We start from the raw sequence: 56,824 nt of genomic DNA on the forward strand, positions 1-56,824 counted from the left end.
GTATGGCCGCCGCGACGCGGGCGCCCACCCGTTGACTCACCCCCGGCGGTTCTGCTACACCGCGCGCGGTCGGTTCCGCGGATCGGCAGGCCCGCCCCGCGGATCGGATGACACTCGCGGTCGCCACGCCACCCCGAACCCGACCACCACTGCCACCTCATCCCCAGCCGGCAGCCCGCCCCGCGGATCAGATGACACTCGTGGTCGCCACCCCACCCCGAACCCGACAACCACTGCCACCCACTCCCCGGCCGGCAGCCCGCCCCGCGGATCAGATGACACTCGTGGTCGCCACGCCGCCCCGAACCCGACAACCACCGCCACCTCATCCCCGGCCGGCAGCCCACCCACGGATCGGATGACAGTCGTGGTCGCCACGCCGCCCCGAACCCGACAACCACTGCCACCCACTCCCCGGCCGACACCCAGCCCCACGGATCAGATGACACTCGTGGTCGCCACGCCACCCCGAACCCGACAACCACTGCCACCTCATCCCCAGCCGGCAGCCCGCCCCACGGATCAGATGACACTCGCGGTCGGCACCCCGCCCCGAACCCGACAACCACTGCCACCCACTCCCCGGCCGGCAGCCCGCCCCACGGATCAGATGACACTCGTGGTCGCCACCCCGCCCCGAACCCGACAACCACTGCCACCTCCTCGCCCCGGCAGCGTCGGAGGCCGCGGCTACGGTGCGGACATGCCCCTTCCCCAGCCGTGCCTGCTGTGCGGCGCGCGCGACGGCATCCGCCGCGACGGACGGTGGCACTGCGCCGTCTGCGACTGGCGTGTCGGCGACGCCCCCGATCCGGACCTTCCGCCGCCTCGGATCGACGTGGTCTACTACCTGCGGTGGCGCGAGCGGATCAAGATCGGCACCTCGCGTCAGCCGCGCCAGCGACTGACGGCCATCCTCCACGAGGAGCTGCTGGCGTTCGAGCGGGGCGACCGCACCCTCGAGCAGCAGCGGCATCGCGAGTTCGCCGACCTCCGCGAGGGCGGCGAGTGGTTCCGCGCCGATGCGCGGCTGACGGCCCACATCGCCGGCCTCAGCGGCGGGATCCGTCCCTGGGACGCCTACGCGCGCTGGGTCGCCGACGCCTACCGGGGCTGACGCGGGCGGCGAGCGGGATCGGCGGCCGGACATGCGAAAGCAGGAGGCGCGCACGCCTCCTGCCATGTCCAGGATATCGCCCGACCGGGGGCTTGCGGCAAGAGCCCCCCGGCGGCGCATACTGGTCGGCCGTTCCCCGATCGGAGGCTCCCTCGTTGCCCGATGTCTTCGCCCTTCCCGCCCTCCTCGCCGCCAAGTCCGCCCCCGCGCGCATCGGCGCCGACGCCGCACGGTTCGCCGCCATCGCCGCGGCGCTCGATGCCGAGCGGCTCGCCGTGACGTCCCGGCGCGACGAGCTGCGGCGCCGGGCCGCGGCGCACGGCGAGGCGGCCCTGGAGCGCGACCTCGAGATCCACCGCCTCTCGGCGCGACGACGCACCCTCGACCGGTTCGGGGTCGACGCCTGCCTCGGCCGCATCGTGGACGCCGACGGCGCGGCCCTCTACATCGGCCGCTTCGGGGTCACCTCCCCGGACGGCGAGCGCCTGCTCGTGGACTGGCGCACCCCCGCCGCGGAGCCCTTCTTCGCGGCCACCCTCGCCCACCCCCACGGCATCCGCAGCCGCCGACGCTATCGCTGGGCGCACGGGCGCATCGTCGACTACTGGGACGAGGTCTTCGCCGACGGCGACGACGCCGGCCTGTCGCCCGACGACCAGAGCGCGTTCATCGCCAGCCTCGGCGCGAGCCGGTCGGCGCGGATGCGCGACGTGCTCGGGACGATCCAGGCCGATCAGGATGCCGTCATCCGCGCCGACTCCCCGGGGGCGCTCGTCGTCGACGGCGGCCCGGGCACGGGCAAGACCGTCGTCGCCCTGCACCGCGCCGCCTACCTGCAGTACGCGGACCCGCGGATGGGCCCCGGGAAGGGCGGGGTGCTCGTCGTCGGGCCCCACGCGCCCTACCTCTCGTTCGTCGAGGACGTGCTGCCGAGCCTGGGCGAAGAGGGGGTGCGCGTGTGCACGCTGCGCGACCTCGTGGCCGAAGGCGCCGCGGCCGGCGACGAGGTCGATCCCGCCGTCTCGGCGCTGAAGGCCGACGGCCGTCTCGTCGACGCGGTCGAGCCGGCCGTCCGCTGGTACGAGCGTCCGCCGACGGGCGACCTTCTCGTCGAGACGCCCTGGGGCGAGGTCCTCGTGACGGGCGCCGACTGGGCCGATGCGTTCGAGGCGGCGGATCCGGCGCTGACGCACAACGAGGCGCGCGACCAGGTGTGGGCCGAGCTCCTGGATCGCCTCGCAGACCTGCACGGGGATGTCCACGGCGCCGAGGAGGACGACGGCGTCACCGTGGCGCACGTCCGCCGCGCTCTCGCGCGCGACGAGGACCTCGGCCGGACGTTCTCCCGCGCGTGGCCGATCCTCGACCCCGCCCTGGTCGTCGCCGATCTCTACGCGGTGCCGGGCTACCTGCGTCACTGCGCGCCGTGGCTGGACGACGATGCGCGCGCGCTGCTGCAGCGACCTCCCGCCGAACCCGGCGCCGGGCACCCCTGGACGGTCGGCGACCTCCCGCTGCTCGACGCCGCGCGCCGGCGCATCGGCGACCCGGAGGAGGTGCGGACGCGGCGCCGGCGCGAGGCGAGCCTGGCCGCCGAGCGCGAGGTCCGCGCCCGTGTCGTCGACGAGCTCGTCGCCGCCGACGACGGCGACCTCCTGCTGATGTCGATCCTGCGCGGCCAGGACGCGCGGAACTCCCTCGTCGACGAGGCGGCGCTGCCCGCGTCCGATCCCGACGCGCTGGCGGGTCCGTTCGCGCACATCATCGTCGACGAGGCGCAGGAGCTCACCGATGCGCAGTGGCGGATGCTGCTGCAGCGGTGCCCGTCGCGGAGCGTCACCGTGGTCGGCGACCGGGCCCAGGCGCGGGACGGCTTCCCCGAGTCGTGGGAGGAGCGCCTGACGCGCGTGGGCCTCCGGCGCGTGACGCGGGCCTCGCTCACCGTCAACTACCGCACGCCGTCGGAGGTGATGGCGGTCGCCGGGCCGGTGATCCGGGCCGCGCTCCCCGACGCGAACGTGCCGCAGTCGGTGCGCCGCGCCGGCATCCCGGTCCGCGAGGGGGCGGCCGCCGAGCTCGACGGCGTGCTCGCCGCATGGCTCGACGCGCACGCCGAGGGGACCGCGGTCGTGATCGGCGGCGCGCCGACGGCCTCCGTCCCGCGTGTGCGCGTGCTGCCGCCGCCCCTTGTGAAGGGGCTCGAGTTCGACCTCGTCGTCCTCGTCGACCCGGAGCGGTTCGGCGACGGGCTGACGGGCGCGGTCGACCGCTACGTCGCGATGACCCGCTCCACACGCGAACTCGTGGTCCTCCGTTCGTGAGCGCTGCGGCGGCGCCGCGCGCGCGTTGCGCCGAGCCCACCGCTTCGCGCCGAGCACGCCGGATCGCGCCGCGCCGGAGGCGGTGGGCTCGCCGGCAGGGGGTGGGGTCGGCGCGCTACGCCTGGCAGATCGGGCAGAACTGCGCGGCGCCCTTGCTGCCCGGGATGTCCTCGACGAGGCCGCCGCACACGGGACACGGCTCGCCCGTGCGGCCGTGGACGCGCATCGACGCCGCCTTCGCCGCCTTGAGCCCGTCGATCGGGACGGGGAGCCGGTCGGCGAGCGCGTCGGTCAGCACCTCGCGGATCGCCGCGAACAGGCGCGCCCGCTCCCCCGCGTCGAGGGTGCTGGCGTGGGCGAGGGGCGACAGCCGTGCGACGTGGAGGATCTCGTCGGAGTAGGCGTTGCCGATGCCCGCGAGGGACTCCTGCTCCTGCAGCACCGCCTTCAGCTGCTTGCGGCGGCCGTCGACGACCGCCTCGAGGTCGGCGAGGAAGAAGCCGTCGTCGAGCGGATCGGGTCCGAGCTTCGCGATCGCGGGCACGTCGGCGATGTCGTCGACGACCGACAGGCCGAACGACAGCCACGATCCGGCGTCGGTCAGCACGAACGACGCCCCGTCCTCGAGCGTCAGCGCCCCGAGCGGTGCGGCGGCGGGCGGCGCGTCGTCGGCCGCGGGATCGGCGGCGGGATGCTGGTCGTCGGCGGGGTCGGCGGCGGGATCGGCGGCGGGCACCCAGCGCAGCCATCCCGCCCGGCCGAAGCTCACGACGAGCACGGGACCGTCCGTGGCGACGGCGAGGTGCTTGCCGTGGCGACGGACGCCGGTGACGGTGCGACCGGCGAGCTCGGCCAGCGGGCGGTTCCGCGTCTTCAGCGCCCGGAACTCGTCCAGCTCGACGGTGCGGATGCGGCGACCGCGCGTCCGCTCCGCCACGAACCGCGCCAGCACCTCGACCTCGGGCGACTCCGGCATGAGCCCATCCTGCCGCGCGGGGCGACGGGGGTCCACCCGGGTGCGAGGACTACCGCCGGCCGTCGCCGCCGCGGGTGGCGGCCGTCGCGGCGAGCGTGCGCCCCGCCTCGCGGAGCCATCGCGCCGGGTCGGCGAGCGAGGCGGCCGCGTCGCCGGCGCACACGGTCAGCGAGACCACCCCGGCGAAGGCGGAGACGTCGACATGGGCCGCCACCCGGCCCGCCACGAGGGCCACGGGCACCCCCGCCGCCGCCGCACGCTCCGCGACCAGAGACGGGACCTTCCCCGCCGCCGACTGCCCGTCGTAGGACCCCTCGCCCGTGACGACGAGGTCGGCCTCCGCGAGGGCGGCATCGAGGCCGATGAGGGCGGCGACGTCGTCGGCACCGCGACGGAGGTCGGCGCCCCAGGCGGCAAGGGCGAAGCCGGTGCCCCCGGCGGCTCCGGTGCCGGGCGCCCCGGCGTCGAGGCCGTCGGGGCGGTCGAGGGCGACGAGGGCGGCGTAGCGCGCGAGGTCCCGATCCACACGGGCGATGTCCGACGGAGCGAGGCCCTTCTGCGGCCCGAACACCGCCGCCGCACCGGTGGGCCCGAGCAGGGGGTTGGTGACGTCGGTGAGCACCACGGCGCCGCCGCGGGGAAGCGGACGGATGCCGGCGAGGTCGACGTGCGCGACATCGGCGAGCCCCCGGGCACCGGGACGCACGGGCGCACCGGCGGCGTCGACGACGCGGGCGCCGAGGGCGACGAGCAGGCCGACGCCGCCGTCGGTCGACGCCGACGATCCGATGCCGAGCACCAGCCGGTCGACGCCGTGGTCGAGCGCGGCGGCGATCGCCTGCCCGAAGCCGAAGGTGTCGGCGTCCCACGGCCGGCGCTCATCGCCGAGCAGCTCGATCCCGCTCGTCCCGGCGAGCTCGACGACGCCGGTGCCCGCACCGCCGACAGACGACGGGAGGAGGAGCCAGGATGCCGCCACCGGGCGGCCGTGGGGTCCCCGCACCGGCACCGGCATCCGCCGTGCTCCGGGCACCGCGGCGGCGAAAGCCTCCAGCGTCCCCTCCCCGCCGTCGGCCATCGGCCGCAGGCGCAGGTCGGCCGCCGGATCCGCATCGCGCCACCCGTCGGCGAGCGCGGCGGAGGCGGCAGCGGCGCCGATCGATCCCTTGAAGCTGTCGAGCGCCACGACGACGCGCGTCATGACCGCGCGGGCGTGCTCTCGCGCAGCAGCACCTCGAGCCGGAGGGGGTCGTCGGCCGGCTGCCACTGGGCATCCGTCGCGGCGTGGAACGCCTGATATCCGACCTCGTCGAGCGGGATCCGCACCGTGGTGAGCGCCGGCGTGACGTCTCGCCCCGTCGGGATGTCGTCGAAGCCCGCGAGGGCGATGTCCGAGCCGACCTCGCGGCCCGCCTCCCGCAGCGCGGCGAGCGCGCCGATCGCGACGACGTCGCTGATGCCGAAGACGACTGTCCCCGTCTCGACGCCCTCGGCGAGGGCCCGCCTCATGAGCTCGTACCCGGACTCCCGGGTGAAGGTCCCGCGCAGCATCGCCGGGGCGTCTCCGCCGCCCGCGGTGAACCCGTCGACGAAGCCGCCGACGCGGTCGTCGCTGGTGACGGTGCCTTCGGCGGCCGCCAGGACGAGTGCCCGCCGGTAGCCGCGGTCCGCCACGGCGGCGCCGAGAGCCCTCGCCCCGCCCCGGTTGTCGACCGTGATCGAGCGGACGCCGTCCACCCCGCCGCCGAGGACGACGACCCGGCCTCCGGCGGCGGCGAGCATGTCCACCTCGGCCGCGAGTTCGCGGGTGAACTCGGACGCGCTGCGCGAGGCGGCCAGGATGAGCCCGCGCGGGCGCTGCCCCCGGAGGGCGCGGACCAGCCGCACCTCGCGCTCGGGGTCGCGCTCGGTGATCGCGACCGTCACGATGAGGCCCGCCTCGTCGGCTCCGCGGGCGACCCCCGACGCGATCTGGCCGAAGTAGGGGTCGGCGATGTCGGCGACGAGCAGCGCGATGATCGCCGACGTGCCCCGCGCCGTCGCCTGCGCCGACAGGTTGGCGGTGTAGCCCAGGCGCGCGGCGGCGGCCTCGACGCGTTCGCGGTAGGAGTCGGCGACCTTGCGGGTCGAGCCGTTGAGGGCGCGCGACGCGGTGGCCAGCGACACCCCCGCCTCCCGGGCGACGTCGTCGAGGGTGACGGCACCGGCGCGCAGGGTCTCGGGAGCGTCGTCGGTCATGCTCGTGATTCTAGGGCGCCGTCCGCCGCGGCGCGGATGCCCAGGTGGGGCGACACGGCGGCGGCGAATGCGGCCGCGGTCCGGCGCACCGCCTCGGCGGGATCGGTGGCCCAGATGTCCTCGTGGAAGATCTCCACCTCGATGTCGCGGTCGTACCCGGTGGCCATCACGGCGCGCGTGAGGGCGCCGAGGTCGATGACGCCGTCCCCCGGGTAGTGGCGGCTGAGCAGCACGTCGGCGGGCAGCGGCGTCTTCCAGTCGCACACCTGGTAGGTCGCGATGCGCCCCTCCGCGCCGGCGCGGGCGATCGCGTCCAGCACGCCCGGATCCCACCAGATGTGGAACGCGTCGACGGCGGCGCCCACGACGTGCGCGGGGAAGTCCGCGGCGATGTCGAGGGCCTGGCCGAGCGTGGAGACCACGCAGCGGTCGGAGGCGTACATCGGATGCAGCGGCTCGATGGCCAGGGTGACGCCGGCGGCCTCGGCATCCCCGGCCAGCTCCCCGATCGCGTCCCTCACACGGGCGCGGGCGCCGGCCAGGTCGCGCGATCCCTCGGGAAGACCTCCGGCGACGAGCACGAGGACCGCGGTCGAGCCGGGTGCCCCCGCGGCGGCGAGGGTCGCGGCCTCCTCGATCGCGCGCCGATTGTCGTCGAGCGAGGCGCGGCGGGCGGGGCCCTCGGGCATCGTGAAGAATCCGGAACGGCAGTGGGTCGAGAAGCGGAGGCCGGAGGCCGACAGCATCCTCGCCGCGGCGGCGAGCCCCACCTCCTGCACCGGCTCGCGCCACAGGCCGATCGCCTCGATCCCCGCCTCCGCCGTCACGCGCAGGGCGGTGGCGAGGTCGGCGCGCTTGATGGTGGCCTGATTGATCGACAGCCGGGGATCGGCGGTGCTCACGGCATGTCCCACTTTCGGTGGTTTCGGGCGCCCGTGGACCACCGAATGTGGGACGAGGTCTGCGGGATGTGGGACATGCTCACGGGGCGACTCCGTTCAGGCGGAGGAGATCGCTCCAGCGGGAGGCGGCGAGGTCCGGGCGCTCCAGCGCCTGCGAGGCGTTGGCGAGCTCCACGATGCGGGACAGGTGGGGCAGGCTCCGCGCGGAGTGCAGCCCGCCCACCATCTGGAACGCCGCCTGGTGGCCGTTCAGCCACGACAGGAACGCGACGCCCGTCTTGTAGTAGAAGGTCGGCGCGGCGAACACCTGGCGGCTGAGCGCCTCGGTCGGGCCGAGGATGCGGAGATAGCCCGCGGGGTCGCCGGCGTCGAGAGCCTGGATCGCCGCCGAGGCGACCGGCGTGATCGCGGCGAACGCACCGAGGAGCGCGTCCGAGTGCCCCTCGACAGGCGCGGGGACCTCCCCGGTCGTTGAGCGAGCGGAGCGAGACGAAACGCCCGCCACCTCGTCAAGGTCGGGAGCCCCTCCGGTCGTTGAGCGAGCGGAGCGAGACGAAACGCCCGCCACCTCGTCAAGGTCGGGGACCGCTCCGGTCGTTGAGCGAGCGGAGCGAGACGAAACGCCCGCCCCCTCGTCAAGGTCGGGGACCTCTCCGGTCGTTGAGCGAGCGGAGCGAGACGAAACGCCCGCCCCCTCGTCGCCGCCGATGAGGCCGACGTAGTTGAAGTCGTCGCCCGTGAACATCCGCACGCCCTCGGGAAGGCGGGCCCGCACCGACACCTCGGACTCGGCGTCCAGCAGACTCATCTTCACCCCCGCGACGGCGCCCGGGTTCTCGGCGATGATCTCGAGCAGCACGTCGGCCGCTACTCGCCAGTCGGCCGAGCCGAAGTAGCCCTCGAGCGCCGGGTCGAAGGCGGTGCCGAGCCAGTGGAGCACGACCGGCGCCGTCGCGGCGCGCAGCACCTCGCGGTACACGCGGCGGTAGTCGGCGGCGGACTGCGCGGCGCGCGCAAGGTGACGGGAGGCCATGAGCACCGGCCCCGCGCCCTGCTCCTCGGTGAACTCGAGCTGGGCGCGATAGGCGTCGATGACGCGGTCGAGCGCGATGTGCTCCTCGTCGACGTGATCGGTGTTGACCCCGACGACCACCGACCCCCCGGCCTCGCGCGCGACCTCCGCCGAGCGGGCGATGAGCTCGCGGGTCGCGGCGGCATCGAGGCCCATGTTGCGCTGCGCGGTGTCCATCGCGTCGGCGACGCCCAGGCCCCACCCGTACACGTGCCGGCGGAAGGCGAGCGTCGCGTCCCAGTCGATGTCGGCGGGCCGCCCGGGGGTGTTGTCGGCGTGGGCCTTGGGCACCACGTGCGCGGCGGCGTACGCGATCCGGGTGCGCAGCGGCGCCTCCGGCCGCACGAAGCCGGGCGCCTCGCGCAGCGCGACCCGCGTGAGCACGCCGTCGGCCGACAGGAGAGGGAGATCCGTCATGGCGGGCGCCGCTCAGTCCAGGCTCAGCGCGGGCAGCTCGACCTTGCGCCCCTCGGCCGACGACCGGAGCCCGGCTTCGGCCAGCAGCACGCCGCGCGCCCCTGACAGCAGGTCGAAGGGATAGTCGGTGCCGAGGACGTAGGACGCCAGGAACTCCTCCCACTGCTGGCGGAAGCCGTTCTGGAAGACGTCGTTCACCGGCACCTCGGCCCAGTCGGCGTCGTAGTCGTGGTCGTCCGCGAGGTCGGGGTTCCAGACCGGCTTCGGCGTCTGGTTGCGGTGCTGGATCTTCGCACCGAACAGGCCGACCACGGCCGAGCCGTGCGTGCCGTCGACGTGGAACTCGACGAGCTCGTCACGGTTCACGCGGACCGTCCACGACGAGTTGATCTGCGCGACGATCGGGCCCTGCGCGGCGTCGATCTCGAAGACGCCGTACGCCGCGTCCTCGGCGGTCGCGGTGTAGTGCTCGCCGTTCTCGTCCCAGCGGTCGGCGATGTGGATCGCCGCCTGCGCGTAGACGCTCTTCACCTCGCCGAACAGGTTCTCCAGCACGTAGTTCCAGTGCGGGAACATGTCGACGATGATCCCGCCGCCGTCCTCGGCCCGGTAGTTCCAGCTCGGCCGCTGCGCGGGCTGCCAGTCGCCCTCGAACACCCAGTACCCGAACTCGCCGCGCACCGAGAGGATCCGGCCGAAGAAGCCGGAGTCGATGAGGCGCCGGAGCTTCTGGAGTCCCGGCAGGTAGAGCTTGTCGTGCACCACGCCCGTCTTCACGCCCGCGGCGGCCGCGAGCCTGGCGAGCTCGAGCGCCTCGGCGACCGTCTCGGCGGTCGGCTTCTCGGTGTAGATCGTCTTGCCGGCGGCGATCGCCTTGCGCAGCGCCGATGCGCGCGCCTGGGTGACGAGGAAGTCCGCGTAGATCTCCCACCGCGGATCGGCGAGCGCCGCGTCGAGGTCGGTCGTGTAGTCCTCGATGCCGTGCCGGGCCGCGAGCTCGGCCAGCTTGACGGCGCTGCGGCCGACGAGCAGCGGCTTCACGGTCACGCGCGTTCCGTCGGGGAGCTCGATGCCGCCCTGGTCGCGGATCGCGAGGATCGAGCGCACGAGGTGCTGGCGGTAGCCCATGCGGCCCGAGACGCCGTTCATGATGATGCCGATCTCGCGGACCGCGGGCAGGGCGGCGGTCTCGGCGAGGGAGGGGCTGGTGGTCGTCTCTGACACGGTCGTTCCTTCGAGGTTGGTAAGCGCTTTCCGCCTACTCATGATGACATTGGAATGCGCTTTCCGCAACTGAGGGCTGCCGGGGTCAGCGGGCCTGTGCCGCCGCCTCCAGCCGCAGCATCCGGCGCTCGCCGACGGCGACGAGCGCAAAGGCGAGCATTCCGAGCACGGGGATGACGAGCGGCAGGAACTGCCACACGATGGTCGCCGCGAGCCCCAGGGCGGCCACCGTGTACGCGGTCCCGGACGGATCCGCGCGCGCGACGCGCGGCGAGATGCGCAGGAGCGCCCACCAGGGCGTTCCCGGCGACCACAGCGATGCGGCGAGGAGCGTGAGGACGAGCACGGCCGCGCCGACCGCGGCCACGAGCGCGGCGAGCGGCATCCCGCCCGGAAGTCCGCCGCCGGCCAGCAGCACGAGGTCGACGCCGACGATGGCGACGAGGGCGGTCGTCGCCGCGCCCGCACCGAGCGCGCCCGGCATCGCCCGTCGCGCGTCACGGAAGAACTCCGCGGCCGGTGTCGCCTCGGCCGCGAGGAAGCGCCGCAGGTGGGCCGCGCCGGCTGCCACCGCCGCCGGCCAGGTGACGACCGGCAGGCACACGATCGCCATCAGCGCGCCGACCCAGAGCACTTCGCCGAACAGCGCGAACCTCTGCGCGGCGCCCGGCCAGCGCAGCACGCTCCCGTCGGCCTCCGGACGCACCCGGCGGGCTCGGCGGGTCGCCCTGCGTGCGCCGGTCATCCCTTCAGCCCCTGCGTCGAGACGCCCTCCACCAGGAAGCGCTGGAAGACGATGAAGAAGAGCAGGATCGGCAGCAGCGCCAGCACCGACACCGCCACCGTCGCGCCGTAGTCGGAGGTGGAGGTCTGGTCGTTGAAGACGCGCAGTGCCAGCGGCAGCGGGTACAGGTCGGTGGAGTTCAGGTAGAGCAGCGGGCCGAGGAAGTCGTTCCAGCTCCAGATGAACGCGAAGATCGACGCCGTCACGAGCGCCGGCTTGACCAGCGGCAGGATGATCGACCAGTAGATGCGCCCGTGCCCGCAGCCGTCGATGCGCGCCGCCTCGTCCATGTCGCGCGGCAGGGCGCGGATGAACTGCACGATGAGGAACACGAAGAACGCCTCGGTGGCGAGGAACTTGCCCAGCAGCAGCGGCACGAACGTGTCCACCAGATCCAGGTTCCGGTACAGCATGTACTGCGGGATGATCAGCACGTGGAACGGCAGCAGCAGCGTGCCGATCATGATCGCGAACCAGACGCCGCTGCCCCGGAAGCGCACCCGGGCGAACGCGTACGCGGCGAGCGACGCCGAGATCACCGTGCCGATCACCGAGCCGATCGCCAGGATGAACGAGTTCAGGAAGAACTGCCACAGGGGTACCCCGCCGACACCGGCCAGCACCTTGATGTAGTTGTCGATCGTCGGGTCGTCGGGGAGGAAGGACTGGTTCGCGCCGAACTCGGCGGTCGGTTTGAACGAGGCCGAGAACATCCACGCCAGCGGGTACAGGATGATCGCGGTCAGGATCACCATCGCGACGATCCAGAGCGCGGTCTGCCACGTCCTGCGCTTCCCGAAGCGGCGGCGCGGGGGCGTCTTCCCCTTCGGCAGGACGGCCGTGATGGTCTCGAGACCGGGGACGGTGGCGCTCATCGGTTGTCTCCCGCGTAGTGCACCCACGAGTTCGAGGTGCGGAACATGACGAAGGCGATCAGGGCGACGACGATGAGCAGCGCCCACGCCATGGCCGAGGCGTAGCCCATCTGGCTGTTCGTGAACGCTCGCGTGTAGAGGTACACGGTGTAGAAGTTGGTGGCGCCGGCCGGCCCGCCCGTGCCGGAGCCGATGATGTAGGCCGACGCGAAGATCTGGAACGCGTGGATCATCTCCAGCAGCAGGTTGAAGAAGATGACGGGCGAGAGCATCGGGAGGGTGACGCTGCGGAACTTGCGGAACGGGCCGGCGCCGTCGACCGACGCGGCCTCGTAGAGCTCCTGGGGAACCTGCTTGAGACCCGCGAGGAAGATGACCATCGGGGCGCCGAACTGCCAGACGGCCAGCAGGATCATCATCGGGAGGATGAGGGCCGGCACGCCGACCCAGCCGCCGATGTCGATGCCGAAGAGGCTCAGCGAGCTGTCGACCGGACCCCCGGTGGAGAACATGGCGCGCCAGACGATCGCGATGCTGACGCTCGCGCCGATGAGGGACGGCGCGTAGAAGGCCGAGCGGAAGAACCCGGTGCCCCGGCTGCGGTAGTTGAGCAGCATCGCGACTCCGAGGGCCGCGGCGAGCTTGATCGGGGTGCCGACGACGACGTAGAGGAGCGTGATGCGGACCGAGTCCCACCACACGTCGTCCTGCAGCATCCGCTCGAAGTTGCCGAGGCCGATCCACTTCGGCGGCGTGAAGATGTTGTAGTTCGTGAACGCGAGGTACAGCGAGAAGAGCATCGGACCTGCCGTCAGCAGGAAGAACCCGATGAGCCATGGCGAGAGGAAGAGGTACCCCGCGGCGTCCTCGCGCCGCTGCAGGCTCCCGCGGCGGCGGGGGGCACCTCCCGCCCGGCGGGTGTCCGCCGGGCGGGAGGCCGGTTCGGCCGTCTGACGGCGCGCGGTGGTCGCGACCGAATCCGTTGCCATGATCACTCCTTGCTCGCCTGCGTGCTCGACTGCGGGCGCTCAGCCCTGCAGGACGACGTTCGCCTCGTCGAAGAACTGCTTGACGGCATCGTCCACGCTGATCGCGCCGAGACCCAGCGCCTTGCCGAGGTCCCAGAACTTCTGCTCGAGCGCGCCGTACCCGACGACGGGCACGGGCGGAGCGTCGCCGATGCGGTCGGCGACCGCGTCGAGGTAGTCCGCGACCTGCTTGTCCGCCCCCTCCAGCACCGCGCCCGCGAGCTTCGACGAGGACGCCGGGAAGCCGAGGGTCGTGCCGAAGATCTCGCCGGCCTTCTCGCTGTTGACGACGTAGTCGAGGAAGATCGCCGCGGCCTCGGGGTGCTCGGTGGTGGCCGAGATCGCCATCTGCAGCCCGGCCTGGCGGTAGAGGTCCTTCGAGCCCGGCTGGGCCGTCGGGGGCGCGACGAGCGAGATGGACGAGGCGCCCGAGTCGGCGAGGTAGCCGCCGAGGAAGTTGCTCCAGCTGGTCTCGCTGGCCGTCAGGTTGCCGCCGAAGCCGGACTTCGGGGTGATCTCCTCGAGCTTGCTCTGCGGCACCGTGATGCCGTCGCGCGCCTCGGCACCCGACTCCCAGAACGCCTTCAGCTCGTCCTCGGTGAAGCCGAGCTCCCCGTCCTCGGTGTAGAGGTTCTTGCCCTCGGCGCGCAGGACGAGCTCGAAGGTCTGGATGCGCTGGGTGACGTCGGTGCCGCCGTACACCGTGCCGCCGGTCTTCTCGGTCACGTCGGCCATCCACGCGGTGAAGTCCTCGAAGGAGGTTCCTCCCTCGGGCGCCGTGAGGCCGTTGGCGGCGATGATGTCGTCGTTGACGAAGTTCGCCCAGGCGCTGTAGCCCGTCGGCAGGGAGTACTGCGTGCCGTTCAGCTGCCCCGTGCCGAGCAGCGCCTCGTCGAAGGTGTCGAAGTCGATGTAGTCCGCGACGGTGGCGAGATCCAGGACGTAGCCGGGCTCGCCATACTGGCGGAGGTAGCTGTCCGAGAACTGCCACACGTCGGGCAGGCCGCCGCCGGCCGCCTCGGTCTGCCGCTTCTCCCAGTAGCTCGGGAAGTCGGTGAACTGCCCGTTGATCGTGATGTTGGGGTATTCCTCGTTGAAGGCGGCGATGAGCGCCTCGTATCGGGCGGCGCGGTCGTCGTTGCCCCACCACGTGAAGTTCAGGGTGACCTTCTCGTCCGGATCGAACGACGACGCCGGCTCGCTGGTGCCGGCGCAGCCGGCCAGGGCGAGGGCGGCGCCGGTCGCGACGGCGACGGCGGCCAGGGCCCGCTTGGTGCTGAACATCCTTGTCCTCTCTTCGAACGTCCGTGTTCCGAGTGTGCTGCGGACGCTCGTTGTCCGTGTGTGCGGTGAGCGCTGTCTGATGCATCGGGAAAGCGCTTGCCGGTTACCGTACTACGCGTTGAATCGTTTTGCAAGGAATCTCGGAAATCGCTTTCCGTCCGTGATCGCCCGCTCGCCGCGCCCGCCCTGATACCGGTCACAGCCTCGCCATGCTACCGACCGCGCCCGGCGCGCCGCACGCGACGATGTGACCCGCGGGCGGGGTGCGGGGCTCGGTCGGCGCGAGAGGTCAGCGCACGTCGCGCATGTCCGTGACGGGACTCGCGAAACCCGCCCGGTGCGTCGGATGCCTGGCGAGATCGGCGGGCGTCACGACCGCGCCGTCTGCCGCGGCCGAGGCGTAGATCGCGGCGACGAGCTCGAGCGACCGCGCCGGCTCGTCGGCGGTGGGAGGCAGCGGCTCGCCCGACAGCAGGGCATCGAACACGTCGCGCAGCAGCGGCGCATGGTCGCTGCGCTCCTCGACGGCGGGGAGGTCCCAGGCGTCGGACTCGTCCTCGTAGCCGGGCGCCGGGGTCACGCGCCAGTTCTCGTGCCCGTGCCCGTAGAGGTGATCCACGGTGACCGTCGCGCGCTGCGCGTCGATGCGGAGGGAGCTCGTCTGCCGCGGCGAGACGGCGCTGGTCACGACCTGGGCGACGACGCCGCTCGCGAAGGTCACCGTCGCCGTCGACGCGTCCTCTGTCTGCGTCTCGCGGTCCAGCCGCCACAGCCGGCCCTGCACCGCGGACCAGTCCCCCAGCAGGAAGCAGAGCAGGTCGAGCTGATGGATGCCGTGGCCGAGCGTGGTCCCGCCCCCCTCGGTCTCCCACCTGCCCCGCCACGGCACGGCGAAGTACTCCTCGTCGCGGTACCAGAGCGTCTGGCAGACGGCCAGGAGCGGGCGGCCGAGCGCCCCGGACCGCAGCAGCGCGCGCACGTGGGCCGCCGCCGTCCCCGTGCGCTGCTGGAAGACCACCGCCAGACGCCGGCCCGCCGCATCGGCCGCCGCCCGCATGTCGTCGAGTTCGTCCAGCGAGGGCGCCGGCGGCTTCTCGACCACGACGTGGGCACCGGCCGCGAAGGCGGCGAGGGTCTGCGCGCGATGGGCGGCAGGGGGCGTGCAGACGAGCACGACGTCGGGCGACTCCGCCGCGAGCAGCTCATCGAGGGTGTCGTAGACGGCGGGCCCCGGGGCACGCGTCGCCCATCGGGCCGCGAACTCCTCGGCCGTCGTGCGGCTGAGGTCGGTCACGGCGACGAGCTCGGCGCGCGGATGCGCACCGACGGCGCGCGCGTGCAGGTGCGCGACGGCGCCGGTGCCGACGATCGCGCAGCGCAGGGTCGCGGTCATGCGGGGTCCTTATCGAGATCGGTGCCGGGGGCGTGGATGCCGGCGGTGCGGCCGGCGCGGATTCGGAGTTCGTCGCCGGATTCGGAGACCGGGTGCGCCGCACTCCGAATCTGCGGGATTTCTCCGAGTCCGGTGGGGTCGGCGCCGGCGGTGCGCAGCTCGGTCACCAGGGCGGCGCCCGCCGTCGGCGCGAGATCCGCGACGACCGCGGTGCCGACCACGACCGCGGCGGCCAGGACGAGCGTGTCGCCGGGCGGGAGCACGGTCTCGCGGGAGAAGAACGGCGCGGGGTTCAGTCCGGCGTACTCCTCGCTGCGGGCGAACCAGGGGTGGCCGGCGGGAGACGGGGATGCCGTGGCGTCGAGCATCAGCACGCCCGCCGACCGGTCGGGGGCGACGAAGGCGAGCCACGGCGCGGAGGCTCCCCGCGCGGAGTCTCCGGCCGGGCCGCCGGGACCGAGGATCTCCCCTCCCGTCCACGCCGCGGGTCCCCGCCAGAAGATCCCGGCGTATCCCGCGTTGTCGCGCCCCTTCGAGGTGGGCGAGCCGAAGCCGAGGGGCTCTGACGTGATGTTCCGGAGCGCACTGCGCCACGTGAGCGCCCACGCCCCCGTGCCGGCGTCGAGGCGGCGCGCGGTCAGCGTCCGCCCCTCCGCGAGCACCGTGCGTCCGTCCTCGGTCACCCAGTCGAGCGTCTCGTCCACGCGTGCGACACCTGCGGCAGCGGTGTGACGGAATGTCCGGTGCACCTGCGCACCGTTGTTGGCCTGCTGCAGGTATCCCTCGCCGTGCACGTAGGTCGGCCCGCCCCAGAAGTTCTCGTGCCCCACCACCGGCAGGGCCAACGACAGTCCCTTGTGCCACACGTGGTCGGCCGGGCGGTAGGCGGTCGCCGCCGCCCCGTCGAGGGTGCGCAGCAGCGCGTACGGGCGCGGCGATTCGACCTGCGGCTCGGTGGGCGCATAGATGTACTCGGCGAGGATGACTCCGTCGCCCGCGCCCGGCCCGTCGCCCGCAGCAGGCCCGTCGCCTGCGCGGTCGGTGCGCAGAATCAGGCGAGCGATGCCGTCGTCGGCGAACTGCATGGGGCCTCCTCGTCGAGCCGGTGTCGCGTCCACGATAGATCCTCACTCCGGAAAGCGCTATCCGACCCGCCTCGCGCGTCATAGGCTGGGCGCATGACCTCCCCCGTCCGCGTCGACGCGGCTTTCGACCTGGTCCGCGCGCACGTGGAGGCCGAGCGCCTCCCGTCGGCGATCCTGGGCATCGCGACCGCGGAGGGCACCGTCGCCGTCGACGCCTTCGGCACCGACGATCTCGGCGGATCCCGGCGCCGGCCCGTCACCGTCGACGACACCTACCGGCTCTTCTCGATCACCAAGCCGCTGCTCGGGATCGCGGCCGCGCGCGCGATCGAGCGCGGGCTCCTCTCGTCGACCGCCCCGCTCGCCGACGCGCTCCCGTCGTTCGGTGCGCACCGCGACGACGTCGTGCGCCTGCGGCACCTCGTGAGTCACACCTCGGGCATCTCCGAGCCGCCGATGGACTCGCCGCTGCCGCCGCGCGAGGAGCTGCTCCGCCGCGACCGGGACTTCGCCGCCGGCACGATGTCCCGGTACTCGACGATCGCCTTCGAAGGCGTCGCCGCCCTCCACGAGCACGCGACGGGAGTCAGCTGGGACGCCGGCGTGACGGCGTGGGCGAACGAGATCGGGGCGACGGGTCTGACGCTCGACCCCGAGACGGCCGTCTCGCTGCCCGACGCGGCCGCCGCCGGCCTCGACCTCGAGCGCTTCACCGCGACGCGCTCCCCGGGTGCGGGGCTGTTCGGGCGCGCCGACGACCTCCTCCGCCTCGGCACCGAGCTGCTGCGCATCCACGGCGGCGCGCGCGACGGCATCCTCAAACCCGCGACCCTCGACATGATGCTGCGCCCGCTCACCGGCGACATCCCGCGCCTCGATCCCTATCCCGCCGCCCGAGGTCAGGACTGGGGCTTCACCTGGAACCTGCGCACGCGCGCGCCGGGACTGATCGACCGCGACACCTACGGTCACGGCGGCTGGGCGGGCACCGAGTTCTGGGTCCATCCCGGCGCCGGGGTGGCCTGGGTGCTCCTCACCAGCCGTGCCGAGCGCCCGGGCGTCGACATCGATCGCATCGACAACGCGATCGTCTCCGCCCTCTGACCGCCCCTCCGTCCCGATCGGCACCGGCATGACCGTCCTCACCGTCCGCCACCGCGCGTGGTCCGCACCCGAGACCACCGCCGCGCTCCCCACGGCGGGCGAGCACGGGCGCGGCCTGACCCTGACCGATCGCGCCGTCTTCCGGGACGGCGTCCCGATCGTGCCGGTGTCGGGCGAGCTTCACTACAGCCGGATGCCCCGGGCGCGCTGGGCGGAGCGGCTGCGGCAGCTGCGGGCGCTCGGAGTGACCGTCGCCTCGACGTACGTCTTCTGGAACCACCACGTCGCCGAACGCGGGCGGCCCCGGTTCGACGGCGACCTCGACGTGGCCGCGTTCGTCGACGACGTGGAATCGGCGGGACTCGAGCTGGTGCTCCGCATCGGCCCGTGGGCGCACGGCGAGGCCCGCCACGGCGGCTTCCCGGACTGGGTGCAGGACGCCGGCGTGCACCATCGCACCGACGATCCGGCCTACCTCGCCCTCGTCCGGGAGTGGTTCGGGCAGCTGGCGGGCGCCCTCGACGGGCGCGCGCGCCCCGGAGGTCCGATCATCGGCATCCAGGTGGAGAACGAGCTCTACGACCGGCCCGAGCACCTGCGCACCCTCATCGATCTGGCCCGGGAAGCCGGCATGTCGGCGCCGCTCTGGACGGCCACGGCGTGGGGCGGCGCGCAGCTGCCGCCGGGCGAGGTCGTCCCCCTGTTCGGGGGATACGCCGACGGCTTCTGGGTCGATCCCGACGGCGGGTGGCAGCCGAACTTCCGCGCGCACTTCTTCGCCTCGCACGACTGGGACGACCCGGGCGTCGGCGAGGACGTCCGCGCGAGCCAGGGCTTCGCCGCCGACGACGGACCCGCCAGCCGCCGCGCAGACCTCCACGGCTTCCCGCCGGCCACGTGCGAGCTGGGCTCCGGCATGGCCACCGCCTATCACCGGAGGCCGGTGCTCGCCGCACGCGACGTCGCGGCTCTGGCCCACGTCAAGATCGGGAACGGCTCGGCCTGGCAGGGCTACTACATGTTCGCGGGCGGGCGGAACCCCGGCCGAGGACTCCAGGAGTCGCAGGACACCGGATACCCCAACGACCTCCCCGAGCTCGGCTACGACTTCCACGCGCCGATCGGGCAGTCCGGCGACCTCCACCCGTCCGCCCACGAGCTGCGCGCGCAGCACGCGTTCCTCGCCGCCTTCGGCGACCGGCTCGGGCGGATGACGTCGTCGCTGCCGGAGGTGCTCGCGTCGGGACTCGCCGACCGGACGACGCTTCGCTGGGCGCTGCGGTCCGACGGCGACGAGGCGTTCGTCTTCGTCAGCCACCACCAGCCGTACGAGCAGGTGGAGCCCGTCGCCGGAGTGCAGCTCGCCGTCGGGCTCGACGCCGAGACGATCGTGCTGCCGTCGCGGCGCGTCGACATCCCCGCCGGCACGCTCGCGCGGTGGCCCGTCGGGCTGCGGCTGGGCACCGGCCCCGATGCGCCGCGCGTGCGGTGGGTGACGGCATCCGCGGTGACGCTCCTCCCGGGTGGCACCGGCACGGGCGGCGCGGACGGTGACGGTCCGACGCTCGTGGTGGCGGTGACGCCGGGGGTCGACGTGGAGTTCTGCGTCGACGGCGAGGAGCCGCGTACGGTGGGCGTGGGACGGCATCCGCTCGGGCGGGGGCACCTCCTCGTGCTGGCCGACGCCGACCGGGTGTGGGTGCGGGGCGACGACGTGTACGAGACCGACGGTGAGCTCGCGTGGGACGACGACGCGGTGGCCGTGCGGGACGCCACGTGGCTCCGCCGGTACGACGCAGCCGTGGGCGAGTGGCGCGAGATCGCCGTGGTGGGGCCGTCACCCGCCCGCCCCGTCACAGTGGCGGCGATGCGGGCCGCGGCGCCGGTTCCGGACGACCACGGCTTCGGGGGACCGCGACATCGCGCCCCGGCCGCGCAGGTGCTCGACGCGGATGCCGCGGTGTTCGCGCTCGAACCCGACGCGTGGGAGGGCGACGCAGTGCTCGACGTCGACTGCGGCGGGGACGTCGCCCAGCTGCGGGTCGACGGCGTGGTCGTCGACGACCGGTTCTGGGACGGCGAGCGCTGGTCGATCTCCCTGCCCGACGTCGGGGCGACGCCCGCGAGCACCGTGACGCTCCATGTGCTCCCCCTGTCGGTCCGGTCGACCGTGTGGCTTCCGCCGCGCGCCGCCGCCCGCCGCGCCGCCGCCGCTCCCGACCTGTTGTCCGTGGATTCGGTGTCACTCCGCACGCGCACGCCGTGGCATCCGCTCGCCTGACCCGCTAACCCTGCGAGCCGCCACGCTTCCCCCGAGCCGCCACGCTTCTGCGCCCCGAAACGTGTCGGCTCGGCACATTTCGTGGCGGCTCGGCGATCAGTGAGGATATCGGCCAGACCCCGTGGGATGAACGAACCCACACGATCCGGACGGCATGGATCGTGTGGGTTCGGCGAGACCCCGCGGGATGGGCAATGACAGTGACCCCTCCCAACGGATGCCGTCGGCTACATGGCGCTTGTCGACCGCCCCTTGCGGGACCCTCGTGCACCCCAGAAGACAAGCGCACCGCCCAGCGGTACTGCCACAACCGCCGCAATCCACGCCACTCGAGCGGGGGCCGAAATGTCGGCGGTGCCTACGACGCGGACGATCGTGGCCACCACGAAGCTCATGTAGCCCAGACTCAGGAGGAGAATCCAGAAATGTGGACCCGCGAGGAGCTCACTCATGTCTTCATCACCACCAGACGCGTCCGAAAGCGTTGACGTAGGTGTGCCACTCCGTGTCCCAGTTCACGAGTCCACCCGAAGGGATGGCGGAGGAGTGAAAGATGGCGCGCAGATCTCGCTTTGTGGTCGACCCGCTCTCGTCGCAGTTCTTCCGTTCGACGACGTAGCCGATCGCGCGATCTACCCGGCACGAGTGGTAGCCCGTGTATCCGCGATAGGTCGACCTCACCCAGACCCGCGACCCGTCGTAATAGAATCGCCCGCTCTGCGACCACGCGACGACGACATTGTCGTATGTGCGACGAAAGGTCTTGGACCGCACTGTGCCAGCGTTGACTGCAGTTTGAAGCTCGCGGAACTCGCGTGGACTCATCGACCCTCGCGCTCCTCGAAGGTCGATGGGTGTGACCTGTTCTGGCGCGGAGACGGCCCTCGACTCCCTGAAAGTGCAGAAGCGCCTCGCCTCGTCTGCCGAACTCTGCGACATCGAGTTGTCCACTGCCGTTATACATGACGGATCGACGACCATCTCGACCGAGTGGACGGACCTTGCGGCCGGTGGGTCGGCTTCTTCGCCCGAGGCCGGCGAGGCGTTGCCGAGGAGCACCACAGCCAACCCCACAGCGAGAAGCCGACATGTAATCGAATGAGCGGATGCTTTCATGAGATCCTCCATCTAGAGGAAGCTCATAAAAGCATACGCTCAAACGCCTTTCTCGAGTTATCCACAGGCATAGGGTGCGGCGCTTGTTCGGCGTTTCGGCGAGACCCCGTGGGATGGGCAGCCCAGGTCAGGCGCTGGAGGCCCGGACGACGAGTTCGGGGCGGAAGCGGACGTGGCGCGGCGGGGATGCCGGATCGTCCAGCCGCTCGAAGAGCACATCCACCGCGGCGGCGCCGATCGCCCGGGCGGGCTGGCGCACCGAGCTCAGGGCGACCACGGTCGACTGGGCGAACTCGATGTCGTCGTAGCCGACGAGCGCCATGTCGTCGGGCACCCGCACCGATCCGAGGATCGCGGCGCCCTGGAGCACCCCGACGGCGAGCAGGTCGTTGGCACAGAACACCGCGTCCGGCCGGTCCTCGGGCGCGCGCTGCGCGATCCGCTCCCCCGCCTCGCGGCCCTGCAGCACCGTCAGCGCGTCGACCTCGATGACCTCCAGCTCGGCGCCCGGCACGTCGGCGAGCGCCCGGCGCGCGCCTTCGAGCCGGTCGGCGACCTGGCGGATCGACGGCTGGCCGACGAACGCGATGCGCCGCCGCCCGCGGTCCAGGAGGTGCGCGACGGCCAGGTGCCCGCCCTCGACATCGTCGACCGCGACCGACGGGATGCCGCCGCCGTCGAGCTCGGCGTCGAGCAGGACGACCGGGATGCCCGCGTCGCGGAGCGCAGCCGCGCGCGTCGGGTCGAGGGACTGCGGCGTGAGCAGCACCCCGTTCACGCGCTGCTCGCGGAAGAGGTCGAGGTAGGTGTTCTCGCGGTCACGGTCCTGGTCGCTGCTGCCGAGGAGCACCGAGATGCCGTGCTCCGCGGCGCGCTCCTCGGCGCCGCGGGCCACCTCCGCGAAGAAGGGATTGGCGCTGTCGAGGACGATGAGTCCGATGCTGCGGCTGCGGCCTGCACGCAGCTGCCGCGCGGCGTCGTTGCGCACGAAGCCGAGCCGCTCGATCGCCGCCTGCACGCGGGCGACGGTCTCGGGCGCCACCTTGTCGGGGCGGTTGAGCACGTTGGACACCGTGCCCACCGATACCGACGCCGCGGCCGCGACGTCCTTCACGCTGACTGCCATGTGCTGCCTGTCTTGACGGATCCTGTGGGCTCACACTACAGTTTGAATCGTTTCATAGCCTGACCGCGGCCCGACCACGGCCTGACCGCCGCGCCGACCCCATGCCGATCGCGACCCTCACGAAGGAGTGACATGACCGTTCGCGTCGCCTTCCAGCTCCAGATCGCGGCCGACCGCGTCGACGAGTACGTCGCGCGCCATTCGCCGGTGTGGCCCGAGATGCTCGCCGAGATCGCCGCCGCCGGCCGCCGCAACTACTCGCTCTTCCTCGACCGCCAGAACGCGCGCCTCTTCGGCTACTACGAGACCGACGACGATGCGGCCGCGCAGGCCTACCTCGCCGCCTCGCCCGTCGCCGCCCGCTGGGAGGCGGAGATGGCGCCGTTCTTCGTCGGGCTGGACGGGCGCCCCGACCAGGCCGCCACCCCGCTCGCCGAGGTCTTCCATCTGCACGACCAGCTGACGGCTTCCGTCACCGACCACGAAAGCGACGCATCGTGAGCACGCTCTCCCCCGACGTCCGGTCCGCCCTCGAGAGCCAGGGCATCGAGCTGCCCAGCTGGGCGTTCGGCAACTCAGGCACGCGCTTCCGCGTGTTCGCCACCGCCGGCACGCCCCGCGACCCGTTCGAGAAGATCGCGGATGCCGCCCAGGTCCACCGCCACACGGCGCTCGCCCCGAGCGTGGCGCTCCACATCCCGTGGGATCGGGTCGACGACTTCGGCGCCCTGCGCCGTCACGCCGAGGACCACGGCGTCGCCCTGGGCACGATCAACTCGAACACGTTCCAGGACGAGGACTACAAGTTCGGCGCCCTCACCCACCACGACGAGCGCATCCGCCAGAAGGCCATCGACCACCACTACGCGTGCATCGAGGTGATGGATGCCACCGGATCGCGCGACCTCAAGATCTGGCTCGCCGAGGGCTCCAACTACCCTGGGCAGAACGACATGCGCGGCCGCCAGGACCGCCTGCAGGACTCCCTCCAGCAGATCTACGACCGCCTCTCCGGAGAGCAGCGCCTGGTGCTGGAGTACAAGTTCTTCGAGCCGGCGTTCTACCACACCGACGTTCCGGACTGGGGGACCTCGTACGCCCAGGTGGCCGCCCTCGGGGAGCGTGCGATGGTCTGCCTCGACACGGGACACCACGCGCCCGGCACCAACATCGAGTTCATCGTGATGCAGCTCCTGCGCCTCGGGAAGCTCGGCTCGTTCGACTTCAACTCCCGCTTCTACGCCGACGACGACCTCATCGTCGGCGCGGCCGACCCCTTCCAGCTGTTCCGGATCCTCGTGGAGGTGGTGCGCGGGGGCGGCCTGAACAACCCCGACGTCGCGTTCATGCTCGACCAGTGCCACAACATCGAGGACAAGATCCCCGGCCAGATCCGCTCGGTGCTGAACGTGCAGGAGATGACCGCGCGCGCCCTCCTCGTCGACCGCGACGCGCTCGCGGCGGCGCAGCAGCGCAACGACGTGCTGGCCGCGAACGGCATCCTCATGGACGCCTTCTACACCGACGTGCGTCCCGCTCTCGCCCAGTGGCGCGAATCGCGAGGGCTCCCCGCCGACCCGATGGCCGCCTACCTCGCCTCCGGCTACCAGGAGCAGATCGCGGGCGCCCGCGTCGGCGGCACCCAGGCGGGCTGGGGCGCGTGATCCGATGACGGGCGTCAGCGACGAGATCCTCGACGGCCCGCACGGCCCGCTGCGCGTGCGGATCTACCGGCCCGACGCCGCGGCCGCCCCGGCGGGGCCGCCCGTCGGACTGGTGTGGGCCCACGGCGGCGGCTTCGCGGCCGGCGACATCGACATGCCCGAGGGCGACGGCGTCGCGCGCGCCCTGGCGGGCCGCGGCATCGCCGTCGTCTCGGTCGACTACCGGCTCGCACCGCCGGGGCCCGGCCTCCCCGGCTTCCGCCACCCGGTCGCCTCCGAGGAGGTCGGCTTCGCGTTCGCGTGGGCGGCGGCATCGGGCATCGCGGCCGGACCGTGGGCGATCGGCGGCGCCAGCGCCGGAGCGAACCTCGCGACCGGTGCGACGCTGCGGCTGCTCCACCGCGCCCTCGGCGACGGGGCCGGCGGCACCGGCACCCTCCCCGCGCTCGTCGCGCTGGCGTATCCGACCCTGCACGCGGTGCAGCCGGCCCCGGATGCCGAGCTGCGCGCCGCCCTCGACGCCGACCCGGAGGCCGACCGCTTCGGGCCGGAGGTCGTCCGCGGCATGTACGAGAACCTCCTCGGGGCTCCCGTCGACACCGCCGACGTCTACGCCGTCCCCGGCCTCGCGACGCCCGCGCAGCTCACCGGCTTCCCGCCCGTGCTCATGGTCAACAGCGACGCCGACGAGCTGCGCGTGTCGGGCGAGGCGTTCGCCGCCACGCTCCGCGCCGCCGGCGCCGACGTCGAGGTCGTCCGCGAGCCGGGTACGCAGCACGGCCACCTCAACCGTCCCGCCGAGCCGGCGGCAGGGGTGTCGATCGGCCGCTTCGCCGACCGGCTCCTGGCCCTCGCCTCCCCTCCCACCCGATCCTCAAGGAACCCGACATGACGAACGCCACCGTCGCCGACCTGATCTCGCGCAGCAACCGGCTCGGCGCCGACCCGAAGAACACGAACTACGCAGGCGGCAACACGTCGGCCAAGGGCACGGAGATCGATCCGGTCACCGGAGAGCCCGTCGAGCTGCTCTGGGTGAAGGGCTCCGGCGGCGACCTCGGCACGCTCACGCCGGAGGGCCTCGCGGTGCTCCGCCTCGATCGGATGCGCGCCCTCGTCGACGTGTATCCGGGGGTGGACAGGGAGGATGAGATGGTCGCCGCCTTCGACTACTGCCTGCACGGCAAGGGCGGCGCGGCTCCCTCCATCGACACCGCGATGCACGGACTCGTCGACGCCGCGCACGTGGACCACCTGCACCCCGACTCCGGCATCGCGATCGCGACCGCCGCCGACGGCGAGGCCCTCACCGCCACCGTCTTCGGCGACCGCGTCGTGTGGGTGCCGTGGCGCCGCCCCGGGTTCCAGCTCGGCCTCGACATCGCGGCGATCAAGGCGCAGAACCCGCAGGCGATCGGGACGATCCTCGGCGGTCACGGCATCACCGCATGGGGTTCCACCTCCGAGGAGGCCGAGGCGAACTCGCGGTGGATCATCGAGACCGCCGCCGCCTACATCGCCGAGCACGGCGCCCCCGAGCCCTTCGGTGGCGTCCGCGCCGGATTCGAAGCGCTTCCCGAAGCCGAGCGCCGCGCGAAGGCCGCCGCGCTCGCCCCGACGATCCGCGGTCTCGCGTCGACCGACAGCGCGCAGGTGGGGCACTTCACCGACACCGCCGTCGTCCTGGACTTCCTGGCATCCGAGAAGGCGCCCGCCCTGGCCGCCCTCGGCACGAGCTGCCCCGACCACTTCCTGCGCACCAAGGTGAAGCCGCTCCTCGTCGACCTCCCTGCATCGGCCTCCGTCGACGAGACCGTCGCGCGGCTGCGCGAGCTGCACCGCGACTACCGCGCCGACTACCAGGCCTACTACGACGCGCACGCGACGGCCGAGAGCCCCGCGATCCGCGGCGCCGATCCGCTCATCGTGCTGGTGCCGGGCGTCGGCATGTTCAGCTACGGCGCCGACAAGCAGACCGCACGGGTGGCGGGCGAGTTCTATGTCAACGCCATCAATGTCATGCGCGGCGCGGAGGCGCTGTCGGCGTACAGCCCGATCTCCGACGCCGAGAAGTTCCGCATCGAGTACTGGGCCCTCGAAGAGGCCAAGCTCCAGCGCCGCCCCAAGCCCCGCACCCACCAGGGCCGGATCGCGTTCGTCACCGGGGCCGCATCCGGCATCGGCAAGGCGATCGCGACGCGCCTCGCGGCGGAAGGCGCGTGCGTCGTGGTCGCCGACCTCGACCTCGACAAGGCGCAGGCGGCGGCCGCAGAGCTGGGCGGTGCCGACGTCGCCATCGGCGTCGCGGCGAACGTCGCCGACGCCGACGGCGTGCAGGCCGCGATCGACGCCACCGTGCTCGCGTTCGGCGGTGTCGACCTCGTCGTCAACAACGCCGGGCTCTCGCTCTCGAAGCCGCTGCTGGAGACGACGGAGCAGGACTGGGACCTGCAGCACGACGTCATGGCGAAGGGCTCGTTCCTCGTCGCGAAGGCCGCCGCGAAGGCGCTCGTCGCGCAGGGGATGGGCGGCGACGTCGTCTACATCTCGTCGAAGAACTCGGTGTTCGCCGGCCCGAACAACATCGCCTACTCGGCGACCAAGGCCGACCAGGCGCACCAGGTGCGGCTGCTCGCGGTCGAGCTCGGCGCGCACGGCGTGCGGGTCAACGGCATCAACCCCGACGGCGTCGTGCGCGGGTCGGGGATCTTCGCCGCCGGCTGGGGCGCGAACCGTGCCGCCACCTACGGGGTGAAGGAGGAGGAGCTCGGCCAGTACTACGCCGACCGGACGATCCTCAAGCGCGAGGTGGTGCCCGAGAACGTCGCCGACGCCGTGTACGTGCTCACCGGACCCGAGCTCAGCCGGACGACGGGCCTGCACATCCCGGTCGACTCGGGCGTCGCGGCCGCCTTCCTGCGATGACCGGCCCGGCGCGTTTCGTCTCGTCGCTGCGCTCCTCGCTCAACGACCGGGCGCACACCCCGGTCGTTGAGCGAGCGGACACCCCGGTCGTTGAGCGAGCGCAGCGAGACGAAACGCTGCGCGGGCGCGGACGCCCGGGCACGGTCGCGGCGGTCGACCTCGGCGCCACGAGCGGCCGGGTGATCGTGGGCCGCGTCGGGCCGGGCACCCTCGAGACGACGACGGTCGCGCGCTTCCCGAACGAGCCGGTCCACACCGGCGACGGCCTGCACTGGAACCTCCTGGGCATGTACGGCGCGGTCCTCGCGGGGCTGCGGAGCGCCGTCGCCGCGCACGCCGATCCGGACGACCGCGTCCGCTCCATCGGCGTGGACTCGTGGGCGGTCGACTACGGCCTCCTGCGCGGGGCGCGGGGCGGGCCGGGCGGACGCCTTCTGGGCGAGCCGTTCCATTACCGCGACGAGCGGACGGCGCGCGGGGTCGCCGCCGTGCACGCCCGGGTGCCGCAGGCGGAGCTGTACGACCGCACGGGGCTGCAGTTCCTGCCGTTCAACACCCTGTACCAGTGGGCGGCCGACGACCCGGCGGTGCTCGAGATCGCCGATACGGCGCTCCTCATCCCCGACCTCATCGCCTACTGGCTGACCGGCGTCGCGCGGGCGGAGCAGACCAACGCCTCGACCACGGGGCTGCTGCGCTGGGCCGACCGGCAGTGGGACCTCGCGCTGGCCGAGCGCGTCGGCATCCCGGCGCGCCTCCTCCCCGACCTGATCGCGCCCGGCGAGCGCCTGGGCACGCTGCACGCTCCGGCGGCGACGGCGGTCGGCCTCGCCGCGGGCGCGGAGGTGCCCGTCACCGCGGTCGGCTCGCACGACACGGCCTCCGCCGTCGTGGCGGTGCCGATGGAGACCGGGGCCGCGGCCTACATCTCGTGCGGCACGTGGGGCCTGGTCGGGGTCGAGGTGGAGCGCCCGATCCTCACCGCCGAGGCCCGCGCGGCGAACTTCACCAACGAGGGCGGCGTCGACGGACGCGTGCGCCTGCTCCACAACGTCATGGGCCTCTGGCTGCTGAGCGAAGCGGTGCGCGGCTGGGAGCGCCGCGACGCCGCAGGCGCCGCGGGCGGCGCGGTGCATCCGATCGACCTGTCGGCGCTCCTCGATGCCGCTGCGGAGGTCCCGGCATCCGCCGTCCCCGTCTTCGACGTGAACGACCCGCGCTTCCTGCCCCCGGGCGACATGCCCGCGCGGATCGCGGAATGGTGCGCCGAGCACGGCGTGGCCGCGCCGCGGACGCGCGCCGAGTTCACCCGGTCGATCGTGGAGTCGCTCGCGCAGGCGTTCGCCGAGGCCGCGCAGCGAGCCGGTCGCCTCGGGGGCGTCGACGTGCGGACGATCCACGTCGTCGGCGGCGGCGCGCTGAACGCCCTCCTCTGTCAGCGGACCGCCGACCGCTCCGGACTGCCGGTGCTCGCCGGCCCCGTCGAGGCGACCGCGCTCGGCAACGTGCTGGTGCAGGCGCGCGCCGCGGGGCTGGTGTCGGGCGACCTCGAGTCGCTGCGCGGGCTCGTCGCCCGCACCCACCCCCCGCGCCGCTTCGACCCGCGCCCCTGACCCGGCACCCTGACCGGCCCGGAAGGGCGCGGGTCAGCGCGCCGCCTCGAACACGTCGCGCGCCTTGAGCGAGCGCACCGTCGTCACCGGGCGCGTGCCCAGGATCACCTTGCCGCGGGCATGCAGGCGGGCGAGGTCCTCGTACGCCTCGGCGACGGCGGCGAGCGGATAGAAGCCCGACACCAGCACCGTGAACGCGCGCCGCTCGGCGAGGCGGACGACCTCCTCCAGCAGCCGCGTGCCGCGCGCGACCGCCGCGGGATCGTCGTCGAGCAGGCCGAGCTCGGTCTGCCGGCGGTCCTCGCTGGAGCGGTAGCGCGCCGGCGGCACGCCCAGCTCGTCGGCCAGGTCGCGGCCGTCCTGCCCGAAGTTGTCGACCATCGCGGTGACGGGGCGGCCGGCGGCGGCGCGGATGCGGTCGGCGATCCCCTCGCCGTAGCGCACCGGCTTGATGCCGAGCTGTCGCAGATAGTCGAAGTTGCGGTCGCCGCACGTGCCGATCACCGTGGCGCCGCGATGACGGGCGATCTGCGCCTCGATGCTGCCGACCCCTCCGGCCGCGGCGGAGATCACGACGACGTCGTCAGGCCCCACCCGCAGCTCGTCCACCGTGTCCAGCGCCGTCGCACCGGCGAGGTAGAGCCCTCCCGCCGTCTCCCACGTCACCCCGCGCGGTCGGGCGACCAGCGCCCCCTCCGACACGGTGACGTACTCGGCGTGGGCCCCGGCCCGCACATGGCCGATGACCTCAGCGCCCCGCCGGAACCGCGCCGCGCCGTCTCCCGAGGCCACGACGATCCCGGCGAAATCGCTCCCCGACCGGCGCGGCCACGGGTCGTCGCTCCAGGTCTCCTCCCGGCCCGACCGGATGAACCCGTCGATGTGGCTGATGCCGGTGGTGATCACCTCGACGGTGACCTCGCCCCGGCCGGGCGGGGTGAGCGGCCTCGGACGCAGCTCGAGCACCTCCGCTCCTCCCGGCCGGTCGTACTCGACGGTCAGCGCCTCGTCATGCCGTTTCACCATGATGACCTCTCCGCAGGAGGGCCGGGCGGGCGCCCGGCGTGTGTGCTCTGGTATTCGTCGCCGCGCGGGGAATCGGATGCAGGGAAATCGGTGCGGGTCGACTGCATCCGCCGACGACCTCGGCGACGTACATACGGATGACGCCCGGCCACTGGAGCCCGGACGCCTCTTCCAGACGAAGGAGTGAACGATGAACAAGCGCGTACGCGTCACGATCGCCGCCGTCGCGGCGGCCGCCCTGTCGCTGACGGCCCTGCCCGCCCAGGCCCACGGCGGCGGCCACAGCGGCACCGCCCCGAAGGGCACCATCGTCGACGTCGCGGTCGCGGCCTCGGGCGGCGGCACCCCCGACAAGAACCCGTGGGACTACGACCTGCTCGTCCAGGCGGTCGTGGCGACCGGCCTCGATGGGGCCCTGTCCGACACCGGGGCGACCTACACCGTGTTCGCCCCCAACGACCGGGCGTTCCTGCGACTGGTCACCGACCTCACCGGCACGCGGCCGGAGTCCGAGGCGGCGGCGCTGGAGACGATCGTCGGCGCGTTCACGACCGACCAGATCGCCGACATCCTGCTGTACCACGTGGTCGCCGGAAAGAGGCTCGGACCGGTCAAGGTCATCACCTCGAAGACGCTGACCATGGCCAACGGCGGCATCGTGAAGCCGCGCGGCCTCACCCTGCGCGACGAGACCCCGGCCCTGAAGGACCCGCGGCTGGTGCTGTGGCGCCTGAACATCCCGGCATCCAACGGCGTGATCCACACGATCGACCGGGTGCTCGTCCCCGCTCCCTGACGGCTCGCCCGACCCTCAGGGAGGACCTGCCGGAGCCGGCGCCCCCAACCCGCCGGCTCCCGCCGGGGGCACCTGCCTCCCGCCCGCGCCCGCCTCGCGTCCGCACGCGCAGGCCGCGCATCGGCGGGAGCAGGCGCTCCCGGCACCCGTCGAGGGCGCCGGTCGGTCAGTGCAGCGACGCGTCGGCCGGCGTCCGCCGCCAGGCCGTGAAGACCACTTCGAGGCCGGCGCGGGTCGGTGCGCACACGAACGGCCCCGCCGACGCGGTCCGCGCGCCGTCGAACGGGAGCACCCGCACGAGACGGAACGGCTCGTCGTCCGCCGCCACGCGCAGGGTCAGCGCGTCGTCGCCGCGGCTGACGCGCACGCGCACACGCCGCCCCGACCACTCGGGCACGGGGGCGACCGACCAGTCCGAGCGCACCGCGGTGACGACCGCGCCGACATTGAGCACGCCGTCGGCGAACTCGACACCGGATTTCACCCAGTGCTCGTGGTCGGCGCGGACGAACAGCCCGGCCTGGTCGAACTCCGCGGTGAAGTCCGCGCCGAACTCGACCTCCATCGCCGACCCCACCGGGAACGGAGCGAGCAGCGCGTGCTCGGTGTCGTGGACGAAACCGTAGGCGGTGTGGCGCCACGCGTCGCTGCCCTCGGCCGCGGTCACCCGCAGCGCGTCGCCCTCGATCGACGTGGCCGGCGGTTCGGTCGTCCACGTCCCCTCGGTCCAGGCGACGGCGCCCGTCGCGACGGTGGGCTGGGTCTCCTCGTGCGTCATGTCCTCAGCCTCTCAGCCCTCGGCCTTTCAGCCTGTCGACGACGACGCGCGCGTCGCCGACAGGCCGGCGCCGTCTGCCGGCGCTCCCGTCGCAGCGGCGTCCTGGGTGAGCACGGCCACCGAGCGCGGCGCGATGGTGAGGGCGCCCGCGTCGTCCGAGCCCTGGGCGCCGAGGGCCTCCCCGACGGCGGAGACGAGCACCGTCTCGTCGGTGCGATTGGCGAGGAAGACGAAGCGCGATCCGCCCGAGACGCGCACGATCACCTCCAGGCGCCCGTCGGCGGCGAGGTCGTCCCCGCGCAGCGCCTCGATCTCGCCGGCGAGGGCCCGGAGCACGCCCCGGGCGCCCGCGCGGGCGATGTCGGCCGACACGTAGACCGCCGATCCGTCGCCGACGCGGCGCCGGGTGACGGCGGGCGACCCGGCCAGGTCGCCGTCGGCGTACGTGTCGAGCACCTCGACGTCGGCGCCGACCCGCACGATCCGCTCGGTCCAGGTCGTCGCGACCGCGCCCGAGGCGAGGGCGACCGGAGCGCCCGGGAGCAGGGGCACGAACTCCTCCACGCTCACCCCGAGCAGATCGCGCAGCGCACCGGGGTAGCCGCCGAGCCAGACGCGGTCGTGCTCGTCGACGATGCCCGAGAAGTAGGTGGTCACGACATGGCGGCCGTCACGGACGACGGCTTCGAGCCGGCGGCGGAGGTCGTCGGGCACGACGTGCAGCATCGGGGCGATCACGACCTCGTAGTCGTCGAACGAGGCGCCCACGGGCAGCACGTCGGCGCGGATGCCGAGATCCAGCAGCGCTCGGTACCACTCCAGCTGCTCCACGTCGTACTGGAGCGCGTCGGTCGGGTGCGAGTCGCGTCCGCTGACCCACCAGGATTCGTAGTCGAACACGAGCGCCACGCGCGCCTTCTCGCGGTGGGATCCGGTGACGGGGGCGAGCGCGCCCAGCTCGCCGCCGAGGGCCACGACGTCGCGGAACACCCGGCTGCTCGGGCCGGCGTGCGGCACCATGCCGGAGTGGTAGCGCTCGCCTCCAGCGCGCGACTGGCGCCACTGGAAGTAGCAGACGGCGTCGGCGCCGTGCCCGACGTGGGTGAGCGCGTCGCGGATGAGCTCGCCCGGCCGCTTGGGCGGGTTGACCTCGCGCCAGTTGACGGCCGAGGTCGCGTGCTCCATCAGGAACCAGGGCCGACCGCCGGCGAGGTTGCCGGTCAGGTTCGCCCAGAACGACAGATCGTCGCGGCCGAGCTCGCCCGGGCGCAGGTAGTGGTCGTTGGAGACGAAGTCGACGTCGCCCACCCACGAGGCGTAGTCGATGTCCCGGACGTTCTGCGCCACCATGAAGTTCGTCGTGTACGGCACGTCCGGCGTCACCGCGCGGAGCACCTCGGCCTCGGCGCGCAGGTGGTCGCGCACGGCGTCCGACGAGAACCGCTCGAAGTCCAGCTGCTGGCCCGGGTTGCGCTGCGTGGGGGCCACCCGCGGCGGGAGGATCTCGTCCCAGGCGCCGTAGTGCTGCGACCAGAACGCCGTGCCCCACGCGTCGTTGAGCGCGTCGAGGGTGCCGTAGCGCTGCTGGAGCCACACCCGGAAGGCGCGCGCGGCGTCGTCCGAGTAGTCGTAGAGGTTGTGGCATCCCAGCTCGTTCGAGATGTGCCAGGCGACCAGCGCCGGGTGCGATGCGTAGCGCTCGGCGAGCGCGCGGGTGAGCCGGAGCGCGTACTCGCGGAAGATGGGCGACGTCGGTCGCCAGTGCTGGCGCGATCCGGGCGAGAGCACGGTGCCGTCGGCGGTCTCGGGGAGCACCTGGGGGTGGAGGCGCGTGAGCCACGGCGGCGGCGAGGCGGTCGCCGTGGCGAGGTCGACGTCGATCCCGTTCGCGTGGAGGAGGTCCATGACCTCGTCGAGCCAGGAGAAGTCCCACTCTCCGGGCCGCGGCTCCAGCAGCGCCCAAGAGAAGATGCCGAGCGAGACGATGTTCACCCCCGCCTCGCGCATGAGGCGCATGTCCTCCTGCCACACGTCGCGCGGCCACTGCTCCGGGTTGTAGTCGGCGCCGAAGCGCATCCGGTTCGGGCCGAGGGCGCCGTCCTTCACCCAGCGGGGCGCGGTCGTGGCGGCGTTCGGGATCGGGGGGATCGAAGTCACGCCGACAGCTTAGGTCAAAACCCGTGCACATGCACGGTTTATCTCGGAGCGGCTACGCTCGTGGCATGAGCGACGCCTCGCCCACCCGTCGCGGGCCCTACGCGAAGAGCGCCGAGCGGCGCAGCGAGATCATCGACTCGGCCACCGCGGTCTTCAGCGAGCACGGGTATCGCGGCGGCTCGCTCCGCCAGATCGCGAAGGATCTGGGGCTCAGTCTCACCACGGTCATGCACCACTTCCCGACGAAGGTGTCGCTGCTGGCCGCCGTCCTCGAGCAGGAGGACGCCGCCGACACCGACTTCGCCGACCGCTCGCGCCGCGACGGGTTCGTTCCGGCGGTGCTCGGCATCGTGGAGCGGAACCTCCGCCGGCGCGAGCTCGTCCGCATGTTCTCGATCGTCTCGGCCGAGGCGACCCATCCCGGTCACGAGGCGCACGAGTGGCTCCGCCATCGATACGCCACGGTCACCGCCGAGTACCGGATGCTCATCGCGCACGACCGCGCGCTCGGCCGCCTCACGAGCGACGCCGACCCGGCGATGCTCGCCGATCTGGTGGTCAGCGGCTGGGAGGGCATCCAGATCCGCTGGCTCGCCGACGGCACCGACCCGGTCGCCGCGATGCGCTCGCTGCTCGACACCCTCCTGCGCCCCGTCGACGCCCCCTGACCCCCCGGCCGCCCCGCCACCGCCACCACGCCGCCGCCGCCACCGCCGCCCGCCCCGCCACCGCCGCCGTTCGGCCCCGGCCCGTGGCAAAAGCAGGCTCAACCGCCGCTGCGGATGCCGCCACCCCCGCCTCGCCGGGTTCCAGCCTGCTTCTGCCACGTGCCGCCGAGGGCTGCGGCAGACTGAGGGAGTGACACGCGCCGACATCCTCGCCGACCGGATCGTGGCGGAGGTCGCGGCCAGCGGATTCCGCGCCCACGGGCTGCGGGTGCGTGTGGGCGATGAGGTGGCCGCGCATGACTGGTCCGAACCCGTGCGCCGTGACATCCACTCCGCGGCCAAGGGGGTCTGCGTGCTCGCCGCGGCGATCGCCTCCGACGAGGGGCTGATCGACCTCGACGCGCCTCTCGCCGATCTGCTGCCGGGCACGGCGCTGGCGGACGCGGAGGTCGGCGACGGCGTCGGCGGTGTCACGCTGCGGCGCCTGCTGTCCATGACGAGCGGCGTGGACCTCCCGTGGTCGGAGACCATGATGACCGACTGGCCCGATCTCGCGCGCGAGTTCCTGTCGCGGCCGTCGCGGGGGCGCGTCTTCCAGTACTCCAATGCGAGCACCTACACGGCCATGCGGGTGCTCGCCACCCGGACCGGCGACGTGCTCGACTATCTCGGGCCGCGCTTGCTCGATCCCCTCGCGATCCACGAGGCGGTGTGGGAGCGCTGCCCGCTCGGGTACATCGTCGCCGGCGGGGGCCTGGCCCTCACCACCGACGAGCTGTCGCGCATCGGCCTACTGATCCGCGACCGCGGCCGATGGCAGGGCCGAAGCCTCGTCTCGGCGCGGTGGATCGATGCGATGCACGCCGACGGAGGCCCCGCGGGATCGGGCCCGGGCTACGAGCGCTATGCGCTGTCGGGCTGGGGCGGACCGGGGATCGCGTGGCGCCTCCACGGCGCCTACGGGCAGCTGGTGATCTTCGCCGCGGACTCGGTGGTCACTGTCACCGCCGACGACCACGCCGGGGCCGACGCGCTGGCCGCCGCCATCGTCACCCTCACCGAAGCCTGACCCCCTCCCCTCGAGCCCCTCCTCTGAGGGTCCACCCCTGAGGGGCATGTCCCACTTTCGGTCGCTTTCGCCCGCTGCGAGCAACCGAAAGTGGGACATCACCAACCGAGAGTGGGACAACCCTGCCGACGGTCAGTCGACGGCGTTCGCGCGGGCGACCTCGCCGAGCCACCACAGGCTGGGCTTGGGATGACGCTCGAACGTCTCGCGGTCCCAGCCGATCAGGCCGAAGGTGGGCGCGAACGAGCCCCACTCGTAGTTGTCGAGCAGCGACCAGTGGAGATACCCGATGAGCGGCAGCCCCGCGGTGATCTCCGCGTGCAGCGCCCGCAGCGCGTCGCGGGTGTAGTCGATGCGGCGGCTGTCGTCGGCGGTGGCGATGCCGTTCTCGGTGACGAACACCGGCAGGCCCGTCACGTCGTGCGCGAGGCGGGCGGCCTCGGCGATCGCGGGCGGGTAGTACTCCCAGCCCGTGAGGGTCTGCTCCACGTCGTCCGGCGCGGGCAGCGGACCGTCGAGGGTGATGCGCGTGCGGGTGTAGGCCTGCACGCCGATGAAGTCGTCGCCGCGGGACGCCTCGAGGAAGACCGTCTCACGGGGGTACGCGTACGCCCGCAGCACCTCCTCGGCGCCCGGATCGGCGAAGAACTGCTGCGGCGCGACGGGCCATCCCACCGGGCGTCCCGTCGTGCGCACGAGCTCCACCGCGCGGTGGTGCGCGGCGATGATGTGCTCGGTGACGACGGCGTCGGGCTCCGGCAGCGACCCGGCCTGGATCTGCTGATTGCCCTCCTTGCCCGCGAAGATCATCGCGAGGATGTTGGGCTCGTTGATCGTGAACACGTGCGAGGCGGTGTGCAGCAGCGGCAGCACGATCTCGACGAAGCGCGCGAAGCGGTCGACGGATGCCGGGTTGCGCCAACCCCCGTCGGCGGCGAACCACTGCGGCGTCGTGAAGTGGTAGGTCGTGATCGCCGGGACCACGCCGAGCTCGTGGCAGCAGTCGATCACGCGCCGGTAGTGATCGAGCGCGGCGCGCGACACCATCCCCTCGGCCGGCTCGATGCGCGACCACTCCAGCGAGAACCGGTAGGTCCCGAGTCCGGACTTCGCGAGCAGCGCGATGTCCTCCCGGTACCGGTGGTAGCTGTCCGCCGCGTCGCCGGAGGGCTCCCCGATCGTGGTGTCGGGGGCCACCTCGCGCGGCCACCAGTCGCTGTTGACGTTTCCGCCCTCGATCTGGTGGCCGGCGGTCGCGGCGCCCCAGACGAAACCGGCGGGGAACGTGAGCGAAGTCATGGATGGGTTCCTTGTCTGGGCCTACTTGAGCCCGGTCATGGTGATGCCCTGCACGAAGTAGCGCTGCAGGAAGAGGAACAGGATGAGGATGGGGGTGACGACCAGGACGGATCCCGCCATCAGGAGCCCGTAGTAGGTGCCGTTGGAGCCCACGGAGTACAGCGACAGCGCGACCGGCAGCGTGTACATCGACTCGGTCTGGGCGACCACGAGCGGCCACAGGAAGTTATTCCACGAGGCGAGGAAGGTGAGGATCGCGAGGGTCGCCACGGCCGGTCCGCACTGCGGCATGACGACGCGGAGGAAGATGCGGAACTCGCCGGCGCCGTCGATGCGCGCCGCCTCGAGCAGAGCGTCGGGGACGCCCATGATGAACTGCCGCATGAGGAACACGCCCAGCGGCCCCGCGAGGAACGGCAGGATGAGCGCCGGATAGGTGTTGACGAGCCCCATGTTCGCCACGAGGACGAACATCGGGACGAGCGTCACCACGCCGGGCACCATGAGCGTCAGCAGCACGAGGGCGAACAGCACCTTCTTGCCGGGGAACTCCAGCTTGGCCAGCGCGTAGGCGACCATCGAGCAGAACACGATGTTGCCGAGCACCACCACGAGGGCGACGACCACCGAGTTGAAGAAGAACTGCCCGTAGTCCAGCTGCGTCAGCCAGCGCGAGTAGTTGTCGAGGGTCGCCTGCTCGGGCCACCAGGTGATGGGCCGCTGCAGCAGCTCGCCCTGGGTCTTGAAGCTGCCCAGGAGCATCCACAGGAACGGCATGAGCGTGATGATCAGGCCGACGGTCAGCGCCAGGTAGGTCAGGCTGCGCGACCACTGCGGGCGGCGCTGCGGGCGGCGACGCGGGGTCTCCGCCTCGGCGGGCCGCACCGGTTCGGCGGGCACGGGGGGTGAGGTGAGGGTGGTCATGTCAGTTGTCCTTCGAGCGCAGCAGCCGGAACTGCACCGCCGACAGCGCTGCGATGAACGCGAACAGCACGTAGGCGGCGGCGGAGGCCAGCGAGTAGTCGCCGTAGCCGAACTGGTTGTAGACGTAGTAGCTGATCGTGAGCGTCGAGTTGAGCGGGCCGCCCTGGGTCATGACGAAGGGCTCCTCGAACACCTGCAGGAAGCCGACCGACAGCAGCACCGCCCCCAGCAGCAGGGTGGGCCGCATGAGCGGGAGCGTCATGCCGGTGAACCGGCGCCACGCACCGGCGCCGTCGACCTCGGCCGCCTCGTAGACGTCGCGCGGGATCGCCTGGAGCCCGGCCAGGAAGATGATCATCAGCGTGCCCATGTTCCGCCACGCGCCCATCGCGATGATCGACGGCATGGCCCAGAACGGGTCGTTGAGCCAGTCGGGTCCGTTGATGCCGACCCAGCTGAGCACGGTGTTCATGAGGCCGGAGTCCTGGAGGATGAACCGCCACACGACGGCGACCGCCACGATCGAGGTCACCACCGGGGTGTAGTAGCCCACGCGGAACACGCCGCGGAACCTCTCGATGCCGGAGTTCAGCGCGACGGCGAGCAGCAGGCCGAGCGCCATCGTCAGCGGGATGCCGACCAGCACGAAGTAGAAGGTGTTGACGATCGACTTGACGAACAGCTCGTCCTGGAACAGCGTGACGAAGTTGTCGAAGGCGATGAAGTTCACCGCGAACGGCGAGCGCAGGTCCTTCACGCCGAGGTCGGTGAACGACATCGCGAACGAGCCGATCACCGGCCCCAGCATGAAGACCGCGAACACCACGAGGAACGGGAGGGCGAACAGCCACGCGACGAGCGCCGTGCGGCGACGCTGGGCGGCGAAGTTCCGCCGCCCAGCCTTCGCCGCGGCCCGGGCCTCGGACTTCGGGTCGGACTTCCGCGGGGTGTTCTTCGTGGGATCACCCGCGGTGGCCAGCGCCACGATGGTTACCAGCCCGTCCCGAGGGACTCGGCCTTCGCCTCGATCGCCGTGGCGGCGTCCTCGGCGCTCGAGCCGTTGGCCACCTTCTCGGCCTCGGTCTCGATGAAGGCCGACATCTCGTCCCAGCTGGGAACCGACGGCGGGGCGACGGTGTTCTGCAGCTGGTCGTTGAGGACCGACACGCGCGGGTCGGAGGTGAAGCCGTCGAGCGCGGAGGTCACGGCCGGCAGGCCGCTCGTGAGCTCGAACCAGGCCTCCTGGGTGTCGGCCTCGGCGAGCCAGCGGACGAGCTTCCACGCGCCGTCGGCGTTCTTCGCGTCGGCGAAGACGCCCAGGTGGCCGCCGCCGAGGTAGGAGTCGTTGTTCGCGGAGCCGGCGGGCACCGGCACCGTCGCGACGTTCTCGGCGACCCAGTCGGCATCCTTCATGTCGGCCAGCACCGACACCATCCACGGTCCGGAGATGAACGCGGGGTTGGAGCCGTCCGTGAAGGCGGCCGTCTGCGAGTCGCCGTAGCCCGACAGCGGCGCGAGGCCGTCGGTGAAGAACGAGCCGTAGTACTCGAGGGCCGCCACGAGCGCGTCGTGGTCCCACGCGTACGCGTCGCCGGCCTCGTTGAGCACCTGGCCGCCGGCCTGGGCGTAGAAGGGGAGGACGACCTGCGTCGAGTCCTCGGCGTCGCCCATCGGCAGCTGCAGGCCGTACTGCGCACCTTCGGCCTTGAAGCCCTCGGCGAACGCGGTGAGCTCCTCCCACGACGTGGGGGCGGACATGCCGGCAGCATCGGCGAGATCGCTGCGGTAGTACAGCACGCGGGTCTCGACGTACCACGGCACGGCGTACGAGACGCCCTCGACGGTGGTCGACTCGGCCGCCGTCTCGTTGAGCGTCGCGGTGTCGACCACGCCGTCGGGCACCGGGGCCAGGCCCCCGGCCGCCACCATCGACGGGAGCAGCGAGGAGCCGATCATGATGGCGTCCGGCACGGTCCCCGCCGCCACCGCGGTCTGGTACTTGGTCATCACGTCGGCCCACGGGATCGAAGTCACCGTGACCGTGGCGTCGGGGTTGTCCTCGATGAACGCGTCGGCGAAGCCGCCGAGGTTCTCGCCCTCTTCGCCCATCGCCCAGATGGTGATCTCGCCCGTGGCGGGCGCGTCGTCGATGGCTGCCGTCGACGGCCCCTCACCGGTGGGCGTCTCGTCCGTGCGGCCGCAGCCCGCCAGCGCGAGCACTCCGACGATGCCGATCGCGCCGAGCGCGACCGCCTTGCGTGCCATCTTCATGGTCTTCTCCTCGTTGAGCCTGGAACACGTCTCCGTGGTTCGGAAACAAACCTAGCAACTGCTTGCTTAGTTTGTTCAGCATAGACTGAGACCGAATCGCCTGCAAGGGAGTAGCGAATGAGCGACGACGACCTCCGAGCCGACGGCGCGCCGCCGGCCTCGGTGCCCGCGGCCCGCACCGACCTGCGCCGCGTGCGCGGCGACGTGCGCCGCAAGCGGATCCTCTCGGCTGCGGTGGAGGTGTTCGGCGAACAGGGCTACCGGGGCACATCGCTGCGCGAGATCGCCCGCCGGGTCGGCATCTCTGATGCCGGGCTGCTCCACCACTTCGGGTCGAAGACGGGGCTGCTGGCGGCGACCATCGCCGAGCGCGACGAGCGCGACCGCGAGCGCCGCGAGGAGTCGGAGGCGTCCGGTGTGGCGTTCGTCGACACCATGCGGGATCAGGTGGCGCGCAACGCCCACTCCCCCGGGCTGGTGGCGCTCCACGTCGTGCTGTCCGCCGAGGCGACCGATCCGCAGCACCCCGCGCACGAGTCGTTCCGCGAGCGCTACCGGCATCTGCGCCATCAGGACGATCAGGCCTTCGCGCGCCTGCAGGAAGACGGCCAGCTCCGCACCGACCTCGACCCCCGCCGGGTGGGTCAGCTGGTGACGGCGATGATGGACGGGCTGCAGCTGCAGTGGCTGCTGGACCCCGACCAGGTCGACATGGTGGGGCTCTTCGAGGATTTCCTGCACCTGCTGGAGATCCCTGCGCCGGACTCCGGCGCGGGCGCAGCCGAGCACGACTGACCCGGAGACCGCGGCACGGTCACCGCCCGAGGGCGCGGGCGTCCACCGGCGCGAGGCCGACGAAGCGCATGAGGTTCTGCCCGTAGAAGCAGGTCTGGAGCAGGAACTCCCCTTGCATCCCCTGCAGAAGGTGGGCGTCGGCCCACTTGACCGTGCGACGCTCCTCGACGACCTCGTAGACGGTGTCCGACCCCTCCACGCGCACGCGCTCGCCGATGCCCCAGCCGAGGATGGCATCGCCGCCGCAGAAGTTGTGCGCCGCGTAGAGCGGGGGCACCCCGTCGAGGCGGTAGCCCACCATCTCGGTGAAGGTGCCGTCGCAGTCGTCGAGGTCGCGGATCTGCCCCTCGTCTCCGAGGCGGATCACGGGCAGATCGTCGGGGGCGAAGAGGTTCCGCAGCTGCGTGGTGATCGTCACCTTCGCCTCACCGGTCACCCGGTCCACCGCCTCGGGGGCGAACGCCGATGCGAGGGAGAAGACGAGGCCGAGCACCACCAGGACGACGCTGATGACCAGCAGCACGCGGCCGCCGCGGCGGCTGCGCGTCGGCAGACCTGTCTCGTCGGCGGCGCTCATCGGCGACGGCGCCGCGGCGTCACCGCGACGGCGGCCAGCGCGGGGACCCCGACCAGGATGAGGGCCCACCACGGGAAGCCCGCGGCCCCCGTGTCGTCGGCGAGGACCGAGCGCGTCTCGCTCTCGGCAGGAGCGTCCACGCGCTCGGCGCGCACGAGGAGCCGGTGCGTGTTGACGCCGGTCGGCGTGCACGTCACCAGGGTCACGTAGTCGCGGCCGGCCTCTTGACGGAGCGCCTCGGTCTCGTCGGGAAGGACCACGATCGACTGGTCGACCTCGTAGTAGAGGTCCTCGCCGAGGGTCGTGAGCACGATGAGATCACCCTCGCGCAGCTCGGCGATGTGGTCGAAGAGGGTCGCCTGCACGAAGCCGGTGTGCCCGGCGAGCACCGTGTGGGTGCCGCTGCCCCCGACCGGGAGCGAGGAGCCGTAGAGGTGTCCCACGCCGCGGGAGAGCATGCCCTCCTCGGTGCCGTGGAAGATCGGCAGGTCCACGTCGATCGACGGGATGCGCACGCGCGACATCGCCTCGACCCCGGGCACGCGCAGCAGCCGGGCGTACGCGTCCGCGCCGAGGCCGACCTCGGCCTGCCGGCCGTCCGCGCCCAGCGCATAGGGGTCGCGGAGCGGGCCGGAGGGCAGGACCTCGTTGTACTCGCGCGCCGCGTCGCGCAGCGCCTCGAGCTCGCGGTCCGGAACCGACTCGACCGTCTGGACGTAGCCGTCGACCTCGGTGTCGTGCTTCCACGCCGAGAACCAGCTCGCCGCCATCGGATAGACGAGGACGGCGGCGCCCAGCGCGGCGACGATCACGACGATCGTCTGCGTCCCTCCCCACCGTCGCTTCGGGCGCGCACGCGGGTCGCGCCGGACCGCGGCGGCGGGCTCGGGGAGTTCGAGGAGGGTCATGCGGGTGTCCTGATTCGGCGAGGGGGTGGGGGGAATGGACCGTGCGGAGGAGGGACGTCGTCGCCTCCCCCGCACGGCGGGTCACTCGGATGTCACGCGTCGGCGTGGGCCTTGCGACGGGAGTAGACGGCGAGGAACACCGCACCGGCGAGCAGCATGCCGCCGCCCAGCCAGAAGAGCGTCGTTCCGGCGCCACCGGTGTTGGGCAGCTCGAAGCCGGCGTTGCTCGGCACGTTCACGACCTCGAGGTCGACGCCCGCGGCGGTGGTCGCCGCCGTGATCGTGAACTCGATGGGCTCGGCGAGCAGCTCGAAGCCGTCGGGCGCGACGATCTCGGCGAGCCAGTAGGTCTGGTAGCCGTCCTGGCCCGGGGCGACGGCGGCACCGTCGGCCCAGTCCGAGTAGCGCAGGCCGCTGAGGGTGACCGTGCCGTCTGCGGCGACCGTGAACTCGGTCGCGCCGTCCAGGACGATCGCGTTGGTGCCGTCGATCGCGTCCTGCTCGGTCGGGTACACGGAGAACACCGCACCGGTCAGCGGCGCGCCGGCCTCGTCGACCTTCTCGATCGTGAGGTCGCCCCACTTGGTGATGACCTCGGGGGTGACGGTCGGTCCGCCGGGCTGGCCGGGCTGGATGGTGAACGATCCGGCGTTCGGGTAGAGGACCGCGGTGTTGACGATCTCGCCCACGGCGTTGACCGTCGCGGTGAGGACGACGACCACCTGCAGGTCGGTGTGGGCCTCGAGCAGGTCGCGGCCGGCCTGGGTGAGGACGATCTCGACGACCGGCCCGCCGGCGGCTGCCGCCGCGGGGGTGATCGCGTAGTCGACGCCTTCGACGAGCACGGTGCCGTCGCTCAGCTCGACCGTCGCGGCGCGGTAGTCGAGCTTCGCGTCGAGGTCGTCGACGATCTTGTAGCCGTCGATGACGGCCACGTTCGGGATGTCCGCCGTGATGGTGAACTCGATCTCGTCGCCGATCTTGACGTCCTCGGAGTCCTCGACGGTCTTGTCGACCTCGGTGAGGGCGTTCTTCGGGTAGACGTGCACGTCGTAGAGCCAGTTGTCGTCGTCTGCCGGGTCGGTCAGCGGGACCGTCACCAGGAACGGCGCGACACCGGTCGAGCCCGCCAGCGGGCTCGTCTCGACCACGTAGTAGAGGCCGAGATCGAGGCCCGAGAGGGTGATCTCGCCGGCCGCGTCGGTCAGCTGCTCGCCGCCGACGGGGGTGATCGAGTAGCCCGCGCCCGTGATCGACTGGTCGGTGCCGTCGAACGTGTCGGCGAGCTCCGAGGCGTCGAGCCAGCCGGCGTTGGTGGTCAGGTCGACGGTGTCGACCTTGTAGACCGTGAACCCGACACCCGCGAGGGCGGGCAGGTTCACCGACTGCTCGGTGCCGTCGTTCGGGAGGCCGGTCGGGGTGACCGGTGCCTCGTACTTGTGGATCGTGAGCGAGCTGGTGGCGTCGGGGTCCACCAGGTTCGGCGTCGCCGCGTGCGCGGGCGCGGCGAACGCCAGGGCGGCGAGGCCGGCCGCGAGGACGGCTGCCGCAGCGCGTGACCCGCGCAGTTTCGTGGGAGTGTTCACTGTTTCTCTTTCTGATCGACCGGGTCTCCCCGGGGTCTGGGCGTCCGGGTGCAGGACCGGCGGACGGTTGGTGCGGGGTGGAGGGAGTCAGTCGCGGGCTGCGGGACCGCGGCGTCGGGCGCGGAGCGCCAGGCCCGCCGCCGTCATCACGAGCAGCGCGCCGCCGACGAGGTAGGGCGCCGTGCCCGTGCCGCCGGTCTCGGGCATGACGAACGCCGGGACGTCGCGCACGGTGATGAGCTGCCCGGCGGCGGTCACCGCTCCGCCGCCGTTGCCGGTGATCGACACCGTGCGGTCGGGGTTGATGGTGAACTGCACGGGCTGGGCGAGCAGGCTGAATCCGTCGGGAGCGGTGAGCTCGCTGAGCCAGTAGACGCCGGCCGGGATCGCGTCGATCCGGAACAGGCCGGTCTCGACATCGACCCAGGACACGGCGATCGCCGTGCCCGGCTCGCCGGCGACGTCTTCGAGGATCGCGAAGGACGAGCCGTCCATGCGCACCCAGTCGCCGCTCGAATCCTCGCCGACCTTCTCCACCTGGAGCGGGATGAGGAACACCTCGATGGGAGTCAGGGTGTCATCGGGGTTCGAGACGACGGGCTCGCCGACGGGGTCGATCCCGTGCGCCGTGGCGACGTTGACGACCTGTTCGGCATCGACGTCGGCCTGGATCACGACGTACGGCTCGTCGGCGGTGCACGTCGAGGTCTCACCGGGGGCGAGCGTGGTGGGCTCGCACGTGACGGGGATGCCGAACTGCGTCAGCAGGTCGTCGTCGATGGCCACGTCGGTGACCGTCACGTTGCCGGTGTTGGTCACCTCGAAGGTGTAGAGGATGTGGTCGTCGAGCCCGGTCACGCCGTCGCCGTCGACGTCCTCGACCGACGCCGACTTCTCCAGCAGCAGCTCCGGCGACTGCACGGCGGGGATGATCTCGTCGTCGGTGTCGGTCACGTTCGGCCCCACGGCGGGAGTGCCGGTGGCGCGCGCGACGTTCGTCAGCCGCTCGGCGTCCAGGTCGCCCTGCTGCACCGTGTAGGTGGCGGTGCAGGTCATCTGGGCGCCGCTGGCGAGGGTCGCGCCCTGCGCGGGGGTGCAGCTGAAGGCGCTCATGTCGCCGACGCCCGAGAAGGAGGCCTCGGAGATCGTCACGTTCGTGAGATTGGTGTTGAGCGTCGTGTTGGTGGGCGCCTTCGGCGTCGTGTTGGTGGCGACGAAGGAGTACGTGATGACGTCCCCGACCTCGGTGTAGAGCTTGACGGCCGGGTCGTCGGCGACGACGGGGACCCCGTTGACCGCGGTGATGGTCTTCACGATGTCGATCGACGGCTGGATGACCTCGAGCGACGCGTTGGCCGGCGGGTTGAGGTTGGTGGTGATGTTGGCCGGGCCGTTGACGTAGGTGCCGTTGACGGCGGAGGTCACGTCGACCGTGATCGTGCAGGACGCCTGATTGAGCGCGAGGTCGCCGCCGGTCACCGAGACGGTCGTGCCGCCGGCCGGCGCGCTGACCGCATACGCCGCACCGGCACGCTGGATGCAGGTGCCGCCGACGTTGGGCGATGCCGCGATCCGCAGGTCGGTCGGCAGGGCGTCGGTGATGAACCAGTCCGTCTTGGCCATCAGGTCGGAGGTGTTGGTCACCGTGAGCGTCATCGTCGAGGTGCCGCCGTTGCGGATCACCGTCGGGCTGAACGCCTTGTCGAGCTGCGGGGTGACGTCCACGATCTGCGGGAGGTCGAACGCCACGTCGTTGCCCGACCCGCTGGTCTGCGCGTTGTAGAGCGACAGCCCGAGGTTGGCCGTCGTCCCGACGGGCACCATGTACGCCGCCGACTGCAGCTTCGTCACCTGCGGGCCCCAGTCGGTCGAGTTGGTGCAGGGGTTGAGGTTCGAGCTCAGCACCACCGGAGTGCCGTTCACGATCAGCGAGAACCGCTCGCGCGGCTGCGTCGTGCCGCCCACCGCGGGGCAGCTGGTGGCGGCGAAGTACGCCGAGACCGCGTAGTAGTGGCCCCCCGTGCCGGTGATGGTGTTGCGCGTCTGGAACTCCACGCCCGCGGCGATCGTGCCGACGGCGGCGTTCGTGTACTCGGTGAGCACCTGGTTGGCCGCCGCCTGCGCCGGGGTCATGCCCTGCGCGAGACCGAGCGCCACCGCCATGTCGCGCAGCTGCTGCCAGCCGTCGGGCTGGTTGCGCGCGCATCCGAGGTCGGTGAGCGGCAGCAGCGTCGTGCTGCGCATGATCCAGCCGTTGCACTGATTGCCGGCGGGCGTCCACTGCGTGTCGGCGGTGTAGCTGGAGTTGGCCGCCGCGGCGCCGCCCGTGTAGGTGCGGATGTCGATGGCGTTGACGGCCGCGTTCTGGTTCGAGAAGTCCTCGGTGTAGACCGGCGTTCCCGCCTGGGGCGTGCCCGGCGTGCCCGGCACCGTCGCGGAGGCGACGAGCGTCGAGGGCGCGGTGAGGGCCGCGGCGACCACGGCGATGCCGAGGAGTCGGGCGATGCGGCCCCGGCCGGTGCGCGCGGGGCGCGGACGCGGCGTCAGGCGGCGGGAGCGCTGGCTCATGTGATTTCCGTTCGTTTCTCGTGCGCGATCGCGCAAGCGGACCCCGGGGCCCGTGGGGGCCGGCCGAGCCGCTGACCCCTCCTCGGGATGGAGGCGGTACGGCTCGCCGACGATGTCGTGCACAGATCAGGACTGCGCGGATGCGCGATCGTGACGCCCGGGCCGGAAAAAGATCTCGCGGGCCCGCCCGGCGTGGAGGCCGCCCCCTCGCGCGGGGGTACCGAAGCGCGAGGAGGCGGCGGATCGCCGACGAGTCGTACGATCCCGGCGCCCATTGGGGGTGGGGCGCGGCCTGTCGCGACCCCCCGGTCGCAACTCCACAAAGCTAGGGTCCGCGCGCAGCGCCACCGGCCGTGAGAACACCGCTTGCGTAGTCCGCGCGGCGATTATCGGTATCCGCGGCGCACCGGAACCGCCGTCATCCCGCCGATGTGCGTAGTCCGGGCGCCGCGGGGTGCCCCGCCTCCCGCACCCAGCCAGGGAGCGGCGCGTCAGGCGAGCGCGGCGTGATGGCGTCGCAGCGCGCGACGGTCGCGGATGCCGAGCTTGCGCATCACGCGGTGCATGTGGCTCTCCACCGTCCGGACGCTCAGCACCAGTCGTGCCGCGATCTCACGGTTCGACAAACCTTCGCTGGCGAGCCGGCCGACTTCCTTCTCGCGCTCGGTGAGGACGACCGACGTCGCGCGGAACCGCGCCGTGTCGATGACCCGGCCGGGGTGGGCGTCGCGGATCTCCCGCGCGAGATCATTAGCCCGCCGCTGCCCGCCGGACGAGCCCGACTCGGCGAACCACCCCGCCGCCAGCTGGCACGCCGAGAGGGCGAGCCCGGTGAGCCCGGCCCTGCGCAGGGCCGGCACCGCGGCCGTCATGGCGTCGGGGTCGAGGTCGACCAGCGCCGACACGAACCCGGCGTGGGCGCGCAGGGTGACGGCCTCGGGCAGCTCGTCGAGATGCGCGCGGACGACGGCGAGGCGGTCGGGGTCCGGGGCGAGCTCGACGGCGGCCAGCATGCCGGTGAGGGCGGCGAAGCGCGCACCGCGGCCCCACAGCACCTCGGAGGACGACCACAGCAGCTCCCCCGCCTCGGCGGTGCGCCCGTCGAAGGCCAGGAGCTGCACCCGCGGCCAGGCGTGCGACTGACCCGGCAGGGGACCGTCGGGGGTGCGGATGGCGTCCAGCTCGGCCGCGAACCGCTCCCCGGCGCCCACCTGCCCGCGGCGGACGGCGAGCACGGCGGCGCTGGCCAGCAGCGACTGCTGCAGTCCCGGGGGGAAGGGGGCGGGCTCGCCCGCCGCGAAGACCGCGTCGAGCATCTCGTCGACGGCCGCGTAGTCGCCCGCGAGCAGATGGCACAGCGAGGCCGCGGCCGCGAAGGCGCGGACGGCGTCGATGTCGAGGTAGCCGTGGGACTCGTCGAACCCGCGGTGGAGCAGCTGGAGCGCCTCCTCGCCCCTGCCCTCGCCCAGCAGCACCAGCCCCATCAGCGCGCGCGGGATGTAGGCCTCGTGCGCGGTGTCGAGCGCCTCGACGAACGCGAACGCGCGGCGGGCGTCGGCGAAGCGGCCGAGGATCACCAGCACGAGCATCTGCGTCTCGAGCAGGGCGAGCTGGACCGCGGGAGGCAGATCCTCGCCCGCCTCCAGCCGCGCGCCGAAATCGGCGGGCACCGTCGCGAGGTTGGCGTGGAGGCGCACCTCGCACGCGTCCAGCATCCGCCCGTACACCCCGAGCGCGGGCGCCTCGCGCCGCAGCTCGGCGCACGCCGCGTCGAGGTCACCGTCCACGTAGGCGAGCCACTGCGCCCGCAGCACCCAGAAGTCCGCGCGGCCGGCGGGGTCGCCGTGCGCCGCATCGGTCGTCGACAGCACGTCGGCGATCGTCTCCTTCGCCGCGCGCGTGTGGGTGTGCATCAGGGCGCGGACGTACCGGACGGCGGTCTCCGGCGACGGGTTGGCCTCCCACTCGGCGGCCGTCACGATCCGCCGCGCGCGAGCGCGCTCCTGCAGCAGCCGGGCGAACATCGCCTCGCGCTCTCCGCTGTGCGGGCTGCGGGGCTCCGGCTCGGCGAGGATCGCCGACGACGACGGCGCCGTGCCCAGCCGCTGCGTGATGAGGTCGGTCAGCCGGATGCGCCGCGTCGTCAGCGGCTCGTGCCGGAAGAACTCGACCAGCAGCGGCGGGACGACCGTGACCAGGTGGCGTTCGCCGCTGCGGATGAAGCGGATCATCCGCCGCTCCTCGAGCAGCTCGAGCGCGCGCCAGTCCACGAGCTTGCGCACCGTGCCGATGTCGGCGACCCCCACGATCGCGATGATCTCCAGGGTGTCCAGCGCGTCCTCGGGGAGGTTCTCGAGGTGCGCTTCGAGCACCGCCCGCAGCGCCGGGCTCCACAGGTCGCGCGTCGCCGTCCAGGTCTCGCCGTCGTGCCGGGCCATGCGGCCCTCGCGCAGCGACGCGTCGACGAGGCCCAGCGCGAGCCCGATGCTGCCGCCGGACTTGGCGAAGATCCTGCTCGTGGTGCCGGGATCGATCGGGGCCGAGACGTACGTCTCCAGGATCTTCTCCATCGCCTCGAAGCGCAGCGGCACCATGTCGATGACGTACGCCGGCTCCAGCGTCGAGGCCGCGAGGCCGCTGGGGGTGTGCCGGGCGCGGAGCCCCTGGAGTCGCGACAGCACGACGGGCACGCCGGCGGCGCGACGCACGGTCTCGACGATCCCCCACGAGGACTCGTCCAGGTCGTCCCAGTCGTCGATCATCAGCACGGATCGGGGCTGACGGAGGGCGGCCCGCAGCGCTTCGCCGGTCTCGAACAGCGAGCCCCGCGACGACGGCGCCGCGGTGGGCCCGAGGCCCGCAAGCTGGAGGGCGGCCAGCGGATGCTGGCGCAGCGACGCCACGCCGCGCACCTGCACCGCCGTCCAGTCGTCGTCGACCAGTCGCGTCCGCAGCGCGGTGAGGAAGGTGCTGCGCCCCGATCCCCGTCCCCCGACGACGTCGATGCTGACGCCCGCACGCACCAGCTCGACGGCGGTCATGAGCTCCTGTTCGCGACCGATCATCATGAGCTCCCGCTTCCTCACGCACGCTCCTGACGCAAACGTAGACCTCATGTCGGCCGGCGCAGAAGGGACCCGTCCGCACGCCCGCCGTCCGATCCTCGGCGGGCCGCCGCGCGAGGACTGACCACACGCGCGGAATTAGGTACCGGCGGGGCCCACGTTGCGTACCGGCGGCGGACCGTCGCAGGCTTCCGGAGTCGCGGGGCCGCACGCCGCGGCCGGGCGACCATACGGCATCGGGACGCGCGCGACAATCCCGTCGCGGCCGGGGAGCCGGCGCGCCTACGCTCGCGGCAACGACGGAAGGATCGCCATGTCGCGCAACGTCCGACACTTCCGCTGTCCCCCGGCGGCGGTCTTCGCCGTGCTCGCGGACGGCTGGCTGTACCCGGCCTGGGTGGTCGGCGCGGCGCGCATGCGCGACGTGGCCGCCGCCTGGCCTCAGCCCGGAGCACGGCTGCACCACTCGTTCGGCGCCTGGCCGGCGCTCGTGAACGACACGACGACGGTCGAGGAGTGCGAGCCGGACCGCAGGCTCGTCCTCACGGCGCGCGGCTGGCCGATGGGCGCCGCCCGCGTCGAGCTCACCATCGAGTCCCGTGGCACCGGGTGCACGGTCCACATCCGCGAGACGCCGGTCTCCGGACCCGCCGCGTGGCTGCGCGACCTGCTCGAGCCGCTGCTGTTCCTCCGCAACCGCGAGACGCTCCGCCGCCTCGCGCTGCTCGCCGAGCACGATGCCGGCCGCCCCCTCGACCGAGACCGCCCCCAACGACAGGAGCTGGACGCATGACCGACCCCCGAGAAGACCTCGATCGCGACGAGCCCGAGGGCGTCACCGACCCCGAGGACCGCGGCGCACCCGTGGCCGAGTCGCACTACGTCGTCTCCGAGCACGACGGGAACACGCGCATCGACATCGCCGACGACGCGATCGCCCGCCCCGGACCGGGTCCCGGGCAGCCCGAGGCCGACGGCGAGGCCTGACGCGTCGCGGGGGCACGCGAGTGTACGCGGCCCCCGGTGCCCCGTCGAGGGGGACGGCGGACGGGCGGACGGCGCGCATGCTGTGCAGACCCCTACCCCCCGTCTCGAGGAGGCGTCGCATGTACTTCCACCTGCAGCAATGGATCAACGACATCGCACAGGACGAGCCGGATCCCGCGGCCGCCAACGCGCTGCAGGAGGGGCTCGGCGGTCAGTTCGGCGAGATGCGCACGATGATGCAGTACCTCTTCCAGAGCATGAACTTCCGGGGCGCGTCGGCCAAGCCGTACCGCGACCTCATCCAGGGCGTCGGCACCGAGGAGATCAGCCACGTCGAGCTCATCGGCACGACGATCTCGCGCCTGCTCGACGGCTCGCCGCGCTACACCGGCAAGCCCGCCGACCCCGTCGATCAGCCCGGCGCGGGCGGCGCGACCCCGCTCGACATCGCGCTGTCGGAGTCCAACATCCACCACTACCTCGTGGGCGCGCAGGGCGCGCTCCCGGTGGACGCCGCCGGCAACCCGTGGAGCGGGAGCTACGTCTACAACTCCGGGAACCTGACGCTGGATCTGCTGTACAACCTGATGCTGGAGTCCACCGGTCGCCTGCAGAAGTGCCGCCTCTACGAGATGACGTCCAACAAGACGGCCCGCTCGACGATCTCGTATCTCATCGTCCGCGACCAGGCGCACGAGAACGCGTTCGCGAAGGCGCTCGAGACCCTCGGCGTCAACTGGCGCACGGCCCTGCCGATCCCGAAGACCAACGCGGAGCAGTTCCCCGAGGTCAAGGAGCTCGTCGACAGGGGGCTGCAGAGCGTCCAGTACACGTTCGACCTCGGCAACCAGTCCGAAGCCGGCCGCATCTTCCAGGGCATGTCGCCGTCTGCCGACGGCACGGAGCTCGACGGCTCTCAGCAGGCCCCGGCCGGCGTCCCGTCGGAGATCGCGCCCGAGCGTCCCGAGGAGTTCTCCCCCGGCGCGGATGCCGAGCTGCGGGCGCTCATCGAGGCGACCGCCGAGATGGAGATGGCCGACATCGACAACGTCTTCGGGGCGATGAAGTAGGTCGCCTCGCGGCGCCCCGGAGCGGGTGAGGGCCGCGCCCTCCAGCCGCTCCGGCCGCGCCCTACAGCCACTTCCGCGACTTGAAGGTCGCCCACAGCGCCACGGAGGTCCCGGCCATCGCGAGCAGGGCGAGCGGGTATCCCCACACCCAGTCGAGTTCGGGCATGTGCGTGAAGTTCATGCCGTAGATCGTGCCGACGAGGGTCGGGCCGAAGAGGATCGCCGCCCATCCGGAGATCTTCTTCACCTGCTCGTTCTGCATCAGGGCCGTGTCGGTCTGGCGCTGCGTCACGAGCGTCGCGTTGAGGGTGAGCGCATTGTCGAGGATGGAGCGGAGCGCGGTGAGCTTGTCCGTGATCCGCAGCGTGTGGTCGAGCACGTCGCGAAGCGACCGCTGCAGCTCGATGTCGACGCCGTACTTCTCGCCGCCGCGCAGCAGGGACTCCAGCATGTCGCGCAGCGGATCGGCCGCGCGCTGGAAGTGGATGAGCTCGCGCGACAGGTCGTAGATGCGGCGCGAGAGCTGGGGCGACCCGGCGTCGAACAGGGCGTCCTCGATCTCGTCGACGTCGTTCTGCAGGCCCTCCGTGACCGGCAGGTACTCGTCGACGACCTCGTCGAGGATCGCGTAGAGCACCGCCTCGGGGCCGGACCCCAGCAGGTCGGGCTGGGACTCCATGCGGGAGCGCACGCGCGCGAGATCGGGCACCTCGGCATGGCGCACCGTCACGACGAAGTCCGGCCCCACGAAGATGTGGAGCTCGCCGAACTCGACGGTCTCGGAGGACTCGACGTAGCGCGCGGGCCGCAGCACCGCGAACAGGACGTCGCCGTACCGCTCGAGCTTGGCGCGCTGATGCCCCGACAGGGCGTCCTCGACCGCGAGCGGATGGAGCGAGAACTCGGCGGCGACCGCGTGGATCTCCTCCTCCGTGGGACGGAGCAGACCGATCCAGGCCATCCCCTTGTTGTCGCGCATGTGCTCGAACGTCTGCTCGAGGCTCTCCGGGTTGCGGATCCGGTGACCTCCGACGTACACGGCGTTGTCGACGATGGGCATGCGATCAGTGTGCCTCACGGGGCGGGCTGCGCCGGTCGGCCGACGGACGTGTCTCCGGTGTCGCCGCAGACGGAACCGGTGGCAGTCGTTGTCGGTTCCCGGCCACCGAGGCGACGACGACTGTCACCCGATCGCGCCCGAAGCGGCAACGACTGTCACCGGAACGCGGTCGGGGCCGGTTCAGCCGCCGATCGGACGGCGGGGGCGCGGCGCGGGCGGGGGCGGGACCTCCTTGGCCGCGACGATGTCCGACACCGCGATCCGCTCGATGCCGCGCTTCCCGTCGACGACGACCGTCTCGTCGTCCGCGCTCAGGAGCTCCCCCAGCGCATCGGTGGCCTGCCCGCTCGGCAGGAGGTAGCGGACGACGACGCGGCGTCCCGGCGCGGGGAGCCTCACCATGCGCCCGGTGCGTAGTCCTTCAGGAAGACCCCGAAGAGGTCCTCGCCGGCCTCGCCCCGCACGATCGGGTCGTACACCCGCGCCGCACCGTCGACGAGATCGAGCGGCGCGTGGAAGCCCTCCTCCGCCAGGCGCACCTTCGTCGGATGCGGGCGCTCGTCGGTGATCCACCCGGTGTCGACGCTCGTCATGAGGATGCCGTCGGTCTCGAACATCTCGCGGGCGCTCGTGCGGGTGAGCATGTTGACCGCCGCCTTCGCCATGTTGGTGTGCGGGTGGCCGGGCCCCTTGTAGCCGCGGCCGAACACCCCCTCCATGGCGCTCACGTTCACGACGTACGTGCGGCGCGCGGGGCTCGCCGCCAGCGACGCGCGCAGCCGTGAGACGAGGAGGAAGGGAGCCGTGGTGTTCGCCAGCTGCACCTCGAGCATCTCGAGCGGGTCGACCTCGCCGACGCGCTGGGTCCAGGAGTTGACGTGGTCGACGTCGGGGATGAGCCCGCCGGCGTCGATGGCGGTGCCGGCGGCGAGGCGCTCCAGCGAGCTCGATCCCGCGGCCATCGCCTGCTCGGTGAGCTCGTCGGCGCGCGAGGCGGCGGCGGCCAGGATCGGGTGCGCGCTCACCGAGCGCTCCAGCGCCTGCGGGTGGCGGTCGTTCGTGTGCCCGAAGGTGACGAGCTCCGGCAGCGGTCCCGTCGGCAGCGGGGCCAGTTCGGCGTCGACGAGAGGCTGGTACGCGCCCGGCGAGCGGCGCACGGTCTGCGTGGCGTTGTTGATGAGGATGTCGAGGTGCCCGGCGGCGGCGACGTCGTCGGCGAGACCGATGACCTGCGCCGGGTCGCGCAGGTCGATGCCGACGATCTTCAGCCGGTCGATCCAGTCGGACGCGTCGGGAAGGCTGCGGAAGCGACGGACGGCGTCGCGCGGGAAGCGCGTCGTGATCGTGGTGTGCGCGCCGTCGCGCAGCAGGCGCAGCGCGATGTACATGCCGATCTTGGCCCGCCCGCCCGTCAGCAGCGCGCGCCGGCCAGTCAGGTCGGTGCGCGCGTCGCGCTTGGCGTGGCTCATCGCCGCGCAGGCGGGGCACAGCTGGTGGTAGAACGCGTCGACGATCGTGTACGGCTGCTTGCAGATGTAGCAGCCGCGCGCCTTCAGGAGCGTGCCGGCGATCGGCGCGGTGGTCGCCGAGCTGATCGGGATGCCGCGCGTCTCGTCGTCGATGCGATCCGGCGCCCCGGTGGCCGTCGCGGCGACCACGGCCCGGTCGGCATCGGCCACGGCCTCGCGGATCTCGCGCCGGCGCTCCTTCTTGGCGGCCTTGAAGAGGTGCGAGGTGGCCTTGCGGAGCGTGATGAAGTCGGGGTGCCGCTGGTCGATCGCGGCGACCTGGCGGAGCACCTTGAGCGCGATCTCCAGCTCGTCGGGGGCGATGCCCGAGGACGGGGCGGTGGAGTCGGGCAGTTCGGCGGGCACATGCGATTCTACGTCGGCGGCGGACGCGCACCTGTTACGGTGCGGCGGTGACCTCCTCCGCCTCCGACGAAGCCTCCGCCGAGTACCCCGTGCGCCGCATCCACGTCTCGGCGGCGGTCATCGTCGACGCCGAGGGCCGGCTGCTGCTCGTGCGCAAGGCGGGCACCACCGCCTTCATGCAGCCGGGGGGCAAGCCCGAGCCGGGCGAGAGCGCCGCCGAGACGCTCAGCCGCGAACTCGAGGAGGAGCTCGGCATCCGCCTCTCCCCCGACGACCTCGACGGCCTCGGGACCTTCACCGCCGCAGCGGCGAACGAGCCGGGATTCCTCGTCGTCGCCGACGTCTTCGTCGCCGACATCGGCGACCAGCAGCCGGCCGTGCGGGCCGAGATCGAGGAGCTGCGCTGGGTGAGCCGCGCGGAGGCCGACGCGATCGAGATCGCTCCTCTCGCGCGGGAGAACTTCCTCCCCGGCTGAGGCGACGCCGAGCGGGAGCTCAGCGGGGACGGATCAGTGCGCGGCGAGGACGGCGGCGACCGCGGCGTCGACGACGGTGGCGTCGTCAGAAGGGCGAGTCGAGTTCGGCGACGACCCTGGTCTCGGGGTCGGCGTCGGCGTCGGATGTGAACACCAGCGTGCGTGCGGGCCGGTCGGGGTAGGTCCGACCGGTCGGGCTGGTCCAGTGGAGCACTCCATCCGCGGCCTGTCTCACGCGCCATGCCGAATGATGTTTCAAGGTGTGATGGCGGCGGCACAGGTGGGCGAGGTTTCCGAGTTCGGTGGGTCCGTCGTGTTCTCTGGCGGTGGTGTGGTCGATGTCGCACCGCCGGACGGGGATCCGGCATCCGGGGAACCGACAGTGCTCATCACGGACCCGGAGCGCCCGTTTCAGCTGATCGCTCGGCCGGTACCGGTCCACCGCGAGCACCGTGCCGGTCACGGGATGGGTCAGCACCCGGTCCCATCCCGGCGCGGTCGCCGCGAGCCGCAGAGCTGTAGCGGTGTCGATCGGTGCGTGGCCGGTGAGCTCCGCGGGAGTCGTGTCGACGCCGAGGACCGTCAGTACGGGGACCGTCAGTTGCACGTGCGCGACGATCGCCTCCCCCTCGGGGATCGAGGCGTTGCTGCTCTCCGGTGTGGCGTGCCCGGTGAGGAGCAGGTCGGCGAACACATCCGCGCGGATCTCGTCGACCCCGCGGCGATCGCGCGCGGTCGGCTCGCCGAAGAGCGTCTCATCGGGCAGCTCCCCGCCCGTACCCGCGTTCTGGTGAACGCCCATCGCCCGTCTTGCATACTGGTCGAGGCGATCGCGGATGCCGTGCGCGAGGTGCGCGGGCAGGGTCGCGACCAGCTCCGCCATCCCGTCCTCCAGGTCACGCACCCACACGGACCGGCGTGATGCGGCCTCGACGTGGCGACCGTCCAGCGGGATCGCGTGCAGCCGTGCGGCCAGCAGCCGTGCGGCGGGCTTCAACCGGCCGGAGGTCTCCCGCCGCGCGATCTCCAGCACCGCCGCCTCGTAGGCGGCGCGCGGGTCGTCATCGTCGATCGCCTGCCCGTGCTCCACGACCACACGCGCATGCGCGACCGAAACCGTCCCCGCCGCGAGCGCCGCGTGGGTGGCCGGGAAGCGGGTCGTCAGCACGACGGCATCCGAGAGATGCCGCTGCACCGTCCGATCCGAGACGCGCAGTGCGGCACCGATCTGCGCGGCCATCGAGCGGATCGGAATGTCTCGAATCTCCGACGGACCCGGCGCATCGTCCTGGTCGCGGGCGATCTCGACCGCGCGGGCGAGAAGCGCGGCTTCTTCCGCGTACAGCGCGGCGCGCCGTCGCTGGATCTCGACGAGCTCGTCGACCACGGCGTCCACACAGGTGGCCTGATCGCCGGTGATGGTCGCGGTGTTCGTCATGCCCCCATCGTCCTCGCCACCCCCGACACCGAGGTCAGACAATCCCTGGTCATCGGTGATTCCTGTGGATAACCCGGCTCCGTCGTCGGCTGTGGAGGAGCCCCTCGCCACGCTCGGGGACCGGAGCCGCGCTCGGGCATCCGCCGCGACCTGTCAACCCCCGTGCACGACAGGTCGCCGCCCCTCACTGTTCACGGAGAAGACCGACGACCAGGAGCCCGCATGACGTCCACGCCCGACCCCACCCCCGCCCCCGCGTCGCTGTGGCGCCTCACCGGTCCCGACCTGCGCGGTACGGACCCGCTCCCGACGCTCACGCAGACCCTCGTGGCGGGCGCGGGACTGGCGGGACTGGCCACCGCGCTGGAGCTCGCGCGCGCCGGGCACGAGGTGGTCGTCGTCGACGCCGACGAACTGGGCGGACGGACGACCTCCCGCACGACGGGGAAGGTGAGCCTGCTGCAGGGATCCACGGTGTCCGGCATCAGGGAGCACGCGGGCGAGGAGGCCGCCGCCGCCTATCTCGAGGCGAACCGCGCCGGCGCCGGCTGGATGCGGCGCGAGCTGGCCGCCGTCCCCGGCGCCTGGGAGGCCCGGCCGTCCTATACGTACGCGACCACGGCCGAGGGCCTGACCTCCGTGCAGTCCGAGGCCGACGCGATGGCCGCCGCGGGAAGCCCCGTCGAGAGCGTGCCCGCCGTGCCCGCCGGGACCATCGGGCTCCCCGTCGCCGTCGAGGGCGCCCTGCGCATGGCCGACCAGGCGCAGGTGCAGCCCGTCACCGCGGCGGCGGCCCTCATCGCGCGGATCCGCGAGGCGGGCGGCGTCGTGGTGGATCGCTGCCGCGTGACCGGGGTGTCGGCCACCGGCGGCGGAGTCACCGTGAC

At 72.5% G+C, this 56,824-nt stretch carries 47 protein-coding genes (1 of these 47 running past the window's edge); 18 read left to right on the plus strand and 29 right to left on the minus strand.

Translation table 11 applies throughout. From position 1 onward, the window contains the following. Positions 1–703 precede the first annotated feature (703 nt). Both ACPWUT_RS12890 and helR read left to right on the plus strand, forming a co-directional pair. Positions 704–1,117: a GIY-YIG nuclease family protein gene (locus ACPWUT_RS12890; protein WP_284528180.1), complete on the plus strand. Its 414-nt coding sequence runs from the start codon at positions 704–706 to the stop codon at positions 1,115–1,117. A 155-nt stretch (positions 1,118–1,272) separates the two neighbouring features. Then, on the plus strand, positions 1,273–3,438 hold the full coding sequence (gene helR, locus ACPWUT_RS12895; RefSeq protein ID WP_425838262.1) for an RNA polymerase recycling motor ATPase HelR: 2,166 nt from the start codon (positions 1,273–1,275) through the stop codon (positions 3,436–3,438). Positions 3,439–3,553: 115 nt separating this feature from the next. Here the strand turns inward: helR and ACPWUT_RS12900 are convergent, their stop codons facing one another. The 12 genes from ACPWUT_RS12900 to ACPWUT_RS12955 all read right to left on the minus strand — a co-directional run bounded on the left by ACPWUT_RS12900 (position 3,554) and on the right by ACPWUT_RS12955 (position 16,716). Then, a complete protein-coding gene (locus ACPWUT_RS12900; protein ID WP_425838265.1) occupies positions 3,554–4,414 on the minus strand; it encodes an Fpg/Nei family DNA glycosylase in 861 nt (286 codons plus the stop codon). 49 nt (positions 4,415–4,463) lie between these two features. Continuing rightward, entirely contained in the window at positions 4,464–5,615 is a 1,152-nt protein-coding gene (locus ACPWUT_RS12905) for a glycerate kinase (RefSeq protein ID WP_425838268.1), read from the minus strand. Beyond that, positions 5,612–6,652: a LacI family DNA-binding transcriptional regulator gene (locus tag ACPWUT_RS12910; RefSeq protein WP_425838271.1), complete on the minus strand. Its 1,041-nt coding sequence runs from the start codon at positions 6,650–6,652 to the stop codon at positions 5,612–5,614. Before ACPWUT_RS12910 ends, ACPWUT_RS12905 begins: the two co-directional genes overlap by 4 nt. Next, on the minus strand, positions 6,649–7,554 hold the full coding sequence (locus ACPWUT_RS12915; RefSeq protein ID WP_425838274.1) for a sugar phosphate isomerase/epimerase family protein: 906 nt from the start codon (positions 7,552–7,554) through the stop codon (positions 6,649–6,651). The genes ACPWUT_RS12910 and ACPWUT_RS12915 overlap by 4 nt, the downstream gene beginning before the upstream one ends. 79 nt (positions 7,555–7,633) lie before the next feature. After that, positions 7,634–9,043 carry a dihydrodipicolinate synthase family protein gene (locus ACPWUT_RS12920; RefSeq protein ID WP_425838277.1) on the minus strand — a complete coding sequence of 470 codons (1,410 nt, stop codon included), beginning with the start codon at positions 9,041–9,043 and terminating at the stop codon, positions 7,634–7,636. A gap of 12 nt (positions 9,044–9,055) precedes the next feature. Next, positions 9,056–10,192 (minus strand): Gfo/Idh/MocA family protein, encoded by a 1,137-nt coding sequence (locus tag ACPWUT_RS12925; protein ID WP_425842280.1) that lies wholly within the window; start codon positions 10,190–10,192, stop codon positions 9,056–9,058. 160 nt (positions 10,193–10,352) lie between these two features. Beyond that, entirely contained in the window at positions 10,353–11,012 is a 660-nt protein-coding gene (locus tag ACPWUT_RS12930) for a hypothetical protein (RefSeq protein ID WP_425838280.1), read from the minus strand. After that, positions 11,009–11,926, minus strand: coding sequence for a carbohydrate ABC transporter permease (locus tag ACPWUT_RS12935; RefSeq protein WP_284530528.1), 918 nt, complete (start codon positions 11,924–11,926; stop codon positions 11,009–11,011). Before ACPWUT_RS12935 ends, ACPWUT_RS12930 begins: the two co-directional genes overlap by 4 nt. Further along, on the minus strand, positions 11,923–12,915 hold the full coding sequence (locus ACPWUT_RS12940) for a carbohydrate ABC transporter permease (RefSeq protein WP_284530527.1): 993 nt from the start codon (positions 12,913–12,915) through the stop codon (positions 11,923–11,925). Before ACPWUT_RS12940 ends, ACPWUT_RS12935 begins: the two co-directional genes overlap by 4 nt. Positions 12,916–12,954: 39 nt before the next feature. Beyond that, complete coding sequence (locus tag ACPWUT_RS12945) at positions 12,955–14,238, minus strand: ABC transporter substrate-binding protein (RefSeq protein WP_284530525.1); 1,284 nt, start codon at positions 14,236–14,238, stop codon at positions 12,955–12,957. A gap of 289 nt (positions 14,239–14,527) precedes the next feature. Beyond that, entirely contained in the window at positions 14,528–15,631 is a 1,104-nt protein-coding gene (locus ACPWUT_RS12950; protein ID WP_425838285.1) for a Gfo/Idh/MocA family protein, read from the minus strand. After that, entirely contained in the window at positions 15,628–16,716 is a 1,089-nt protein-coding gene (locus ACPWUT_RS12955) for a PmoA family protein (protein ID WP_425838288.1), read from the minus strand. Before ACPWUT_RS12955 ends, ACPWUT_RS12950 begins: the two co-directional genes overlap by 4 nt. Positions 16,717–16,809: 93 nt before the next feature. Here ACPWUT_RS12955 and ACPWUT_RS12960 point away from each other — a divergent pair, with 93 nt between their 5' ends. Beyond that, positions 16,810–17,820 (plus strand): serine hydrolase domain-containing protein, encoded by a 1,011-nt coding sequence (locus ACPWUT_RS12960; RefSeq protein WP_284530519.1) that lies wholly within the window; start codon positions 16,810–16,812, stop codon positions 17,818–17,820. Positions 17,821–17,848: 28 nt separating this feature from the next. Beyond that, complete coding sequence (locus ACPWUT_RS12965) at positions 17,849–20,101, plus strand: beta-galactosidase (RefSeq protein WP_425838292.1); 2,253 nt, start codon at positions 17,849–17,851, stop codon at positions 20,099–20,101. 1,243 nt (positions 20,102–21,344) lie between these two features. On the opposite strand, the gene ACPWUT_RS12970 is transcribed toward ACPWUT_RS12965, so the two are convergent. Continuing rightward, positions 21,345–22,343 (minus strand): LacI family DNA-binding transcriptional regulator, encoded by a 999-nt coding sequence (locus tag ACPWUT_RS12970; RefSeq protein WP_284530515.1) that lies wholly within the window; start codon positions 22,341–22,343, stop codon positions 21,345–21,347. A gap of 132 nt (positions 22,344–22,475) precedes the next feature. Between ACPWUT_RS12970 and ACPWUT_RS12975 the strand changes: the two genes are divergently transcribed. The 5 genes from ACPWUT_RS12975 to ACPWUT_RS12995 are packed head-to-tail and all read left to right on the plus strand — an operon-like array spanning position 22,476 to position 28,545. Beyond that, positions 22,476–22,844: an L-rhamnose mutarotase gene (locus ACPWUT_RS12975; protein ID WP_425838296.1), complete on the plus strand. Its 369-nt coding sequence runs from the start codon at positions 22,476–22,478 to the stop codon at positions 22,842–22,844. Beyond that, positions 22,841–24,007 (plus strand): L-rhamnose isomerase, encoded by a 1,167-nt coding sequence (gene rhaI / locus ACPWUT_RS12980; RefSeq protein ID WP_425838299.1) that lies wholly within the window; start codon positions 22,841–22,843, stop codon positions 24,005–24,007. The genes ACPWUT_RS12975 and rhaI overlap by 4 nt, the downstream gene beginning before the upstream one ends. A gap of 4 nt (positions 24,008–24,011) precedes the next feature. Beyond that, on the plus strand, positions 24,012–24,899 hold the full coding sequence (locus ACPWUT_RS12985) for an alpha/beta hydrolase fold domain-containing protein (RefSeq protein WP_284530508.1): 888 nt from the start codon (positions 24,012–24,014) through the stop codon (positions 24,897–24,899). Then, the gene (locus tag ACPWUT_RS12990; protein ID WP_425838302.1) at positions 24,896–26,932 is read left to right on the plus strand and encodes a bifunctional aldolase/short-chain dehydrogenase; all 2,037 of its coding nucleotides are present in this window, start codon (positions 24,896–24,898) and stop codon (positions 26,930–26,932) included. Before ACPWUT_RS12985 ends, ACPWUT_RS12990 begins: the two co-directional genes overlap by 4 nt. Continuing rightward, entirely contained in the window at positions 26,929–28,545 is a 1,617-nt protein-coding gene (locus tag ACPWUT_RS12995; protein WP_425838305.1) for a rhamnulokinase, read from the plus strand. Before ACPWUT_RS12990 ends, ACPWUT_RS12995 begins: the two co-directional genes overlap by 4 nt. A 33-nt stretch (positions 28,546–28,578) precedes the next feature. On the opposite strand, the gene ACPWUT_RS13000 is transcribed toward ACPWUT_RS12995, so the two are convergent. After that, the gene (locus tag ACPWUT_RS13000; protein ID WP_284530505.1) at positions 28,579–29,571 is read right to left on the minus strand and encodes an NADP-dependent oxidoreductase; all 993 of its coding nucleotides are present in this window, start codon (positions 29,569–29,571) and stop codon (positions 28,579–28,581) included. Between the two features lie 190 nt (positions 29,572–29,761). On the opposite strand from ACPWUT_RS13000, the gene ACPWUT_RS13005 reads away from it, so the two are divergent. Beyond that, positions 29,762–30,367, plus strand: a complete 606-nt coding sequence (locus ACPWUT_RS13005) for a fasciclin domain-containing protein (RefSeq protein WP_284530503.1) — start codon at positions 29,762–29,764, stop codon at positions 30,365–30,367. Between the two features lie 166 nt (positions 30,368–30,533). Here ACPWUT_RS13005 and ACPWUT_RS13010 read toward each other — a convergent pair whose 3' ends face one another. Both ACPWUT_RS13010 and ACPWUT_RS13015 read right to left on the minus strand, forming a co-directional pair. After that, a complete protein-coding gene (locus tag ACPWUT_RS13010) occupies positions 30,534–31,145 on the minus strand; it encodes a DUF1349 domain-containing protein (RefSeq protein WP_425838310.1) in 612 nt (203 codons plus the stop codon). Between the two features lie 27 nt (positions 31,146–31,172). Then, a complete protein-coding gene (locus ACPWUT_RS13015; protein ID WP_425842283.1) occupies positions 31,173–33,221 on the minus strand; it encodes a beta-galactosidase in 2,049 nt (682 codons plus the stop codon). Between the two features lie 146 nt (positions 33,222–33,367). Between ACPWUT_RS13015 and ACPWUT_RS13020 the strand changes: the two genes are divergently transcribed. Together ACPWUT_RS13020 and ACPWUT_RS13025 are read left to right on the plus strand one after the other, a co-directional pair. Next, positions 33,368–33,970 carry a TetR/AcrR family transcriptional regulator gene (locus tag ACPWUT_RS13020; protein ID WP_425838313.1) on the plus strand — a complete coding sequence of 201 codons (603 nt, stop codon included), beginning with the start codon at positions 33,368–33,370 and terminating at the stop codon, positions 33,968–33,970. Positions 33,971–34,160: 190 nt separating this feature from the next. Beyond that, positions 34,161–35,039: a serine hydrolase domain-containing protein gene (locus ACPWUT_RS13025; protein ID WP_425838316.1), complete on the plus strand. Its 879-nt coding sequence runs from the start codon at positions 34,161–34,163 to the stop codon at positions 35,037–35,039. Positions 35,040–35,171: 132 nt separating this feature from the next. Here the strand turns inward: ACPWUT_RS13025 and ACPWUT_RS13030 are convergent, their stop codons facing one another. Genes ACPWUT_RS13030 through ACPWUT_RS13045 form a run of 4 tightly spaced genes read right to left on the minus strand, consistent with a single transcriptional unit; the run spans position 35,172 to position 39,533 of the window. Further along, entirely contained in the window at positions 35,172–36,338 is a 1,167-nt protein-coding gene (locus tag ACPWUT_RS13030; protein WP_425838319.1) for a glycoside hydrolase family 1 protein, read from the minus strand. Between the two features lie 21 nt (positions 36,339–36,359). Next, positions 36,360–37,262 carry a carbohydrate ABC transporter permease gene (locus tag ACPWUT_RS13035; RefSeq protein ID WP_425838321.1) on the minus strand — a complete coding sequence of 301 codons (903 nt, stop codon included), beginning with the start codon at positions 37,260–37,262 and terminating at the stop codon, positions 36,360–36,362. Between the two features lies 1 nt (position 37,263). Then, positions 37,264–38,247, minus strand: coding sequence for a carbohydrate ABC transporter permease (locus ACPWUT_RS13040; protein ID WP_425838324.1), 984 nt, complete (start codon positions 38,245–38,247; stop codon positions 37,264–37,266). Between the two features lie 5 nt (positions 38,248–38,252). Continuing rightward, positions 38,253–39,533 carry a sugar ABC transporter substrate-binding protein gene (locus ACPWUT_RS13045; RefSeq protein ID WP_284530492.1) on the minus strand — a complete coding sequence of 427 codons (1,281 nt, stop codon included), beginning with the start codon at positions 39,531–39,533 and terminating at the stop codon, positions 38,253–38,255. Between the two features lie 117 nt (positions 39,534–39,650). Between ACPWUT_RS13045 and ACPWUT_RS13050 the strand changes: the two genes are divergently transcribed. After that, positions 39,651–40,328: a TetR/AcrR family transcriptional regulator gene (locus ACPWUT_RS13050; RefSeq protein WP_284530489.1), complete on the plus strand. Its 678-nt coding sequence runs from the start codon at positions 39,651–39,653 to the stop codon at positions 40,326–40,328. 19 nt (positions 40,329–40,347) lie between these two features. Here ACPWUT_RS13050 and ACPWUT_RS13055 read toward each other — a convergent pair whose 3' ends face one another. From ACPWUT_RS13055 to ACPWUT_RS13075, 5 genes are all read right to left on the minus strand, one after another. Next, entirely contained in the window at positions 40,348–40,905 is a 558-nt protein-coding gene (locus tag ACPWUT_RS13055; protein WP_425838329.1) for a hypothetical protein, read from the minus strand. Continuing rightward, positions 40,902–41,813 (minus strand): class C sortase, encoded by a 912-nt coding sequence (locus tag ACPWUT_RS13060; protein WP_425838332.1) that lies wholly within the window; start codon positions 41,811–41,813, stop codon positions 40,902–40,904. The genes ACPWUT_RS13055 and ACPWUT_RS13060 overlap by 4 nt, the downstream gene beginning before the upstream one ends. 92 nt (positions 41,814–41,905) lie before the next feature. Further along, positions 41,906–43,399: a SpaH/EbpB family LPXTG-anchored major pilin gene (locus ACPWUT_RS13065; protein ID WP_425838335.1), complete on the minus strand. Its 1,494-nt coding sequence runs from the start codon at positions 43,397–43,399 to the stop codon at positions 41,906–41,908. A gap of 87 nt (positions 43,400–43,486) precedes the next feature. Further along, positions 43,487–45,967, minus strand: a complete 2,481-nt coding sequence (locus ACPWUT_RS13070) for a prealbumin-like fold domain-containing protein (protein WP_425838338.1) — start codon at positions 45,965–45,967, stop codon at positions 43,487–43,489. Between the two features lie 491 nt (positions 45,968–46,458). Next, positions 46,459–49,053 (minus strand): helix-turn-helix transcriptional regulator, encoded by a 2,595-nt coding sequence (locus tag ACPWUT_RS13075; RefSeq protein ID WP_425838341.1) that lies wholly within the window; start codon positions 49,051–49,053, stop codon positions 46,459–46,461. A gap of 292 nt (positions 49,054–49,345) precedes the next feature. Here ACPWUT_RS13075 and ACPWUT_RS13080 point away from each other — a divergent pair, with 292 nt between their 5' ends. The 3 genes from ACPWUT_RS13080 (at position 49,346) to ACPWUT_RS13090 (ending at position 51,089) form a co-directional block, all read left to right on the plus strand. Then, entirely contained in the window at positions 49,346–49,825 is a 480-nt protein-coding gene (locus ACPWUT_RS13080) for an SRPBCC family protein (protein ID WP_425838344.1), read from the plus strand. Further along, positions 49,822–50,019: a hypothetical protein gene (locus tag ACPWUT_RS13085; RefSeq protein ID WP_425838347.1), complete on the plus strand. Its 198-nt coding sequence runs from the start codon at positions 49,822–49,824 to the stop codon at positions 50,017–50,019. The genes ACPWUT_RS13080 and ACPWUT_RS13085 overlap by 4 nt, the downstream gene beginning before the upstream one ends. 119 nt (positions 50,020–50,138) lie before the next feature. After that, positions 50,139–51,089 carry a manganese catalase family protein gene (locus ACPWUT_RS13090; protein ID WP_284530479.1) on the plus strand — a complete coding sequence of 317 codons (951 nt, stop codon included), beginning with the start codon at positions 50,139–50,141 and terminating at the stop codon, positions 51,087–51,089. Between the two features lie 61 nt (positions 51,090–51,150). Here ACPWUT_RS13090 and ACPWUT_RS13095 read toward each other — a convergent pair whose 3' ends face one another. The 3 genes from ACPWUT_RS13095 to ACPWUT_RS13105 all read right to left on the minus strand — a co-directional run bounded on the left by ACPWUT_RS13095 (position 51,151) and on the right by ACPWUT_RS13105 (position 54,023). Continuing rightward, the gene (locus tag ACPWUT_RS13095) at positions 51,151–52,149 is read right to left on the minus strand and encodes a magnesium and cobalt transport protein CorA (RefSeq protein WP_284530477.1); all 999 of its coding nucleotides are present in this window, start codon (positions 52,147–52,149) and stop codon (positions 51,151–51,153) included. Between the two features lie 180 nt (positions 52,150–52,329). Beyond that, a complete protein-coding gene (locus ACPWUT_RS13100; protein ID WP_284530475.1) occupies positions 52,330–52,551 on the minus strand; it encodes a hypothetical protein in 222 nt (73 codons plus the stop codon). Beyond that, positions 52,545–54,023 carry an SDR family NAD(P)-dependent oxidoreductase gene (locus ACPWUT_RS13105; RefSeq protein ID WP_425838352.1) on the minus strand — a complete coding sequence of 493 codons (1,479 nt, stop codon included), beginning with the start codon at positions 54,021–54,023 and terminating at the stop codon, positions 52,545–52,547. The genes ACPWUT_RS13100 and ACPWUT_RS13105 overlap by 7 nt, the downstream gene beginning before the upstream one ends. 89 nt (positions 54,024–54,112) lie before the next feature. On the opposite strand from ACPWUT_RS13105, the gene ACPWUT_RS13110 reads away from it, so the two are divergent. After that, positions 54,113–54,499 (plus strand): NUDIX domain-containing protein, encoded by a 387-nt coding sequence (locus tag ACPWUT_RS13110; protein WP_342395275.1) that lies wholly within the window; start codon positions 54,113–54,115, stop codon positions 54,497–54,499. An 85-nt stretch (positions 54,500–54,584) separates the two neighbouring features. Here ACPWUT_RS13110 and ACPWUT_RS13115 read toward each other — a convergent pair whose 3' ends face one another. Then, on the minus strand, positions 54,585–55,937 hold the full coding sequence (locus ACPWUT_RS13115; RefSeq protein WP_425838355.1) for a DUF222 domain-containing protein: 1,353 nt from the start codon (positions 55,935–55,937) through the stop codon (positions 54,585–54,587). Between the two features lie 222 nt (positions 55,938–56,159). Between ACPWUT_RS13115 and ACPWUT_RS13120 the strand changes: the two genes are divergently transcribed. After that, positions 56,160–56,824, plus strand: partial view of an FAD-dependent oxidoreductase gene (locus ACPWUT_RS13120; RefSeq protein WP_425838358.1) — the start only. 865 nt of this gene lie beyond the right edge of the window; only the first 665 of its 1,530 coding nucleotides appear in the window; it begins with the start codon at positions 56,160–56,162; the stop codon falls past the right edge of the window.

Origin of the sequence: Microbacterium sp. PA5, from assembly GCF_049860775.1 — a bacterium.
GTDB lineage: Bacteria > Actinomycetota > Actinomycetes > Actinomycetales > Microbacteriaceae > Microbacterium.

What these genes read in the sequence shown, in the direction of transcription:
- ACPWUT_RS12890 (WP_284528180.1), top strand. Translation starts at nt 704, where the DNA reads ATGCCCCTTCCCCAGCCGTGCCTGCTGTGCGGCGCGCGCGACGGCATC.
- ACPWUT_RS12900 (WP_425838265.1), bottom strand. Translation starts at nt 4,414, where the DNA reads ATGCCGGAGTCGCCCGAGGTCGAGGTGCTGGCGCGGTTCGTGGCGGAG.
- ACPWUT_RS12905 (WP_425838268.1), bottom strand. Translation starts at nt 5,615, where the DNA reads ATGACGCGCGTCGTCGTGGCGCTCGACAGCTTCAAGGGATCGATCGGC.
- ACPWUT_RS12910 (WP_425838271.1), bottom strand. Translation starts at nt 6,652, where the DNA reads ATGACCGACGACGCTCCCGAGACCCTGCGCGCCGGTGCCGTCACCCTC.
- ACPWUT_RS12920 (WP_425838277.1), bottom strand. Translation starts at nt 9,043, where the DNA reads ATGACGGATCTCCCTCTCCTGTCGGCCGACGGCGTGCTCACGCGGGTC.
- ACPWUT_RS12925 (WP_425842280.1), bottom strand. Translation starts at nt 10,192, where the DNA reads ATGAACGGCGTCTCGGGCCGCATGGGCTACCGCCAGCACCTCGTGCGC.
- ACPWUT_RS12930 (WP_425838280.1), bottom strand. Translation starts at nt 11,012, where the DNA reads ATGACCGGCGCACGCAGGGCGACCCGCCGAGCCCGCCGGGTGCGTCCG.
- ACPWUT_RS12935 (WP_284530528.1), bottom strand. Translation starts at nt 11,926, where the DNA reads ATGAGCGCCACCGTCCCCGGTCTCGAGACCATCACGGCCGTCCTGCCG.
- ACPWUT_RS12940 (WP_284530527.1), bottom strand. Translation starts at nt 12,915, where the DNA reads ATGGCAACGGATTCGGTCGCGACCACCGCGCGCCGTCAGACGGCCGAA.
- ACPWUT_RS12945 (WP_284530525.1), bottom strand. Translation starts at nt 14,238, where the DNA reads ATGTTCAGCACCAAGCGGGCCCTGGCCGCCGTCGCCGTCGCGACCGGC.
- ACPWUT_RS12950 (WP_425838285.1), bottom strand. Translation starts at nt 15,631, where the DNA reads ATGACCGCGACCCTGCGCTGCGCGATCGTCGGCACCGGCGCCGTCGCG.
- ACPWUT_RS12955 (WP_425838288.1), bottom strand. Translation starts at nt 16,716, where the DNA reads ATGCAGTTCGCCGACGACGGCATCGCTCGCCTGATTCTGCGCACCGAC.
- ACPWUT_RS12960 (WP_284530519.1), top strand. Translation starts at nt 16,810, where the DNA reads ATGACCTCCCCCGTCCGCGTCGACGCGGCTTTCGACCTGGTCCGCGCG.
- ACPWUT_RS12965 (WP_425838292.1), top strand. Translation starts at nt 17,849, where the DNA reads ATGACCGTCCTCACCGTCCGCCACCGCGCGTGGTCCGCACCCGAGACC.
- ACPWUT_RS12970 (WP_284530515.1), bottom strand. Translation starts at nt 22,343, where the DNA reads ATGGCAGTCAGCGTGAAGGACGTCGCGGCCGCGGCGTCGGTATCGGTG.
- ACPWUT_RS12975 (WP_425838296.1), top strand. Translation starts at nt 22,476, where the DNA reads ATGACCGTTCGCGTCGCCTTCCAGCTCCAGATCGCGGCCGACCGCGTC.
- ACPWUT_RS12985 (WP_284530508.1), top strand. Translation starts at nt 24,012, where the DNA reads ATGACGGGCGTCAGCGACGAGATCCTCGACGGCCCGCACGGCCCGCTG.
- ACPWUT_RS12990 (WP_425838302.1), top strand. Translation starts at nt 24,896, where the DNA reads ATGACGAACGCCACCGTCGCCGACCTGATCTCGCGCAGCAACCGGCTC.
- ACPWUT_RS12995 (WP_425838305.1), top strand. Translation starts at nt 26,929, where the DNA reads ATGACCGGCCCGGCGCGTTTCGTCTCGTCGCTGCGCTCCTCGCTCAAC.
- ACPWUT_RS13000 (WP_284530505.1), bottom strand. Translation starts at nt 29,571, where the DNA reads ATGGTGAAACGGCATGACGAGGCGCTGACCGTCGAGTACGACCGGCCG.
- ACPWUT_RS13005 (WP_284530503.1), top strand. Translation starts at nt 29,762, where the DNA reads ATGAACAAGCGCGTACGCGTCACGATCGCCGCCGTCGCGGCGGCCGCC.
- ACPWUT_RS13010 (WP_425838310.1), bottom strand. Translation starts at nt 31,145, where the DNA reads ATGACGCACGAGGAGACCCAGCCCACCGTCGCGACGGGCGCCGTCGCC.
- ACPWUT_RS13015 (WP_425842283.1), bottom strand. Translation starts at nt 33,221, where the DNA reads ATGCGCTTCGGCGCCGACTACAACCCGGAGCAGTGGCCGCGCGACGTG.
- ACPWUT_RS13020 (WP_425838313.1), top strand. Translation starts at nt 33,368, where the DNA reads ATGAGCGACGCCTCGCCCACCCGTCGCGGGCCCTACGCGAAGAGCGCC.
- ACPWUT_RS13030 (WP_425838319.1), bottom strand. Translation starts at nt 36,338, where the DNA reads ATGACTTCGCTCACGTTCCCCGCCGGTTTCGTCTGGGGCGCCGCGACC.
- ACPWUT_RS13035 (WP_425838321.1), bottom strand. Translation starts at nt 37,262, where the DNA reads ATGACCACCCTCACCTCACCCCCCGTGCCCGCCGAACCGGTGCGGCCC.
- ACPWUT_RS13045 (WP_284530492.1), bottom strand. Translation starts at nt 39,533, where the DNA reads ATGAAGATGGCACGCAAGGCGGTCGCGCTCGGCGCGATCGGCATCGTC.
- ACPWUT_RS13050 (WP_284530489.1), top strand. Translation starts at nt 39,651, where the DNA reads ATGAGCGACGACGACCTCCGAGCCGACGGCGCGCCGCCGGCCTCGGTG.
- ACPWUT_RS13055 (WP_425838329.1), bottom strand. Translation starts at nt 40,905, where the DNA reads ATGAGCGCCGCCGACGAGACAGGTCTGCCGACGCGCAGCCGCCGCGGC.
- ACPWUT_RS13060 (WP_425838332.1), bottom strand. Translation starts at nt 41,813, where the DNA reads ATGACCCTCCTCGAACTCCCCGAGCCCGCCGCCGCGGTCCGGCGCGAC.
- ACPWUT_RS13070 (WP_425838338.1), bottom strand. Translation starts at nt 45,967, where the DNA reads ATGAGCCAGCGCTCCCGCCGCCTGACGCCGCGTCCGCGCCCCGCGCGC.
- ACPWUT_RS13080 (WP_425838344.1), top strand. Translation starts at nt 49,346, where the DNA reads ATGTCGCGCAACGTCCGACACTTCCGCTGTCCCCCGGCGGCGGTCTTC.
- ACPWUT_RS13085 (WP_425838347.1), top strand. Translation starts at nt 49,822, where the DNA reads ATGACCGACCCCCGAGAAGACCTCGATCGCGACGAGCCCGAGGGCGTC.
- ACPWUT_RS13090 (WP_284530479.1), top strand. Translation starts at nt 50,139, where the DNA reads ATGTACTTCCACCTGCAGCAATGGATCAACGACATCGCACAGGACGAG.
- ACPWUT_RS13095 (WP_284530477.1), bottom strand. Translation starts at nt 52,149, where the DNA reads ATGCCCATCGTCGACAACGCCGTGTACGTCGGAGGTCACCGGATCCGC.
- ACPWUT_RS13100 (WP_284530475.1), bottom strand. Translation starts at nt 52,551, where the DNA reads ATGGTGAGGCTCCCCGCGCCGGGACGCCGCGTCGTCGTCCGCTACCTC.
- ACPWUT_RS13115 (WP_425838355.1), bottom strand. Translation starts at nt 55,937, where the DNA reads ATGACGAACACCGCGACCATCACCGGCGATCAGGCCACCTGTGTGGAC.